56 protein-coding genes and 1 pseudogene (1 of these 57 only partly in view) are annotated in these 54,882 nt (G+C 69.2%); 20 read left to right on the top strand and 37 right to left on the bottom strand.

Features of this window, described 5'->3' with window-relative positions; translation table 11 throughout:
• Positions 1-170, bottom strand: the 5' portion of a protein-coding gene (locus tag F3J18_RS08340; protein WP_166912465.1) for a c-type cytochrome. 205 nt of this gene lie to the left of the window's left edge; 170 of the gene's 375 nt are visible here — the first part of the coding sequence; the start codon lies at positions 168-170; its stop codon lies off the left edge, out of view.
• Between the two features lie 280 nt (positions 171-450).
• On the opposite strand from F3J18_RS08340, the gene F3J18_RS08335 reads away from it, so the two are divergent.
• Complete coding sequence (locus tag F3J18_RS08335) at positions 451-1,005, top strand: hypothetical protein (protein WP_166912464.1); 555 nt, start codon at positions 451-453, stop codon at positions 1,003-1,005.
• A 111-nt stretch (positions 1,006-1,116) separates the two neighbouring features.
• Positions 1,117-1,779 carry a GntR family transcriptional regulator gene (locus F3J18_RS08330; protein ID WP_029950650.1) on the top strand — a complete coding sequence of 221 codons (663 nt, stop codon included), beginning with the start codon at positions 1,117-1,119 and terminating at the stop codon, positions 1,777-1,779.
• Positions 1,780-1,815: 36 nt separating this feature from the next.
• On the opposite strand, the gene F3J18_RS08325 is transcribed toward F3J18_RS08330, so the two are convergent.
• Together F3J18_RS08325 and F3J18_RS08320 are read right to left on the bottom strand one after the other, a co-directional pair.
• Positions 1,816-3,123 carry an MFS transporter gene (locus tag F3J18_RS08325; RefSeq protein ID WP_025099388.1) on the bottom strand — a complete coding sequence of 436 codons (1,308 nt, stop codon included), beginning with the start codon at positions 3,121-3,123 and terminating at the stop codon, positions 1,816-1,818.
• Positions 3,124-3,247: 124 nt separating this feature from the next.
• Positions 3,248-4,090 carry a class II aldolase/adducin family protein gene (locus tag F3J18_RS08320; protein WP_166912463.1) on the bottom strand — a complete coding sequence of 281 codons (843 nt, stop codon included), beginning with the start codon at positions 4,088-4,090 and terminating at the stop codon, positions 3,248-3,250.
• Positions 4,091-4,231: 141 nt separating this feature from the next.
• On the opposite strand from F3J18_RS08320, the gene F3J18_RS08315 reads away from it, so the two are divergent.
• Complete coding sequence (locus tag F3J18_RS08315; protein ID WP_166912462.1) at positions 4,232-5,128, top strand: LysR substrate-binding domain-containing protein; 897 nt, start codon at positions 4,232-4,234, stop codon at positions 5,126-5,128.
• Between the two features lie 28 nt (positions 5,129-5,156).
• Here the strand turns inward: F3J18_RS08315 and F3J18_RS08310 are convergent, their stop codons facing one another.
• The 3 genes from F3J18_RS08310 to F3J18_RS08300 form a co-directional block, all read right to left on the bottom strand.
• Positions 5,157-5,837 (bottom strand): GntR family transcriptional regulator, encoded by a 681-nt coding sequence (locus F3J18_RS08310; protein WP_025099391.1) that lies wholly within the window; start codon positions 5,835-5,837, stop codon positions 5,157-5,159.
• A gap of 57 nt (positions 5,838-5,894) precedes the next feature.
• The gene (locus F3J18_RS08305; protein WP_166912461.1) at positions 5,895-6,917 is read right to left on the bottom strand and encodes a PDR/VanB family oxidoreductase; all 1,023 of its coding nucleotides are present in this window, start codon (positions 6,915-6,917) and stop codon (positions 5,895-5,897) included.
• Between the two features lie 61 nt (positions 6,918-6,978).
• Positions 6,979-8,523, bottom strand: coding sequence for a Rieske 2Fe-2S domain-containing protein (locus tag F3J18_RS08300; protein WP_166912460.1), 1,545 nt, complete (start codon positions 8,521-8,523; stop codon positions 6,979-6,981).
• Between the two features lie 240 nt (positions 8,524-8,763).
• On the opposite strand from F3J18_RS08300, the gene F3J18_RS08295 reads away from it, so the two are divergent.
• Together F3J18_RS08295 and F3J18_RS08290 are read left to right on the top strand one after the other, a co-directional pair.
• Entirely contained in the window at positions 8,764-9,597 is an 834-nt protein-coding gene (locus F3J18_RS08295; RefSeq protein WP_025099394.1) for an AraC family transcriptional regulator, read from the top strand.
• Between the two features lie 81 nt (positions 9,598-9,678).
• Positions 9,679-10,776: a threonine aldolase family protein gene (locus F3J18_RS08290; RefSeq protein WP_166912459.1), complete on the top strand. Its 1,098-nt coding sequence runs from the start codon at positions 9,679-9,681 to the stop codon at positions 10,774-10,776.
• A 30-nt stretch (positions 10,777-10,806) separates the two neighbouring features.
• Here the strand turns inward: F3J18_RS08290 and F3J18_RS08285 are convergent, their stop codons facing one another.
• The 5 genes from F3J18_RS08285 to F3J18_RS08265 form a co-directional block, all read right to left on the bottom strand.
• Positions 10,807-11,178 (bottom strand): DUF779 domain-containing protein, encoded by a 372-nt coding sequence (locus tag F3J18_RS08285; protein WP_025099396.1) that lies wholly within the window; start codon positions 11,176-11,178, stop codon positions 10,807-10,809.
• A 52-nt stretch (positions 11,179-11,230) separates the two neighbouring features.
• Positions 11,231-11,671 (bottom strand): tautomerase family protein, encoded by a 441-nt coding sequence (locus F3J18_RS08280; protein WP_166912458.1) that lies wholly within the window; start codon positions 11,669-11,671, stop codon positions 11,231-11,233.
• A 151-nt stretch (positions 11,672-11,822) separates the two neighbouring features.
• Entirely contained in the window at positions 11,823-12,257 is a 435-nt protein-coding gene (locus F3J18_RS08275; protein WP_013699612.1) for a MarR family winged helix-turn-helix transcriptional regulator, read from the bottom strand.
• A gap of 158 nt (positions 12,258-12,415) precedes the next feature.
• Positions 12,416-13,603 (bottom strand): thiolase family protein, encoded by a 1,188-nt coding sequence (locus F3J18_RS08270; RefSeq protein WP_025099398.1) that lies wholly within the window; start codon positions 13,601-13,603, stop codon positions 12,416-12,418.
• A 351-nt stretch (positions 13,604-13,954) separates the two neighbouring features.
• Positions 13,955-14,455 (bottom strand): helix-turn-helix domain-containing protein, encoded by a 501-nt coding sequence (locus F3J18_RS08265; protein WP_025099399.1) that lies wholly within the window; start codon positions 14,453-14,455, stop codon positions 13,955-13,957.
• Positions 14,456-14,580: 125 nt separating this feature from the next.
• Here F3J18_RS08265 and F3J18_RS08260 point away from each other — a divergent pair, with 125 nt between their 5' ends.
• Complete coding sequence (locus F3J18_RS08260) at positions 14,581-14,967, top strand: lysozyme inhibitor LprI family protein (RefSeq protein WP_013699615.1); 387 nt, start codon at positions 14,581-14,583, stop codon at positions 14,965-14,967.
• A 109-nt stretch (positions 14,968-15,076) separates the two neighbouring features.
• On the opposite strand, the gene F3J18_RS08255 is transcribed toward F3J18_RS08260, so the two are convergent.
• Together F3J18_RS08255 and argG are read right to left on the bottom strand one after the other, a co-directional pair.
• Entirely contained in the window at positions 15,077-15,619 is a 543-nt protein-coding gene (locus F3J18_RS08255) for a hypothetical protein (protein ID WP_025099401.1), read from the bottom strand.
• A 171-nt stretch (positions 15,620-15,790) separates the two neighbouring features.
• On the bottom strand, positions 15,791-17,134 hold the full coding sequence (gene argG / locus F3J18_RS08250; RefSeq protein ID WP_025099402.1) for an argininosuccinate synthase: 1,344 nt from the start codon (positions 17,132-17,134) through the stop codon (positions 15,791-15,793).
• 342 nt (positions 17,135-17,476) lie between these two features.
• Between argG and F3J18_RS08245 the strand changes: the two genes are divergently transcribed.
• The 6 genes from F3J18_RS08245 to F3J18_RS08220 all read left to right on the top strand — a co-directional run bounded on the left by F3J18_RS08245 (position 17,477) and on the right by F3J18_RS08220 (position 25,892).
• The gene (locus F3J18_RS08245; protein WP_025099403.1) at positions 17,477-17,851 is read left to right on the top strand and encodes a hypothetical protein; all 375 of its coding nucleotides are present in this window, start codon (positions 17,477-17,479) and stop codon (positions 17,849-17,851) included.
• A gap of 117 nt (positions 17,852-17,968) precedes the next feature.
• Positions 17,969-18,892, top strand: a complete 924-nt coding sequence (locus F3J18_RS08240; RefSeq protein ID WP_025099404.1) for a LysR family transcriptional regulator — start codon at positions 17,969-17,971, stop codon at positions 18,890-18,892.
• A 9-nt stretch (positions 18,893-18,901) separates the two neighbouring features.
• Positions 18,902-19,576: a response regulator transcription factor gene (locus tag F3J18_RS08235; protein WP_013699620.1), complete on the top strand. Its 675-nt coding sequence runs from the start codon at positions 18,902-18,904 to the stop codon at positions 19,574-19,576.
• Positions 19,577-19,884: 308 nt separating this feature from the next.
• Positions 19,885-23,139 carry an efflux RND transporter permease subunit gene (locus tag F3J18_RS08230; protein ID WP_166912457.1) on the top strand — a complete coding sequence of 1,085 codons (3,255 nt, stop codon included), beginning with the start codon at positions 19,885-19,887 and terminating at the stop codon, positions 23,137-23,139.
• The gene (locus F3J18_RS08225) at positions 23,129-24,334 is read left to right on the top strand and encodes an efflux RND transporter periplasmic adaptor subunit (protein WP_025099406.1); all 1,206 of its coding nucleotides are present in this window, start codon (positions 23,129-23,131) and stop codon (positions 24,332-24,334) included. The genes F3J18_RS08230 and F3J18_RS08225 overlap by 11 nt, the downstream gene beginning before the upstream one ends.
• Complete coding sequence (locus F3J18_RS08220; protein ID WP_166912456.1) at positions 24,327-25,892, top strand: efflux transporter outer membrane subunit; 1,566 nt, start codon at positions 24,327-24,329, stop codon at positions 25,890-25,892. Before F3J18_RS08225 ends, F3J18_RS08220 begins: the two co-directional genes overlap by 8 nt.
• 113 nt (positions 25,893-26,005) lie before the next feature.
• On the opposite strand, the gene F3J18_RS08215 is transcribed toward F3J18_RS08220, so the two are convergent.
• Positions 26,006-26,923, bottom strand: coding sequence for an AraC family transcriptional regulator (locus tag F3J18_RS08215; protein ID WP_166912454.1), 918 nt, complete (start codon positions 26,921-26,923; stop codon positions 26,006-26,008).
• 179 nt (positions 26,924-27,102) lie between these two features.
• Between F3J18_RS08215 and F3J18_RS08210 the strand changes: the two genes are divergently transcribed.
• Positions 27,103-27,867 (top strand): SDR family oxidoreductase, encoded by a 765-nt coding sequence (locus F3J18_RS08210; RefSeq protein WP_166912452.1) that lies wholly within the window; start codon positions 27,103-27,105, stop codon positions 27,865-27,867.
• Between the two features lie 237 nt (positions 27,868-28,104).
• Here F3J18_RS08210 and F3J18_RS08205 read toward each other — a convergent pair whose 3' ends face one another.
• Positions 28,105-29,280: a porin gene (locus F3J18_RS08205; protein WP_025099410.1), complete on the bottom strand. Its 1,176-nt coding sequence runs from the start codon at positions 29,278-29,280 to the stop codon at positions 28,105-28,107.
• Between the two features lie 330 nt (positions 29,281-29,610).
• Between F3J18_RS08205 and F3J18_RS08200 the strand changes: the two genes are divergently transcribed.
• Together F3J18_RS08200 and F3J18_RS08195 are read left to right on the top strand one after the other, a co-directional pair.
• A complete protein-coding gene (locus F3J18_RS08200) occupies positions 29,611-29,904 on the top strand; it encodes a DUF4148 domain-containing protein (protein WP_025099411.1) in 294 nt (97 codons plus the stop codon).
• A 93-nt stretch (positions 29,905-29,997) separates the two neighbouring features.
• Complete coding sequence (locus F3J18_RS08195; RefSeq protein WP_013699628.1) at positions 29,998-30,153, top strand: hypothetical protein; 156 nt, start codon at positions 29,998-30,000, stop codon at positions 30,151-30,153.
• Positions 30,154-30,252: 99 nt separating this feature from the next.
• Here F3J18_RS08195 and F3J18_RS08190 read toward each other — a convergent pair whose 3' ends face one another.
• The 4 genes from F3J18_RS08190 to F3J18_RS08175 form a co-directional block, all read right to left on the bottom strand.
• The gene (locus tag F3J18_RS08190; protein ID WP_025099412.1) at positions 30,253-30,942 is read right to left on the bottom strand and encodes a response regulator transcription factor; all 690 of its coding nucleotides are present in this window, start codon (positions 30,940-30,942) and stop codon (positions 30,253-30,255) included.
• 40 nt (positions 30,943-30,982) lie between these two features.
• The gene (locus F3J18_RS08185; RefSeq protein WP_166912496.1) at positions 30,983-32,296 is read right to left on the bottom strand and encodes a HAMP domain-containing sensor histidine kinase; all 1,314 of its coding nucleotides are present in this window, start codon (positions 32,294-32,296) and stop codon (positions 30,983-30,985) included.
• A 100-nt stretch (positions 32,297-32,396) separates the two neighbouring features.
• The gene (locus F3J18_RS08180; RefSeq protein ID WP_025099414.1) at positions 32,397-33,074 is read right to left on the bottom strand and encodes a response regulator transcription factor; all 678 of its coding nucleotides are present in this window, start codon (positions 33,072-33,074) and stop codon (positions 32,397-32,399) included.
• A 262-nt stretch (positions 33,075-33,336) separates the two neighbouring features.
• Positions 33,337-33,582, bottom strand: a complete 246-nt coding sequence (locus tag F3J18_RS08175) for a hypothetical protein (RefSeq protein WP_126242784.1) — start codon at positions 33,580-33,582, stop codon at positions 33,337-33,339.
• A 286-nt stretch (positions 33,583-33,868) separates the two neighbouring features.
• Between F3J18_RS08175 and F3J18_RS08170 the strand changes: the two genes are divergently transcribed.
• On the top strand, positions 33,869-34,177 hold the full coding sequence (locus F3J18_RS08170) for a DUF4148 domain-containing protein (RefSeq protein WP_166912450.1): 309 nt from the start codon (positions 33,869-33,871) through the stop codon (positions 34,175-34,177).
• The gene (locus F3J18_RS08165; RefSeq protein WP_166912448.1) at positions 34,174-34,530 is read left to right on the top strand and encodes a DUF4148 domain-containing protein; all 357 of its coding nucleotides are present in this window, start codon (positions 34,174-34,176) and stop codon (positions 34,528-34,530) included. The genes F3J18_RS08170 and F3J18_RS08165 overlap by 4 nt, the downstream gene beginning before the upstream one ends.
• Before the next feature lie 119 nt (positions 34,531-34,649).
• Here F3J18_RS08165 and gor read toward each other — a convergent pair whose 3' ends face one another.
• The 5 genes from gor to F3J18_RS08140 form a co-directional block, all read right to left on the bottom strand.
• The gene (gene gor, locus F3J18_RS08160) at positions 34,650-36,011 is read right to left on the bottom strand and encodes a glutathione-disulfide reductase (protein ID WP_166912447.1); all 1,362 of its coding nucleotides are present in this window, start codon (positions 36,009-36,011) and stop codon (positions 34,650-34,652) included.
• Positions 36,012-36,245: 234 nt separating this feature from the next.
• On the bottom strand, positions 36,246-37,376 hold the full coding sequence (locus F3J18_RS08155; protein WP_025099419.1) for a porin: 1,131 nt from the start codon (positions 37,374-37,376) through the stop codon (positions 36,246-36,248).
• A 295-nt stretch (positions 37,377-37,671) separates the two neighbouring features.
• Complete coding sequence (locus tag F3J18_RS08150; protein ID WP_025099420.1) at positions 37,672-38,037, bottom strand: glyoxalase superfamily protein; 366 nt, start codon at positions 38,035-38,037, stop codon at positions 37,672-37,674.
• A gap of 246 nt (positions 38,038-38,283) precedes the next feature.
• Positions 38,284-38,811: a chromate transporter gene (locus F3J18_RS08145; RefSeq protein WP_013699637.1), complete on the bottom strand. Its 528-nt coding sequence runs from the start codon at positions 38,809-38,811 to the stop codon at positions 38,284-38,286.
• Positions 38,808-39,398: a chromate transporter gene (locus tag F3J18_RS08140; protein ID WP_166912445.1), complete on the bottom strand. Its 591-nt coding sequence runs from the start codon at positions 39,396-39,398 to the stop codon at positions 38,808-38,810. The genes F3J18_RS08145 and F3J18_RS08140 overlap by 4 nt, the downstream gene beginning before the upstream one ends.
• Before the next feature lie 106 nt (positions 39,399-39,504).
• On the opposite strand from F3J18_RS08140, the gene F3J18_RS08135 reads away from it, so the two are divergent.
• On the top strand, positions 39,505-40,389 hold the full coding sequence (locus F3J18_RS08135; protein ID WP_166912443.1) for a transcriptional regulator GcvA: 885 nt from the start codon (positions 39,505-39,507) through the stop codon (positions 40,387-40,389).
• A gap of 28 nt (positions 40,390-40,417) precedes the next feature.
• On the opposite strand, the gene F3J18_RS08130 is transcribed toward F3J18_RS08135, so the two are convergent.
• From F3J18_RS08130 to flgB, 13 genes are all read right to left on the bottom strand, one after another.
• Positions 40,418-41,722 carry a solute carrier family 23 protein gene (locus F3J18_RS08130; protein ID WP_025099423.1) on the bottom strand — a complete coding sequence of 435 codons (1,305 nt, stop codon included), beginning with the start codon at positions 41,720-41,722 and terminating at the stop codon, positions 40,418-40,420.
• Positions 41,723-42,001: 279 nt separating this feature from the next.
• The gene (gene flgL, locus F3J18_RS08125; RefSeq protein WP_166912441.1) at positions 42,002-43,231 is read right to left on the bottom strand and encodes a flagellar hook-associated protein FlgL; all 1,230 of its coding nucleotides are present in this window, start codon (positions 43,229-43,231) and stop codon (positions 42,002-42,004) included.
• A 14-nt stretch (positions 43,232-43,245) separates the two neighbouring features.
• Complete coding sequence (gene flgK / locus F3J18_RS08120) at positions 43,246-45,231, bottom strand: flagellar hook-associated protein FlgK (RefSeq protein ID WP_166912439.1); 1,986 nt, start codon at positions 45,229-45,231, stop codon at positions 43,246-43,248.
• A gap of 122 nt (positions 45,232-45,353) precedes the next feature.
• Positions 45,354-46,109 carry a flagellar brake protein gene (locus F3J18_RS08115; protein WP_025099426.1) on the bottom strand — a complete coding sequence of 252 codons (756 nt, stop codon included), beginning with the start codon at positions 46,107-46,109 and terminating at the stop codon, positions 45,354-45,356.
• Positions 46,110-46,363: 254 nt separating this feature from the next.
• Positions 46,364-47,332: a flagellar assembly peptidoglycan hydrolase FlgJ gene (gene flgJ, locus F3J18_RS08110; RefSeq protein ID WP_166912437.1), complete on the bottom strand. Its 969-nt coding sequence runs from the start codon at positions 47,330-47,332 to the stop codon at positions 46,364-46,366.
• Positions 47,332-48,522, bottom strand: coding sequence for a flagellar basal body P-ring protein FlgI (locus F3J18_RS08105; protein ID WP_166912435.1), 1,191 nt, complete (start codon positions 48,520-48,522; stop codon positions 47,332-47,334). Before F3J18_RS08105 ends, flgJ begins: the two co-directional genes overlap by 1 nt.
• 5 nt (positions 48,523-48,527) lie before the next feature.
• Positions 48,528-49,226: a flagellar basal body L-ring protein FlgH gene (flgH, locus tag F3J18_RS08100; RefSeq protein ID WP_025099429.1), complete on the bottom strand. Its 699-nt coding sequence runs from the start codon at positions 49,224-49,226 to the stop codon at positions 48,528-48,530.
• 17 nt (positions 49,227-49,243) lie between these two features.
• Positions 49,244-50,032, bottom strand: a complete 789-nt coding sequence (gene flgG, locus F3J18_RS08095; RefSeq protein ID WP_025099430.1) for a flagellar basal-body rod protein FlgG — start codon at positions 50,030-50,032, stop codon at positions 49,244-49,246.
• A gap of 25 nt (positions 50,033-50,057) precedes the next feature.
• The gene (flgF, locus tag F3J18_RS08090) at positions 50,058-50,810 is read right to left on the bottom strand and encodes a flagellar basal-body rod protein FlgF (protein WP_166912433.1); all 753 of its coding nucleotides are present in this window, start codon (positions 50,808-50,810) and stop codon (positions 50,058-50,060) included.
• A gap of 30 nt (positions 50,811-50,840) precedes the next feature.
• Positions 50,841-52,085 carry a flagellar hook protein FlgE gene (gene flgE / locus F3J18_RS08085; protein WP_166912431.1) on the bottom strand — a complete coding sequence of 415 codons (1,245 nt, stop codon included), beginning with the start codon at positions 52,083-52,085 and terminating at the stop codon, positions 50,841-50,843.
• A 34-nt stretch (positions 52,086-52,119) separates the two neighbouring features.
• Complete coding sequence (locus F3J18_RS08080; RefSeq protein WP_166912429.1) at positions 52,120-52,905, bottom strand: flagellar hook assembly protein FlgD; 786 nt, start codon at positions 52,903-52,905, stop codon at positions 52,120-52,122.
• 88 nt (positions 52,906-52,993) lie between these two features.
• Complete coding sequence (gene flgC, locus F3J18_RS08075) at positions 52,994-53,419, bottom strand: flagellar basal body rod protein FlgC (protein WP_013699651.1); 426 nt, start codon at positions 53,417-53,419, stop codon at positions 52,994-52,996.
• Between the two features lie 97 nt (positions 53,420-53,516).
• Entirely contained in the window at positions 53,517-54,005 is a 489-nt protein-coding gene (gene flgB, locus F3J18_RS08070; protein WP_025099434.1) for a flagellar basal body rod protein FlgB, read from the bottom strand.
• A gap of 306 nt (positions 54,006-54,311) precedes the next feature.
• Between flgB and F3J18_RS08065 the strand changes: the two are divergent.
• Both F3J18_RS08065 and F3J18_RS08060 read left to right on the top strand, forming a co-directional pair.
• Positions 54,312-54,473: pseudogene (locus F3J18_RS08065) on the top strand (iron chelate uptake ABC transporter family permease subunit); the annotation flags it as partial.
• A partial coding sequence (locus F3J18_RS08060; protein WP_205195355.1) for an ABC transporter ATP-binding protein occupies positions 54,470-54,882 on the top strand: 413 nt, incomplete at its 3' end. The pseudogene F3J18_RS08065 and the gene F3J18_RS08060, both read left to right, overlap by 4 nt.

Genomic DNA, 54,882 nt, shown 5'->3' with positions numbered 1-54,882 from the left:
CCGTGGCAGGCCACGCAGGCGCCGAATCGGGCCTGTCCCTGGGCGGGATTGCCTACCGCCTGCGCGCCGCCGGCCGTGCCCAGGCAGGCGAGCGCCAGCAGGGCCGGCGCGAGCCGTCGAGACGATGCACACGAAATACCTGAAGCCGCGCTGCGACGAATTCGAATCATGCTTTGTCCTGTTCTCGTGGGGATGGGCCATGCATGAACGCCAGCGTAGCGAGCGCGGCCGCGGGGCTGGTAATACATGGCTAAATCCTGCCTAGGGGTTTCCCGCATGAACGTGTCGCACGCGCCGGACCTTGCTGCGCAGCAGCGAGGCTGCGTGTTTGCCCCGATGTCCGGCAGGGTAGTCTCCTTCTAAGATTCTGGATACAGAGTTCGGCATTCCGTAGACGAATAATCGAACCACCTCCCCAACCGTCGAGACAGTCCCCAGGAAGGCAGCGCGATGAAGATGCCGGAGTTTCTGTTTGGCCGATCCCCCCGCCACCAACACGAGGCCTCGTTCCTGCTCGGCGAAACCGGTTTTTCCTTCCCGCGGGCCGCGCGTCCCGCCGCCCCGCTCGATGGCTGGATGCAAGGGGCGCTGCCCGAAGCGGCCCACGAGTTGCTCGCGCGGCACGGCATGCCTGTCGATGGCGAGACGCTGGACTGGCGGTGCCTCGATCGCGACGAATTGGGCGAGATCGAATCCGCGTGGCTGCTGCTACGCGCGGCCCCGGGCCTGTTGTCGATCGTGGTGCGCGACGCGCGCGCCTGCGAGCCGGCGCGCCTGCGCGAGGACATGGCGCGCGCGGTGGCCCGGGCGCAGCGCTATCGAGCCTCGGCCGCCATCGTGTTCGTGCAGGAAACACCGGCCGACGAGGCGCCGCGCCGTCCCGATGCGCTGCGCCTCGCCTTCGGCAGCGACGCGATGCCTTCCGATCGCCTGCATGCGGGCACGCCCGAAGCCGGCCTACCCACCTGGTTCGGCCGCCTCTCTCCCCGCCGCGCCAGGCAATAAGCCCCTTTCCGCCGATCCCCTTTCCTCCCTGCGGCGTCGCGCGGCATGCGCGACGCATGGCCCGGCCATGCTGGTAAGCTACGGTATTCTGTATCCACCGAAGCCGTGACCATGCCAGCCAAACTCGTGAAAATCCAGGCGCGTACCGACTACGTCGACGAGGTCTATCGCGTCCTGCTCGATGCGATCAGCGAAGGCTCGATCGCGCCGGGTACGCGCATCGTCCAGGAGGAGATCGCCGAGCAGTTGGCGGTGTCGCGCTCGCCGGTGCTGCAGGCGTTCCGGCTGCTCAAGAAGGACGGGCTGGTGGAGGATGCGCCGGGCCGCGGCCTGCAGGTCGCGCCGCTCGACGCCGAGCGCATCGGCCATCTCTACGAGCTGCGCGGCGCGCTCGACAGCCTGGCCGCGCGCCTGGCCGCGCGCAAGCAGGTCAAGCTCGACAAGTCGCTGATCGCCAACGGCCGCAAGCTCTCGAAGGGCAACGACATCAAGGCCATGATCGAGGCCGACATGGCCTTCCACAGCGCCATCTACGCGGCCTCGGGCAATCCGCTGATCGTCGACAACGCGCGCCTGCACTGGATGCTGCTGCGCCGCGTGATGGGCGCCGTGCACCAGGTGGTGGGCCAGCGCAAGACGGTATGGGACGAGCACGCCGCGATCGCCGAGGCGATCGCGGCCGGCGACGAGGAACTGGCCGCGCGGCTCAGCGTGCAGCACACCGAATTCGCGCGCGAGAACCTGGTGCGCCACATGAGCGAAGCGGTGGCCTGATCCCGCCCGCGCGGGTGCTGCAACGCAGCCCGCGCTTCAGCGCCTCGGCGAATTCACCAGGCTCGGCGGCACAAGCAGCACCAGCGCGCCGCCGACGATCAAACTGACCGACAACACCAGCACCCCCGCCCCCGCCGAGCCCGTCGCGTTCTTGATCACGCCGATCAGCGACGGGCTGACCACGCCCGAGATACTCCCCACCGAATTGGCCAGCGCCAGGCCCGCCGCGGCCGCGGCACCGCCCAGGAAGGCCGGCGGCAGCACCCAGAACTGCGAGATGGTGGTCATCACGCCCATCGTGCCGATCGTCAGGCCGATCATGGCCAGCACGGTGGAATGCGCGAACAGCACGCTGATCGCCAGCCCGATCGCGCCCGCCAGCCCCGGCACGATCAGGTGCCAGCGCCGCTCGCCATGACGGTCCGAGCTCTGGCTCACCACGATCATCGCCACCGCGCCGGCCGCGTAGGGCACCGCCGTGAGCAGCCCGACGTCGAGCGGATCCGACACGCCGCTGGCCTTGATCAGGGTCGGCAGCCAGAAGCTCACGCCGTACAGGCCCATGGTGTAGAAGAAGTAGATGCCGCTGACCAGCAGGATCTTGCGGTTCAGCAGGCCGTCCATCACCGAATGCAGCGCGCTCCTGGGCGCCTCCTCGCGCAGCTTGCGCTCGATCGCGGCCTTCTGGCCGTCGTCGAGCCAGCGCGCGTCCTGGATCCGGTCGTCGAGGAAGAAGAAGGCGATCACGCCGAGCACGATGGTGGGCAGCCCCTCCAGCAGGAACAGCCACTGCCAGCCGGCCAGGCCGTGCGCGCCGCCGAGCTGGGTCATCAGCCAGCCCGACAGCGGCCCGCCGATCACGCCCGACATGGGGATGCCCGTCATGAACAGCGCGGTGACCTTGGAGCGGCGCGAGGACGGGAACCAGTAGGTCAGGTAGAGCACGATGGCCGGGAAGAAGCCGGCCTCGGCCACGCCGAGCAGGAAGCGCATCACGTAGAACTGCAGCGGCGTGTGCACGAACATCATGCCCGCCGACAGGAAGCCCCAGGTCACCATGATCCGCGCGATCCAGCGGCGCGGGCCGACCCGCAGCAGCAACAGGTTGCTCGGCACCTCGAACAGCAGGTAGCCGATGAAGAACACGCTCGCGCCGAAGCCGTAGATGGCCTCGTTGAAACCGAGATCGCCGAGCATCTGCAGCTTGGCGAAGGCGACGTTGATGCGGTCGAGATAGGCGGCGAGGTAGCAGAGAAACAGGAACGGCACGAGCCGCAGCGTGGCTTTCGCGAACGCCGAGGACTCGCCGCCTTCGAGGAAGGCGGCCTGGCTGGGGGAATTCATGCTTGTCTCCTGAGGGGCCTTGTGGTTGCCGCGGCGGCGCGCCCTTTGCGGGTCTGTCTGCGCCGCCCGGTGCTCGGCCGAAGCGGCGCGCGGCCGCCTCGGCAATCGGGACGACTCGCGCGCGTCAGTCGAACATGTCGTGCTGGGTGGCGAGCAGGTCGTTCCAGATGGTCTGGAAATGCAGCCAGCCGATGTAGTCGCTGCCGACGTGCTCGCGGCTGTAGCGCGCGCGCTCCGGCGTGACCTCGCGCGGCACGATGCCGGTGGCCTCGATCATCAGTTGCTGCTGGCAGCAGCGCTCCAGCGCGATGAACCAGAACGCGGCCGAGTCGATGCTGTGGCGGCTCGCGGTGAGCAGGCCGTGGTTCTGGTGGATCGCCGCCTTCACGCCGGCGAAGGCACTGGCGACCTTGTTGCCGCCCTTCACCTCCACCGCCACCTTGCCTGCCTCGTCGCCGATCACCACGTGGTCCTCGTAGAACGCGGCGGCGTCCTGCGAGATCGGCGCGAGCGGCTTGCCGAGCGAAGCGAAGGCGGTGCCATGAACGGTATGCGCGTGGCACATCGCGACGATGTCGGGATGCTGCTCGTGCACCGCGGCGTGCAGCACGAAGCCGGCGCGATTGATCGCGTACTCGCCCTCCACCACGGTGCCGCGATGATCGGCGCAGATCAGGTTCGAGAGCTTCACCTGCGAGAAATGCACGGCCATCGGGTTGGTCCAGTAGAGGCCCGGATGCTCGGGATCGCGCACCGTCAGGTGGCCGGCGAAACCGTAGTCGAAACCCTGCAGCGCGAAGGCGCGGCAAGCGGCCACCAGGCGCTCCTTCAGATGACGGCGATGCGCGTCGAGCGAATCGAACTCGGGCAGCTCGGGAAAGATCAAGCCTTCCTGCTCGGGCTGGTAGATCGACACCTTGCCGGGCTTCAGGATCGATTCGGCGGGACGTTCTGCAACCGTGGACATGGGACTGCCTCCTTCAAGGACGTTGATTGAAAAAAACGGCACGGACCGGGTCCGATCCCTTCATGCTCCGCGCCGCTCGATGCGTTGACAAACGATGGCTGTTCATACAAACATGAATCCCGTTCATACCTGGAGGCGCGCATGAGACGGATCCCGAACTTCGTACTGCTTAGAGCCTTCGAGGCGACCGCGCGGCTCAAGAGCTTCACGCGCGCCGCCGAGGAGCTGCACCTCACGCAGTCGGCGATCAGCCACCAGGTGCGCGAGCTCGAGGAGCACGTCGGCCGCCGGCTGCTGACGCGCCGCCATCGCGCGGTCGAGACCACGCCCGAGGGCGCGCGCCTGCAGCACAATCTCGCGCGCGTGTTCGACGTGATCGAGGCCGCCTGCGACGAGGTCAGTCTCGCGCCCGCCGCGCAGGTGCTGGCGCTGCACAGCGCGCCGAGCTTCGCGGCCAAGTGGCTGGGCCCGCGCCTGCCGCAGTTCATGCGCGACCATCCCGACATCACGATCCGCCTGTCTTCGGGCGCCGAGCCGATCGACCTGCGCCGCGATCGCGAGATCGACGTGGCCATCTCCTACGGCCACGCCATCGAAGCGCCCGAACTCGTCACGCTGGCCATGGGCGAGGAACGCATCGCGCCGATGTGCTCGCCCTCCCTGCTCGCGCCGGGCGCCGAGCCGCGCGAGCTGATCCGGCGCCTGACGCTGATCGATTCGCAACTGAGCCGCATCGGCTGGGCCGACTGGTTCGCCGGCAACGGGCTGGCGCTGCCGAGCCGCGCCCGCCCCTCCTTCGATCGCGCCGCGCTGGCCTTGTCGGCGGCCGTCGACGGGCTGGGCGTCGCGCTCGAAACCACCCGCCTGGCCGAACGCGAACTGTCGCGCGGCGATCTCGTGGTGCTCGGCGAGGACAGCTTCGCGCCGCTCCATCGCGCCACGCACTTCCTCTCCTACCGCGAGGACGAGCGCGATACCGACAAGGTCCGTCGCTTCGTCGACTGGCTGCTCGACGCGGCGCGCCCGGCCACGTCCTGAGCCGGCGTCGCGCGAGCGCCTCATCCGTTCACATTGCCGTCCCCTCCACTTCCAGCACCGCCCGCAACTCCGCCACCAGATGCGCATGCGCGCGATGCGTATGCAGCTCCGACAACTGCGCCGCGCGTTCGGCCTCGCCGGCCTCGATCGCCTCGGCGATCGCCGCGTGCTCGTCCCAGATCGAGGCGCGCTGGCCCGATACCTGCAGCATCGCCCCCATCACGCGGCGCAGATGCACCCAATGCACGCGCGCCGTCTCGCCGATCAGCGGATTGCCCGAAGCCGCGTAGACGCCGAAATGAAAGGCCATGTCCGCGTCGATCATGGCGCCCACCTCGCCTTGCGAGGAAGCCAGCCGGCCGCGCGCGAGCAGCCCCGCGTCGAGCCGCGCCCCGCGCCGCGCGGCCAGCCTCGCCGCGAGCGAATCGAGCGTGCCGCGGATCTCGTAGAGATGGCTGAGCCAGCCCGCGTCGAGCGGCGCGATCAGCACGCCGCGCCCCGGCGCGTCCTGCACCAGCCCGTCCTTCTTCAGGAGGCGCAGCGCCTGCAGCACCGGCGAGCGCGACACCGCCAAGCGCTCGGCGATCTCCTCCTGCGTGATGCGCGTACCCGGCGCCAGCGTGCCGTCGCAGATCGCGTCGGCCAGCGCCTGGTAGACGGCGTCCACGTAGTCGGTTCGCATCGGAATCCTCAGCAGCTTCGATGCCATGTGTGCCTCCTTGCCGAGCGACCGGCGACGAGGAGCCGGTGAGGGAACGGCGGGCGTTCAGAGGTCGAGCAGCAGATGCGTGCCGATCGGGCGCGAGACGCAGGCCGTCAGGTATTCGCGGCGCTCGTCCTCGCTCAGGATGAAGTCGTTGTGCTCGACCTCGCCCTCCAGGTAGCGCAGCTTGCAGGTCGCGCAAAGGCCCGCGCAGCACGAGGTGGGCACGGCCACGCCGGCCTCGCCGAGCGCTTCGGCGAGGCTTTGGCCGGCCTTGAGCAGGATCACCTGCCCCGTGCTGGCGATGCGCACCTCGCATTCGCCGGCGCCGGCAGCCTCGCGCTTCGGCAGCTCGGGCGCCTTGAAGTGCTCGAAGTGCACGCTGCCCTTCGGCCAGTGCGCGGCGGCCTCGGCGCAGGCGGCCATGAAACCGGCCGGCCCGCAGTAATAGAGCTGGGTGCCCGGCTCCGGCTCGGCGAGCAGGCGCGGCAGGTCGATCCGCTGGCCGTCGGGGCCGTCGTCGAAGTGATAGTGCAACCGGCCGGCGCGCCGCATCGCGTCGAGCTCGGCGCCGAAGGCGGCGGCCTCGCGGCTGCGCGCGCAGTAATGCAGCGCGAAGTCGATGCCGCGGCTTTCCAGTTCATGCGCCATCGCCTTGAGCGGCGTCACGCCGATGCCGCCGGCCAGCAGCAGCACCTTGCGCGCCCCGCTCGCCAGCGCGAAATGATTGCGCGGGCGGCTGACCGTGACGAGGTCGCCGGCGCGCAGTTGCTCGTGCACCGCACGCGAGCCGCCGCGCCCGTTCTCGTCCTTGAGCACCGCGATCAGGTAGCGGTGCCGCTCGCCCGGCGCGTTGCACAGCGAATACTGGCGAATCAGGCCCGGCTTCAGGTGGATGTCGATATGCGCGCCGGCCTCGAAGGGCGGCAGCGCCTCGCCGGCGGGGTGCCTCAGTTCGTACGAATTGATGCCGCGGCCTTCGTAGCGGATCTGCCCGACGCGCAGCGCCAGCGTGCCGCCGGCCGCCGCATCGCTCGCGGCTTCGCCGGCATCCGTCACGACGCGTTCGGTTTCTGCGATTTCCATATGATGTCCTCGAGGAGCGAACGGCCGGCCCGTGCCTTGCCGTTCGCGATGCATCCCGGCTTCAGCGCTTGAGCGAGCCTTCGAGCTCGTCGAAGCGGCCCCGGACGAATTCGGCGCGAGCCTGGCCCGTCATGGTCTCGCTCTGCGTCAGGATCTCGACCACCGACTTCAGCACCTGGCGCCGGCGCTTCACCTCATCCTCGACGGTCTCGCCCTCGGCGATCTCGAACACGTTGCCCGAGCAATAGCTGTTCGGCGCGCCGGCCATCTCGCGCAGCCACTCGGCGAAACCCTGCGCCGAGGCGGCGGGATTGGTGCCGCGCACGGCCTCGCGCAGCAGCTTGCGGAACTGGTAGAGCCCGGCGTCGAAGCGGGTCGGATGTTCGAGCGCATGCACGGCGATCGGGCGCTGGCTGATGATGGCCTCGTAGTCGCCGGGCGCGTATTGCGCCTGCTTGTAGTTGGGGCGCTCGCGGTGATTGGATGGGATCGGCGGCAGGTCCTCGAGCTTGTAGTTGCCGAAACGCTCGGGCCGGCGCAGCGCCACCTGGCCTTCCAGGAAGTCGATCGACTCGTAGCCCACCAATTCCTTGTTGCCGACGCCGCGCGTGTCGATGCCGGGGCCCATCACGCGCCAGCCGATCATCTTGCTGTTCTCGTCGTCGACCGGCACGGTCCAGCGGATGATGTGGAAGCGGCTGAACAGCTTCTTGCGCGAGCCGTCCTCGGACGTATAGGCGTGCAGGCTCAGGTTCGGCAGCACCTGGTGCTGGACCCGCACGAACAGCTTGTCACGGTCGACGCGGCGCGCGCCGGCGCAGGCCAGGCTGCGGCCGCCCTGCACCGGCACGAAGTTCATGTCGGGCGCGACCTCCATCGAGGCGGCCCCCACCTCGTCGAAGGTGGTGCCCTGGTAATGGCCGCCTACCACGTTCTTGCCCGCGTGCAGCGCGGTGGGGTGGTAGTTGTCGGCGGCGTTGTCCTGCACCTGCAGCCAGTTGCAGTGCTGGAAGTTGCTGTAGGGCACCAGTTCGTCGCCCTCCAGCACCGTGAAATCGCCCTCCCATTCCGGGAACGGCGGCTCCTCCTCGGGCGGCCCCATGTAGGCGAACACCAGCCCGTGGCGCTCGATCGCCTTGTAGGCACCCTGCCGGATCGAGCAGGCGAACTTCTCGGCCTCCCTCTCCTCGCCCTTCGGGAAGGGCACGTGCAGGCAACTGCCGTCGACGTCGAACACCATGCCGTGATAGCAGCACATGATGCCGTGCTCCTGGATCGCGCCGTATTCGAGCGAGGCGCCGCGGTGCACGCAATGCGCATGCAGCACGCCGACCCGGCCGCTGCCGTCGCGGAAGGCCACCAGTTCCTCGTTGAGGATCTTCAGGAAGCGCGGCGTGTCGGTCAGCTCGATCGACATGCAGACGGGGTGCCAGAAGCGCCGCATGAATTCGCCCATCGGCGTGCCGGGGCCGGTTTCGGTCAACTCCGGATCGTGCTCGGGCACCTTGTTGGTGTAGTAGCCGCCGTAGGGAATCAGTTTCTTCGCGACCGGCGCCGCGCCGCCCGCGCTGCGCTGCTCGTCCAGTTTGTCCGACTTGACGCTCATGACTTGCTTCCTCCAGTGATTGACAGGGACTTGCCGCTGTTTGAATTCTGAACTCTGTATACAGAGCGTAGTATTCCGAATCCGCGATGTCTCTATGGGTAAACACGGAGCAGGTCGAATCGCAGCTTGTGAAAGGCGGATGAAAAGCGACGGATCCCGGTGGCCCGGGCCGGTCTTGACGGCGGATTGGATGTACCTACAATCCTTGAGTCGCGATCGCAGCAGGCCCCGGAATCCGCCATGCCCTCCCCGAACGGCAACCGCCCCAACCAGGCCAGGCTCTGGCGCGAGCCCGGTTTCGCCGACGCGGAACTGCTCAGCGCCAGCTATCGCACCCACCGCTTCCCGCGCCACGCGCACGACGCGTTCGCGATCGGCGTGATCGAGCGCGGCGCGCAGGCCTTCCTCGATGGACGCGGCCGGCGCGCGATCATGCCGGCCGGCAGGCTGTGCGTGATCAATCCGGGGCAGCTTCACGAAGGGCGGCCGGCCGGCGAGGATGGCTGGGACTACCGCATGGCCTATATCCCGAGCCAGGCCCTGCTCGAGCTGCTGCGGCGGGCCGACGAAGGCTTTCGCGGCGAACTGCATTTCCCCGAGCTGGTGATCGACGACGCGCCGACGCTGCGCCTGTTCCTCGAAGCGCATCGCTGCTCCGAATCGTCCGACGCGAGCCGGCTGGAAAAGACCTCACGCCTGAACGCCGCCGTGTTCCAGCTGATCGGCCGGCACGCCAGCCTGGCGCCGACGCCGCCCGCGGCGGCCCTGCCCGGCGCCGTGAAGCGCGCCCGCGACTACCTCGATGCCCACCTGGCCGAGAACCCCACGCTCGACACGCTGGCTGGGGCCGCCGGCATGAGCCCGTATCACCTGCTGCGCGAATTCCGCAAGGCGATCGGCGTGGCGCCGCATGCCTGGCTGGTGCAGCGTCGCGTCGAGCGCGCGCGTCACCTGCTGCTGCGCGGCCTGCCGTTGCGGCAGGTGGCGATCGAGGTCGGCTATTGCGACCAGGGCCACCTGAGCCGCGAATTCCGCCGCTTCTTCGGCGTGCCGCCCGGCCTCGCTCGCCGCTGAAATCCGCAAGATTGTCCAAAGCGGCCGGCATCGCGCCGGCCATGCTGCGCTTTTCGAAACATCGGCCCGAGGAGGTCCACCATGATCGATCTGCGCAGCGATACCTGCAGCCGTCCCACGTCCGCCATGCGCGAGGCGATCGCCTCGGCCGAGGTGGGCGACGACGTCTATGGCGACGATCCGAGCGTCAAGGCGCTGGAGCGCGAAGTCGCCGAATTGCTCGGCAAGGAGGATGCCGTCTACATGGTGACCGGCACCATGACCAACCAGGTCGGCATCCGCGCGCATACCGAGCCCGGCGACGCGGTGCTGTTCGACCAGCAGGCGCACGTCTACATCCTCGAAGGCGGCGCGCCGGCCGCGATCTCCGGCGTGCTGCCGCGCCTGCTGCCCGGTGCGCGCGGCATCTTCACGCCGGAGGACGTGGCGAACGCGCTGGGCGTGTCGCATCGCTTCTTCCCGGCCACCATTCCGGCACCGCCGAAGCTGCTGTGCCTGGAGAACACGCACAATCTCGGCGGCGGCAAGGTCTGGCCGCTCGACTCGCTGAAGGCCGTCTGCGAGCTGGCGCGCTCGCGCGGCCTCGCGCTACACCTGGACGGCGCCCGGCTCTGGCACGCGACGGCCGCCACCGGCATCGCGGAAAGCGAATACGCGAGGCACTTCGATTCGGTCAGCGTGTGTTTCTCGAAGGGATTGGGCGCGCCGGTCGGCTCGGCGCTGGCCGGCTCGCGCGAGTTCATCGCGCGGGCGCGCCGCTTCAAGCAGCAGATCGGCGGAGGCTTCCGGCAGGCCGGCATGATCGCGGCCGGCGCGCTGCATGCGCTGCGCCATCATCGCGAGCGGCTGGGCGAGGATCACGAACATGCGCGGCTGCTGGCCGAAGGCATCGCCGGCCTGCCCGGCATCGCGCTCGATCCCGCCACGGTGGAAACCAATATCGTGCGTTTCGGCGTCAGCTCGCTGCCGGCCGGGCGCTTCGTCGACGAGCTGCATGCGCGCGGCCTGCATGTGCTGCCTTCCGGCACCGACGGCGTGCGCGCGATTCCCTATCTGGACATCACCCGCCGGCAGATCCAGGAAGCGATCGGCATCATCGCCTCGGTGGCCGAGGCGCACGCGGGCAGCGCCGGCACGATGGCCGGCCGAGCCGTGCAGGCGGGTGGCGCAGGGTACTGAGAAGGGGAATCGATCGAGCCGCCGTCCGCTTCAGCGGCTCATCCCGAGCTGCTGCAATTCCTCGTCGCTGAACAGCCGCGAACGCGTCAGGAAGCGCATGCCGGTCGGCTGCTCCAGCGAGAACATGCCGCCGTTGCCGGGAATCACGTCGACGATCAGCTGCGTGTGCTTCCAGGATTCGTACTGGCTGTCGCTCATGTAGAAGGACATGCCCTCGATCGACCCGAGGCAGACGTCGGAGCCGCCTATGATCAGTTCGCCATCCTGAAGGCACATCGGCGCGCTGCCGTCGCAGCAGCCGCCCGACTGGTGGAACATCAGCTTGCCGTGCTTCTCGCTGAGCGTCTGGATCAGCTTGCGGGCCGCGTCGGTGGCAACGACGCGTTGCGGCAGTTCGGACATGGCGATCTCCTCCGGTGGACACGGAGCCGCGAGAGGCGGCTCCGATGCGGGTTCACTGGCCGATGCCGACGAGATAGGCGCGATCCTCGTCGGGCATGGCCTGCAGCCAGTTCGCCTCCTCGCCGGGCGAGGGCAGCACCCTGCCGTACTCGACCATCTGCGAAGGCGGCAAATCGGCAATGTACACCCAGACGGCACGCGGCTGGGCTTGCGCGGCACGCGTCACGAGCTCGACGATCGCGTCCAGCAGGCGCCGCTTCTGCTCGGCGTTGCGGCCGGCGCGGATCTGCCCGTTCACGTGGATCTGGTCCGACTTCAGCGGGCGGCCGCCGAGGAAGTGATCGCCCTCGGCGATCGGCACGAAGATCACCTGCGCGAAAAAGCCCTGCGCGCCGGTGGCCTGGCTGTGCGCCTCGGTGATGCCGGCCGCGATCCGCGCCTTCTGCTGCGCGTCGAGGCGGCCTGCCGCCGCCGATACGACATAGGTTGGCATGACGTGCCCCCGATTTTCCGATAGATGGATGTAGCTGCATCTTTCTGGCCCGATTGCCGGAACGATGCCGATTGGTTGTAGCTACATCTCATGTTACGGTCCGCCGCGCCGGACAGACAGGCGGGGTTAACCCGCCATCCTCGCCGCGCGCCTACTTCGCGTCGCTGGCGGCCTGCTGCAGGGATTCGAGCGCCTGCAGCAGGCGCTTGTTGGCGGGGCCCTTCATGAACTTGCGCACCTCGTCCTCGACCTTGTCCTGTGCCTCGCGCCAGTAAGGCTCGGCGCCGCGCAGCTTGGCGATGCCGCGCTTGCTGAGCCGGGCGACCTTGAAGCGCGCGTCCTCGTCGGCCGAGGTATCGACCCAGCCGGCCTCGATCAGGATCTTCAGGTTGCGGGAGATGGTGGTCTTGTCGAGCGCGGCCTCGGCGGCGATCTCGGTGTAGGTGGCCGCGCCGAGCCGCTCCAGCGCGCGCAGCAGCGAGAACTGCGTGATCTTGAGGCCGGCGGGACGCAGCGCGTCGTCGTAGACGCTGGTCAGCGCATTGGCCGAGCGCCGGAATTGCGTGCAGTAGCAGTCGGTGAACATGGTCGGCGGGCGCGGCAATCGAGTGATGTGATTGCGGCCGACACTACACGCGAAGAAAACGCGTGTCAAAAACGGGCAGCGCAGCCGGCGCGGCGGCCCACGAAAAGGCGGGGCCCGGTACCGGGCCCCGCCGCTTCACCACGCGCCGGCCCGGCGCCTTACAGCGTCTCGAGCGCCAGCGCGATGCCCTGCCCGCCGCCGATGCACAGCGTGACCACGCCGCGCCGCTGGCCGCGCCGGCGCATCGCGTGGATCAGCCGCGTGGCGAGGATCGCGCCGGTCGCGCCGATCGGGTGTCCATGAGCCACCGCGCCGCCCTCGCTGTTGACGATGTCCTCGGCCAGGCCCAGCGCGCGCAGCGCCACGATCGGCACGGCCGCGAAGGCCTCGTTGATCTCGATCGCCTCGATGTCGCCGATGCTCCAGCCCGCGCGCGACAGCGCCTGGCGCACCGCCGGCACCGGCCCGTAGCCGAACTGGCCCGGCTCGACGCCGGCCACGCCCCAGGCCACCAACCGGGCCAGCGGCTCGATGCCCTGCTTCTCGGCGAAGGCGCGATCGGCCACCAGCATCGCCGCGGCGCCGGTGTTCAGGCCCGGCGCGTTGCCGGCCGTGATGGTGCCGTCCTTGCGGAAGGCCGGGCGAAGCTGGGCGAGCTTCTCCTGGGTGGTATCCGGGCGGTTGTGCTCGTCCTGCACGAACTCGATCTGCTGCTTGCCGGCCTTGACGTCGAGCGGCACGATCTCGGCCGCGAAATGGCCGGCGCGCTGCGCCTCGGCGAAACGCTGCTGCGAGCGCGCCGCCCAGCGGTCCTGGTCCTCGCGCGTCACGTGGTGCTCGGCAACCAGGTCCTCGGTATGCCAGCCCGAATGCTCGCCCGAGAAGGCGTCGAGCAGGCCGTCGAGCAGCACGCTGTCCTGCATGGTCGCGTCGCCCATCCGGTAGCCGCGGCGCGCGCCGGCCAGCAGATAGGGCGCGCGGTCCATGTTCTCCATGCCGCCGGCGATCGCGGCCTCGGCCGTGCCCAGCAGCACCTCCTGCGCGGCCGAGACGATCGCCTGGGCGCCCGAGCCGCAGACGCGGTTGACCGTCAGCGCCGGCACCGCCACCGGCACGCCGCCGTTGACCGAGGCCTGGCGCGCCGGGTTCATGCGATTGCCGGCCTGCACCACGTTGCCGAGCACCACGCTGCCCAGTTTCGAAGGATCGACGCCGGTCTGCGCCAGCACCGCCTTGATCACGTGGGCGCCGAGATCGGTGGCGGGAATGTCCTTGAGGGTGCCGTTGAAGGTGCCGATGGCGGTGCGCAGCGGCGCGGCCAGGATGATTTCACGGTTGAGGGTCACGATTGCATGCCTCCTGCTTGGGCCGGCGGCGCCGGCTGACTCGGTTTCAGGGAACACCACATTCAGTATCGTCATTGTAGTGATTTCCCTGTGTCGCTGCCGTGGCGAGCCGCGAGAAGGTCATGGCGAACGGGGACGGACCCGGCTGGCGCAGCCGGGCGCGGGCAATCGGGTAGGGGGAGGACGGCGGCACGAAAGGGATGCCGCGCCGGGAGGAACAGGAAAGCCAAGCGCCGGGCCGAGCGGCCCGGCACGACGGGAGGCGGGGGGTCAATGCCAGGAAGCTGGCTAATGGCGGAGATGGCTGCGCCATGCGGAGGCGGCTACGCCATGCGGAGGCGGCTGCGCCGCTCAGTTCGCCTCGTCGAGTTCGGCGAGCGTCTTCAGGCGCTTGAGCGTGGTCTCGGACGCGTGGCGTCCCGGCACGAAGGCATGCGTCTCGCGGCTCAGCACCTTGCCGGTATGACGGTCGATCAGCACCGGATCGACGGCCTTGCCGGTTTCGCGATCGACGAAATCGACGCCCCAGGGATGGCCCTTGACGTGGCGGCGCCCCCAGGCGAACAAGGTGATCAGCACCGGCGCGAGCCCGCGCCCCTTGGCCGTCACGCGATACTCGTCGCGGCTCGATTCGGGCGTGCTGCGCACGCGCTCGAGCAGCCCGCCCTCCACCAGCTCGGACAGGCGCCTGGACAGCATGGTGGGCGAGATCTCGAGGCTCTCGCGAAACTGCTCGAAGCGCGTCGAGCCCTGCATCGCGTCGCGCAGAATCAGCAGGCTCCACCATTCGCCGACCTGCTCCAGCGCCAGCGCCACCGCGCAATCCATTCCGGCCAAGCTCTTCCGTTTCATCGCTGTTCCTGCTTCCCGCCCTGGTTCGTGCGGAAAGTATAGAAGATCCGCCCGGCCGCGCCACGGACAAGCTGCCTCGGCGGCGCGGGTATCATCGATGGCTCCCCGAACCGACCGGAGCCGACATGCCCTCTCCCGCTTCCCTTGCCCGCCTTCGCCCCGGCACGCTGCGCGCGGCCGGCCTCGCGCTGCTGCCGCTGTTGATCGCCCTGCCCCTGGCCGCCCAGGCCGCCAGCTTCGATTGCAAGCAAGCCAGGCAGGCCGACGAGCGCGCGATCTGCGCCTCGCGCGCGCTCAGCGAGCAGGATGTGGAGATGTCGGTGCGCTACGAGATGCTGATGGGGCTGGTGGCGATGGGCACCCGCGGCGACATGGGCGAGGCGCAGCAGCAGTGGCTCAAGCGCCGCGCGCGTTGCGGCGCTTCGCAGTCCTGCCTGGCCACCGCCTATCGCGAGCGGATCGACGCGCTCAAGCAGCAGTATCGGCAATTGCAGAGCCGCGGGCCGTTCTGAGCAGGCGCGGCCGGCGTCGGACCGCCGGCCGCTCGTGTAAACGCAGGCGGCCTCGCCGCAAGGGCGAAGCCGCAGGAAAAAACGATCGGGGCGGCGCGCCGCCCGGCGCTCACCGCGCCTCGGGCTCGCCCGCCTGCCGGCGCAGCCGCCAGGCCTGGCGCGGCAGCACGATATAGATCGCGCCGATCATGTTCAGCACCAGGAATACCAACTGCCCCACGGCCATCACCGCCGACGCCTTGCCGACCACGGCCTGCAGCAGGTAGGACAGCACGTTGACCGCCATCGACACCACGATGGTCCAGCCCCAGGTGGTGAGACCGAGCATCGATGCCTGGCCGAAGCTGTAGTCGGGCGGCACGCTGAGCTGGTGCTTGGCGAAGGCGCGTCGCGTCATGTAGCCGATGATCGGGATGCACAACAGGCTCACCACCAGCAGGACGCCCCCGCCGACGAGCACCAGCGCGCCCATCGAGTTGACCAGCGACGACAGCCAGTTCGACTCGCCATGCTCGGCGCGCACGATGGAATAGAGCACGAAGCCGCCGGCGACCAGCCAGATCGGCAGCGTGGCCAGCGTCTGGCGCCAGATGCAGGACCACCACAGCGACAGGCGGCGGCCGAAGGACATCTCGGGAATCATGGTGAACATGGTGGCCTCTCTCTTTCGTTCTGGTTGGATTCGGCATGACCCTCTTGCGCGAAGCCCCGCGACACACGCCTCTGGTGCGCGCGCCGCGGGGCCCGGGTACCGCGAGGCGCGGCGGCCGATGCACCGGCCGCCGCGCCCATCGCCAGCTAATTTGCCAGCTAATTCGCCAGCTTACTTGCCGGCCTTCTCGTCCTGCTTGATCTGCGGCAGGGCCGAGGCTTCGCCCGGCGCCAGCAGCCCGACCTGCGAGTACACGCGCAGCTTGTCGCGCGTATCGGTGATGTCGAGGTTGCGCATCGTCAGTTGGCCGATCCGGTCGCGCGGCGAGAAGGTCGAGGCGACCTTCTCCATCGACAGGCGCTCCGGCGCGTAGGTCAGGTTCGGCGAGATCGTGCTGAGGATCGAATAATCGTTGCCGCGACGCAGCTCGATCTTCACCTCGCCGGTGATCGCGCGCGCCACCCAGCGCTGGGCCGTCTCGCGCAGCATGATGGCCTGCGGATCGAACCAGCGGCCCTGGTACAGCAGGCGGCCGAGGCGGCGGCCGCTCTCGCGGTACTGCTCGATGGTGTCCTCGTTGTGGATGCCGGTGACCAGGCGCTCGTAGGCGATGTAGAGCAGCGCCAGGCCCGGGGCCTCGTAGATGCCGCGGCTCTTGGCCTCGATGATGCGGTTCTCGATCTGGTCGCTCATGCCCAGGCCGTGGCGGCCGCCGATGCGGTTGGCTTCCAGCAGCAGCTCGACCTGGTCGGCGTATTCCACGCCGTTCAGCGCGACCGGGCGGCCTTCCTCGAAGCGCACCGTCACTTCCTCGGCGGCGATCTTCACGTCGTCGCGCCAGAACGCCACGCCCATGATCGGGTTGACGATCTTGATGCCCGATTCCAGGCTTTCCAGGTCCTTGGCCTCGTGGGTGGCGCCCAGCAGGTTCGAATCGGTCGAATAGGCCTTCTCGGCCGACATCTTGTAGCCGAAACCGGCCTTGTTCATGAACTCCGACATCTCGGCGCGGCCGCCCAGCTCGTCGATGAACTGCTGGTCCAGCCAGGGCTTGTAGATCTTCAGGTCCGGGTTGACCAGCAGGCCGTAGCGGTAGAAGCGCTCGATGTCGTTGCCCTTGTAGGTGCTGCCGTCGCCCCAGATGTTGACGCCGTCTTCCTTCATGGCGGCCACCAGCATGGTGCCGGTCACGGCGCGGCCAATCGGGGTCGTATTGAAATAGGTGACGCCGGCCGTCGAGATATGGAAGGCGCCCGATTGCAGGGCGGCGATGCCCTCGGCCACCAGTTGCGCGCGGCAATCGATCAGGCGGGCGTTCTCGGCGCCGTATTCGCGGGCGCGCTGGGGGATCGCGTCGTAGTCGGCCTCGTCGGGCTGGCCGAGGTTCGCGGTGTAGGCGTAAGGCACGGCGCCCTTGATCCGCATCCAGTGCAGCGCGGCGCTGGTATCGAGACCGCCGGAGAAGGCGATGCCGACCTTCTGGCCGGTCGGGAGACTTTCAAGAATCGTGGTCATGACGAGGAAACCGATTAAATCGTGATCGAAAGGAGGAGCGCGTAACCCGTAAGTATCGGCGGTGCCTGATTATGAGGCAAGTCTTGTCGCCGGCCCGAATGCCGCCCGGGATACCGGGAGAATCGCCGCCGGGCGCCCGCCCGGCGCGGATCCGGGCCGAAAAGGCGGCTCGCCATCCCAATTTGGGACGAGGAAGCCCGCCGCCGGCGGATCGACGCCGGCCGGCCGCTCGGCGCCCGCCGGTCTTTAAACAAAATTTCATCCGACGATACGGTTGTTTCAGAAATGGCCCCGGCAGGCGGTCCGATAATCGACGCATCGTGACCTGGACAGGAGCCGGAGATGACACGCCCGATGAGTATCGAAATGATCAACGAATACGGAAAGCAAGCCGTGCTGGTCTCGATCGATCGAGCCTCGGTGATCCTCGATCCGGCCGACGTCGACGCGGTGATCCAGTACCTGAGCCTGCTGCGCGCCTCGATGCAGCCGGCCGTGCCCGAGGCGCCCTCGCGCTCCGAGCAGTACGTGGTCGAGATGGATCCCTGCTGGTACACCGAGCAGCACGCGCTGTACGGCGGCGCGGTGCTGTTCCTGCGACATACCGGGCTGGGCTGGAGCGGCTTCGCGCTGCCGCCGCGCAGCCTGGAGCGGCTGCACGAATCGCTGGGCCGCCACCTGGAGGAGCAGCGCGAGGCCACCGGCCTGCCGAACTGAGGCGCGCCGCGCCCCGTGCGCGGCGCGCGATTCTGAAAAAAACTTCATGTTCCGGGCGGCGAGTTGTTAACGCCGCGCGCCGATCATGGATGCATCGCAATCGTTGTTCACACAACCATGAACCAGCTCCAGGCGATGCGTGTCTTCACGCGTGTAGTCGATCTAGAAAGCTTCAACCTCGCGGCGCGCCAGCTCGGCATGTCGGCCGCGGCCGTCACGCGCAGCGTCGGCATGCTGGAGGCGCACCTGAACATGCGCCTGCTGAACCGCACCACGCGCAGCCTGTCGCTGACCGAGGCGGGCCGCGAATACCTCGACGGCTGCCGCACCATCATCGAGAAACTCGACGAGATCGAATCGAACCTGGTGCGCGCCACGCGGGACCCGCGCGGCACGCTGCGGGTGGCCGCCTCGATGAGCTTCGCCGCCGGCGGCCTGGGCGAGCTGCTGGCCGCCTATCGGCTGCAGCATCCGCGCGTAGGTTTCGACGTGACCACCTTCGACACCCATATCGACATGGTGGAAGGCGGCTACGACGTCTGCTTCTCCGACGACCGCCGGCTGATCAGCGCCACCCTGGTGTCGCGCGCGCTGACCACGGTGCGCGAGGTGCTGGTGGCCTCGCCCGCCTATCTCGCGCGCCACGGCACGCCGAGCGACCCGGGCGCGCTCGGCGAGCACAGCCTGCTGACGGTCTCCGACGGCTCCGCGCGCACCTGGGAGTTCGCCGACCGCGACGGCGTGTGCCGCGTCTACACCGGCCAGGCGCTGGCCTCCAGCGGCAGCGCGATGGTGCGGGTGGCCGCGCTCAGCCACATGGGCATCGCCCTGCTGCCCGAGCCGCTGGTGGCGGGCGACCTGGCGCGCGGCGACCTGGTCGCCCTGCTCGACGGCCACGCGGCCAACGGCGGCCCGCGCAGCATCTCGATCCTCTACCCGGGTCGCAACTATCTGTCGATGAAGGTCCGCAGCTTCATCGATTTCGCGGTGGGCCGCTATCGCGGCGCGGAGCGCGCCGCCACCTTGCGCGCCGTCGCCTGATACCGCTCCATGTCGAAGATCCTGACGATCGAGGACGATGTCCTGATCGCCGACAGCATCGCGCGCCAGCTCCACGCGCAGGGCCATAGCGTCGACGTCGCGCGCACCGGCCGCGAGGGCATCGCCAAGGTGATGGCGGGCGACTACGACGCCGTCACGCTCGACCGCATGCTGCCCGACCTGGATGGCCTGGCGATCCTCTCCACCATGCGCGGCGTCGGCCTCGACACGCCGGTGCTGGTGATGAGCGCGATGTCCGAGGTCGACCAGCGCATCGCCGGGCTGCGCGCCGGCGGCGACGACTACCTGGTCAAGCCCTTCTCGCTCGACGAGATGGTGGCGCGCCTGGAGGTGCTGATGCGCCGCCGCCCGCGCAACGCGCACGCCGAGACGGTGCTGCGCGCCAACGGCATCGAGCTGGACCTGGTGCGGCGCACGGCGATGCTCGGCGCGCGCGAGCTGGACCTGCTGCCCACCGAGTTCCGCGTGCTCGAATTCATGATGCGCCACGCCGGTCGCGTGCTCACGCGCACCATGATCTTCGAGGGCGTGTGGGGCTGCCGCTTCGATCCCGGCACCAACCTGATCGACGTGCACGTCGGCCGGCTGCGCCGCAAGATCAATCGCTCGGGCGAGAGCCCCCTGATCCGCACCATCCGCGGCGCCGGCTACATGCTCGGCTGAGCGCCGCGGCGCGATCCTCGCCTCCGGCATCACGATGCCCCGCCCACGCGGGGCATCGTCGTTCCGGTTGCGCGCGCAAGCATTCATCGTCGCTTCATCGGCATGTCACGCATCACGGCGCAGGCCCGGCACGCAAGCGCGCCGCCCTCGCCGCGATCGCGCCGGGCCATGAAACTTCTTTCATGTTTTTAGCGGCAGGCTGTTAGGGCGTGCTCCCCAGAATGCTGTCGTCGGCGCGTGTCCGCGTTTTCCCCAGGCGGCCGCGCCAGCCCCTCACCCGAACGACGCTTTCTACGGAGCAGCATCACATGCTGAAAATCGTCCGGCTCGCCCTGGTCCGGCCCTACACGTTCATCGTGCTGGCGCTGCTGATCCTGCTGGCAGGCCCGCTCGCGGCGCTACGCACGCCCACCGACATCTTCCCGGACATCCGAATCCCGGTGATCAGCGTGATCTGGAATTACTCCGGCCTGCAGCCGGACGACATGTCGGGGCGCATCGTCACGTACTACGAACGTACGCTCGGCACCACCGTCAACGACGTGCAGCACATCGAGTCGCAGTCGTTCCGCAGCTTCGGCATCGTCAAGATCTTCTTCCAGCCGACGGTGGACATCCGCACCGCCACCGCGCAGGTCACCTCGATCTCGCAGACCGTGCTCAAGCAGATGCCGCCGGGCACCACGCCGCCGCAGATCCTCAACTACAACGCCTCGACCGTGCCGGTGCTGCAGATCGCGCTGACCAGCAGCACGCTGGACGAGCAGAAGCTGGAGGACTACGCGGAGAACTTCATCCGCCCGCAACTGCTGTCGGTGCCCGGCGTGGCGATCCCGACGCCCTACGGCGGCAAGACCCGCGAGGTGCAGATCGACCTCGACCCGCAGGCGCTGCAATCGAAGGGGCTGTCGGCGCAGGACGTGGCGCACGCGCTGGCGCAGCAGAACCAGATCATCCCGGCCGGCACGCAGAAGATCGGCCGCTTCGAATACAACATCAAGCTCAACAACAGCCCGCTCGCGCTCGATGCGTTGAACGACCTGCCGATCAAGTCGGTAGGCGGCACCACCATCTACATCCGCGACGTGGCCCACGTGCGCGACGGCTTCCCGCCGCAGACCAACATCGTGCGCGTGGACGGCCATCGCGCGGTGCTGATGAGCATCCTGAAGAACGGCTCGGCCTCCACCCTCGACATCATCTCGGGCGTGAAGGCCAAGCTGCCGCTGATCGAGCAGACCCTGCCGCCGGGCCTGAAGCTGGTCACCATGGGCGACCAGTCGACCTTCGTGAAGGGCGCCGTGAGCGGCGTGGCGCGCGAGGGCGTGATCGCCGCCGCGCTGACCTCGCTGATGATCCTGCTGTTCCTCGGCTCCTGGCGCTCGACCCTGATCATCGCCGCCTCGATCCCGCTGGCCGTGCTCTCGGCGATCGCGCTGCTGGCCGCCACCGGCGAGACCCTCAACGTGATGACGCTCGGCGGCCTGGCGCTGGCGGTCGGGATCCTGGTGGACGACGCCACGGTGACCATCGAGAACGTCAACTGGCACCTCGAGCAGGGCAAGGACACGCGCAGCGCGATCATCGACGGCGCGCGGCAGATCGTGATGCCGGCGCTGGTCTCGCTGATGTGCATCTGCATCGTGTTCGTGCCGATGCTGATGCTCGACGGCATCTCGCGCTTCCTGTTCGTGCCGATGGCCAAGGCGGTGATCTTCGCGATGATCTCCTCCTTCGTGCTGTCGCGCACCTTCGTGCCGATGCTCGCGCAATACCTGCTCAAGCCGCATGCCTCGGCCGGCCACGCCTCGGGCGAGATGGCCGCGATCATGGACCCCCACGCGGGCCACGCCGGCGCGCACGACGTGCCGCCCTCGCGCAATCCGCTGGTGCGCTTCCAGCGCGCCTTCGAGCGTCGCTTCGAGGCGGTGCGCGCCTCGTACCGGATCCTGCTGGGGCTGGCGCTGACGCGCCGCAAGCCCTTCGTGACCGGCTTCCTGTGCGTGGTGGCCGTCTCCTTCCTGCTGGCGCCCTGGCTCGGCCGCAACTTCTTCCCGACCATCGATTCGGGCGAGATCTCGCTGCACGTGCGCGCGCCGGTCGGCACCCGCGTGGAGGAGACCGCCGCCGAGTTCGACCGCATCGAGAACACCATCCGCGGCGTGATCCCGCCTGCGCAGCTGCGCGAGGTGATCGACAACATCGGCCTGCCCAAGAGCGGCATCAACCTGACCTACAACAACAGCGGCACGATCGGGCCGCAGGACGGCGACATCCTGATCTCGCTGTCCGAGGATCACACGCCCACCGCCGACTACGTGCGCAAGCTGCGCGAGCTGCTGCCGCGCGCCTACCCCGGCACCAGCTTCTCGTTCCTGCCGGCCGACATCGTCAGCCAGATCCTCAACTTCGGCGCGCCGGCCCCGGTCGACCTGCAGGTGGCCGGCCCGAACCAGGCCGCCAACCTGAAGTACGCGCGCGAGCTGTACCGCCGGATGCGCCTGATCCCCGGCATCGCCGACACGCGCATCCAGCAGGCCACCACCTATCCGCAGTTCACGGTGGCGGTCGATCGCACGCGCGCCGACCAGCTCGGCATCACCGAGCAGGACGTCACCAACTCGGTGGTCGCCACCCTGGCCGGTACCAGCCAGGTGGACCCGACCTACTGGCTCAACCCGAGGAACGGCGTGTCCTACCCGATCGTGGCGCAGACCCCGCAATACCGCATGACCACCCTCTCGGCGCTGCAGAACCTGCCGGTGACGGGCGCCAGCGGCGATTCGCAGCTGCTCGGCGGGCTGGCCACCATCACGCGCGGCATCGGCGACGCGGTGGTCTCGCACTACAACATCGAGCCGCTGTTCGACATCTACGCCACCACCCAGGGCCGCGACCTCGGCGCGATCGCCACCGACATCGACGGCATCGTCAAGGCCACCGCCCACGACCTGCCCAAGGGCTCCACCGTCACGCTGCGCGGCCAGGTGCAGACCATGAACGGCGCCTTCGCCGGCCTGCTGCTGGGCTTGGTGGGGGCGATCGCGCTGATCTACCTGCTGATCGTGGTGAACTTCCACTCCTGGGCCGATGCCTTCGTGATCGTCTCGGCGCTGCCCGCGGCGCTGGCCGGCATCGTCTGGATGCTGTTCACCACCCACACGCCCTTGTCGGTGCCGGCGCTGACCGGCGCGATCCTCTGCATGGGCGTGGCCACCGCCAACTCGATCCTGGTGGTCAGCTTCGCGCGCGAACGCCTGGCCGAAACCGGCAACGCGCTGGCCGCCGCGCTCGAGGCCGGCTTCACGCGCTTTCGCCCGGTGCTGATGACGGCCCTGGCGATGATCATCGGCATGGCGCCGATGGCGCTCGGCCTGGGCGACGGCGGCGAGCAGAACGCCCCGCTCGGCCGCGCCGTGATCGGCGGCCTGGCCTGCGCCACGCTGGCCACGCTGTTCTTCGTCCCCGTCGTGTTCAGCCTCGTGCATCGGCGCGACGCGCACCAGCACGACGGCACCCGCGCTTCCTCCTCTTCCGCGTCCGGAGCTTCCCATGTCCACTGAGATCGAAATCAAGTCGCCGAAACGGCTGCCCAACCTCAAGCTGGTCGCCGCGCTCGCCGCGCTGGTCGCGCTCGGCATCGTGGCCACCGGCATCGCCGGGCGCGTCCACGCGAAACAGGAACTGACCGGCTGGTCCGCCGCGCAGGCGGTGCCGACCGTGGTGGCCTACACGCCCTCGAGCGGCGCCGACGGCGCGTCCCTGGTGCTGCCGGGCCACCTGTCGGCGTTCGAGAACGCGCCGATCCACGCGCAGGTGTCGGGCTACCTGCATGCCTGGTACGCCGATATCGGCGCGCACGTGAAGTCGGGCCAGTTGCTCGGCCTGATCGACACGCCCGAGCTCGACCAGCAGTTGCAGCAGGCGCGCGCCGACCTGCAGAGCTCGCTGGCCAACGAGAAGCTGGCCGCCTCCACCGCCGCGCGCTGGACCCGGATGCTGGCGCAGGATTCGGTCTCGCAGCAGGAAACCGACGAGAAGACCAGCGACCTGGCCGCCAAGCAGGCGATCGTCGCGGCCAACCAGGCCAACGTGCGGCGCCTGGAGGCGCTGGAAGCCTTCAAGCGCATCGTCGCGCCCTTCGACGGCGTGGTCACCGCGCGCAAGACCGACATCGGCCAGCTGATCTCGGCCGGCCAGGGCACCGGGCCCGAGCTGTTCGCGGTATCCGACGTGCACCAGTTGCGCGTCTACGTGAGCGTGCCGCAGAACGAGGCCGCCGCGATCCATCCCGGCATGAGCGCCACGCTCACCGTGCCCGAGCACCCGGGCGAGACCTTCCACGCGAAACTGGTCGACACCGACGATTCGATCGCCGGCGCCACCGGCACCCTGCTGGTGCAGCTGATGGTGGACAACCAGGACGGCAAGCTGATCCCCGGCGAATACACCGAGGTGCATTTCGCGCTGCCCGCCGGCAGCAGCCACGCGCTGACGATTCCCGCCAGCTCGCTGATCTTCCGCCAGGCGGGCCTGCAGGTGGCGGTGGTCGGCAAGGACAATCGCGCGGTGCTCAAGCCGGTGACGATCGGCACCGACTTCGGCACCCACGTGCAGATCGCCACCGGCCTCGCGCCCGACGATCGCGTGATCGACAACCCGCCCGACTCGCTGTCCAACGGCGACCCGGTGCGGCTCGCGCCGCCGGCCGGCACGGTCGCCTCGACGGCGGGCAACACGGAGCAGGCGAATGGGTAAACGTCGGCTCTGCGCGATGCTGGCCGGCGTCGCCTTTCTTTCCGCCTGCTCGTTCGCGCCCGTCTATCACGCGCCGCGAACGGCGCTGCCGACCACCTTCAAGGAAGCGGGCGGCTGGCAGGCCGCGCAGCCGGCCGACCGCATCGAGCGCGACGGCTGGTGGAAGGCGTTCCGCGATCCGGCGCTCGACAAACTGGAGATCCAGGTGGCGGCGGCCAACCCCGACGTGGCCGCCGCCGTGGCGCGCCACGACGAGGCCGGCGCGCTGTTCGACCAGGCCCGCTCGGGGCTGTTTCCGACCCTCGGCCTGGGTGCGCAGATCTCCAGCAACCGCGCCTCGGCCACGCGCCCCTTGCGCGGCGCGACCCAGCCCGACATCTACGGGGCCAACACGCTGGATGCCGGCTTCGACTACGACCTCGACCTGTGGGGCAAGGTGCGCAACGAGGTGGCCGCGGGCCGCGCCGACGCGCAGGCCGCCGCCGACGACCTGGCCTCGGTACGCCTGAGCCTGCAGGCGAGCCTGGCCACGGCCTACTTCAAGCTGCGCGGGCTGGACCAGCAGCAGAAGCTGCTGGCCGACACGATCGACACCTACCAGCGCGCGCTGAAGCTGACGCTGAGCCGGCACGCGGGCGGCATCGCCTCCGACCTCGACGTCTCGCGCGCACGGACCCAGCTCGATTCGGCGCGCGCCTCGGCCGAGGACGTGCGCGCGCGCCGCGCGCTCTACGAGCATGCGATCGCCACCCTGGTCGGCGTGCCGGCTTCCGCGTTCTCGCTGGCACCGGACCTGACGGTGGCCTACCTGCCCGCGATCCCGGCCGGCATCCCCGCCACGCTGCTGCAGCGCCGCCCCGACGTGGCGGCCGCCGAGCGGCGCATGGCGGCCGCCAACGCGCGGATCGGCGTGGCGCGCGCGGCCTTCTTCCCCGACATCACGCTCGGGCTGATCGGCGGCTACCAGAGCTCGGGGCTCGGCCACTGGCTCAGCGCGCCCAACGAGATCTGGTCGATCGGGCCGAGCCTGGCGCTGACGCTGTTCGACGGCGGCCGCCGCCAGGCGATCACCGACCAGGCTCACGCCAAGCTGGCCGAGAACGGCGCGCAGTATCGCGCGGTGGTGCTGGCCGCCTGCCAGCAGGTGGAGGACAACCTCGCGCTCACCCATCACCTCGGCGACGAGGCCGACCGCGAGCAGGAAGCGCTCGACGCGGCCGAGCGCACCTTGCAGTTGTCGATGTCGCGCTACCGCGATGGCGTGGTCAGCTACCTCGACGTGGTGACGGCGCAGACCACCGAGCTGAACACGAAGATCACCATGCTGGAGCTGGATACGCGCCGGCAACTGGCGGCGGTGGGCTTGATCGCGGCGCTGGGCGGCGGGTGGTCGGTGGATCGGGCGGCGACGATGGCCGCGACGAGCGACAAGGCGAACGAGAAGACGAACGACAAGGCGAACGCGGCGCCCGCAACCAGGCCGGCCGCGCCGGTGCCGGCGGCGATGCCGGTTTCGACCACGCGGCCGAACCTGGCGACGGCGCGCTCGACCAGCTAGCTAGATCTCCTGCGACATGTGTGGTGCGTGTCGCGTTTTCAGGCACCCGTCGCGAGGCGGGTGCCGTTTTTTTGTCCGACGCGGCCCGCATCGCGCCGGCGCGTCCGCCGCCTTCAGATGCCGCCGTCGAACATCGATTCGGACCAGGCAAAGGCCGCCCTCATCTGCTCGACTTCCTGCGTCGGCGAACGACCGAACATGCGCTTGAATTCGCGGCTGAACTGCGAGGGACTTTCATAACCGACCGAGGCCGAGGCCGCGGCTGCCGTGAGCCCCCTTCGGATCATCAGCAGCCGCGCCTGGTGCAGCCGGGTCGACTTGAGGTACTGGATCGGCGTGGTGTGGGTGACCGCCTTGAAGTGCCGATGAAAGCTCGGCACGCTCATGCCGCTCTCGTGACAGAGGGACGCCACGTCGATCGGCTGGCCGTAATCGGCATGGATGCGGCGCAGCGCCCGCGCGATCCGCGAGAAATGGCCGGTGGACGCGAGCGAGGCGCGCATCGCGTCGCCCTGCTCGCCGGTCAGCACCAGGAAACAGATCTCCCGCAGCGCAAGCGGCGCGACGACCCGCGCCTCGAGCGGCGAGCCCAGCGCCTCGAGCAGCCGGAGCAGGGTCGCCGAGAGCCGCTGGTTCGTCGGCGTGGAATAGATGCCGCGCGGCATCGCGGGCGGCTTGCGGCCCGGCGCGTCGACCGCCAGCATCAGCTCCGCGGTGAGCCCCGGATCGAGACGCAGCGTGAGCGCAAGCAGCGGCGCCTCGGGGCTGGCCTCGGTTTCGGTGGAGAACGGCAGGGGCACCGAGAGCACCAGGTAGTGATTCGCATCGTAGAGAAACACCTCGTCGCCCAGGAAGCCGCGCTTGCAACCCTGGCAGACCAGCACGATGCTCGGCTCGTACAGCACCGGCGTGCGCCCCAGCGAACGGTTCGAACGCATGAAGCTGACGCCCGGCAGCAGCGAGGCCGTATAACCCTCGTTCGGCGCCAGCCGCCCGATCAGCTCGATGATGCGCGCTTGCCTGCCCGGCATGGTTCCTCCGATGGATGCGACGACTATAGCCGATGCCCGCGAGCGGCACGCCCGTTTGATAGTTATGGGCAAGACTGCGAGAGCGGCTGCCATGGCCGGCCCGGGATGCCGCCGATACATTGGACTGCACGGCGTCGAACCGATTTCCGGTTCGCTCGCCCCTCCACACTTTCGAGGAGATGGACATGCAGGACATCAATGAATTCGCCGGCAAGGTCGCGATCGTCACCGGCGCGGCCAGCGGCATCGGGCGCGCCATCACCGAACTGCTGGCGGCACGCGGCGCACGCGTGATCGCCGAGGATATCGACCCCGCCGTCGAGGCCCTGGCCGGCCCCGGCGTCGTGCCGCTGGTGGCCGACATCAGCGTGGACGGCAGCGCGGAACGGGCGGTGGCCCTGGCCCTGGAGCGGTTTTCCCGCCTCGACCTGCTGGTGAACAACGCGGGCATCATCATCAACAAGCGGGTGGTCGACATGTCGCGCGCGGATTGGGAGCGGATCATGGCCGTCAACGCCACCGCCGCCTTCCTGCATTCGCGCGAGGCCATGAAGGCGATGATCCCGCAGGCGCGCGGGGCGATCGTCAACGTGGCGTCCTATGCCTCCTACTTCGCGTTCCCCACCATCGCCGCCTACACGGCGTCCAAGGGCGCGCTGGCGCAGTTGACGCGCACCCTCGCCCTGGAGGCGATCGAGCACGGCGTCCGCGTCAACGCGGTGGGTTCCGGCGACGTGCTCACCAACATCCTCAACACCGTGGCGGCCGACGGCGACGGCGTCGCCGCCCTGGCCGCGCATGGCGCGAGCGCGCCGATCGGGCGGGCCGCGGCGCCGGAGGAAATCGCCGAGGTGGTGCTGTTCCTGGCTTCCGAGCGCGCCAGCTTCATGGTCGGTTCGGTGGTGATGGCCGACGGCGGCATGAGCGTGAAGGTGGGCGCCTGAGCCTCGCGACGCGCCGGCCATAAAAAAACCCCGCGACGCATCCGCGTCACGGGGCCGAAGATCACCGCCCGGACCGTCCCGGCATCGCTGCAGCCGATGTCGTGACGGCGGCGGGAACCGCACTACCGGCGCACCCGGTCGCTCACCGGATGCGCCGCCACCCAAGCGCGCGAATCGATCGATCCTCGCGCCGGGCCGGGCCGCGCGGCCCGGCCGGCTTGAACCGGCGAGGACCGGTCAGAACTTGTGACGAATGCCGGCCGCCACCACGGCCTGGCGATCGTTGCCCGAAGCGGCGAGGTTGAAGATCCCCGCATTGCCCAGCACGGCCACGCCGTCGGCGCCCGTCACGCGCTGGTACACGCCTTCCAGGTAGAGGTCGGTACGGCGCGACAGCGCATAGTCGGCCTGCAGCATGAACTGGTTCCACTTCGGCGCGATGCTGCGGCCGGCGTTGTCGAAGCGGCCCTGCGTGAAAGTGTAGGAGCCGCCCAGCGAGAGCGCCGGCGTCAGGAAGTAGCGCGCGTTCAGCTCGTAGTTGCTGAAGGTCAGCAGCTGGCCGTTCACGTTGCCGTACGAGCCGCCTTGCGAGAGCTCGCGCGGGTCGTTCAGGATCGTGCGCGTGTAGACGAAGCCCACCGTGGCCTTGTCGAACGCGTAACGCGCGCCGGCGCCGAAGGTGCGCCAGCGGCCGCCCACCAGCATCGAATCGCCGTCCGAGCTGCTCAGCGCGCCGCCGGTGTTCTGCGGCGTGTTCACGCCGCCCGGCTGGTTCGACTGCAGGTAGGCCACGGCCAGGTTGACCGGGCCGTTCGCGTATTGCGCGCCGAGGCTGTAGGCGTTGTTGTTGCTGAACTGGCCGCCCGCGTTGCTGAAGGCGTAGGCGCCGCCGAACGTGAAGCCGCCGTAGTTGGCGCTGCGGAACTTCACGGAGTTGTTCATCCGCGTGTCGTTGGCGAGGTTGTCGTTGTCGTAGGGATGGTCGGCGATGTTGCCGCCGAAGCCCGAGCCGGTGGCCGACAACGGCGCCACGAAATCGACCAGGAAGTCGTACTGGCGGCCCAGCGTGACGGTGCCCCATTGCTGGCTCGCGAGACCGACCCAGGCCTGGCGGCCGAACTCGTCGCCGCCGTTGCCGAACTTGCCGTTGGCCACGTTGAAGCCGTTCTCGAGGGTGAACACGGCAGCCAGCCCGCCGCCCAGGTCCTCGTTGCCGCGCAGGCCCCAGCGCGAGGTGCTGACGTTGCCGCTCTGCACGCCGTAGGTCGGGCCCGCGCCGCCCGAGGATTTCTGGTTGCTGATGTAGTCCAGGCCCGCGTCGATCGTGCCGTACAGCGTGACGCTGCTCTGCGCATGCGCGGCGGTCGAAAGCAGGCACGCGAGCGCCGCCGGGATTGCCAGGTATTTCTTCATGATGGTTTCGCTAGAGTGGGTCGGTCTTCTCGCACCGCCGGCTGCGTGTGGAAAAGCCGATCCGTCCGCGATGCGATGGCGCCCAATTTAGGCAGCGGGCGTGACAGCGCCGTTATGAAAACGGCCTGAAAAATGAAACCTTTTTCATCCACGCGATATGCCGGCTTCATGTCGATGCCGACAGCCCCCGGGGCGCTGCATGAATTTCTTTTCACCCTGCGTATGCCGATCCGCTATCGCCCCCCCTCTATGCTTGTCCTCAACCCGATGCGTCACGTCGAGATGCCGCAACGGGGATGAAACCAGTCATTGATCATGAGGACAACGAAGATGAACACCACCAAGCTAGTTGCGACGACCCTGCTCGCCGCCTTCGCCGCGCTTTCGATTCCCGCCTTCGCGCAGACCAGCGCCCAACCGATGCGGATGACGCCGGCCGCCACCAAGGACGGCGTGCCGGGCGCCGCGGCCAACAGCCAGTGGGCCGCCGCCAATGGCCAGTGGGTCGCGCCCTACGGCCAGCCGGTGCACGAGAAGACGCGCGCCGAGGTCTACCAGGAGCTCGTGCAGGCCGAGCAGGACGGCCAGCTCCAGTACCTGAACTCCACGCTCTACGCGCACTGATGCGCGCCGCCTTGCGGCCGGCCCCGGCGTCCCGCTCACGCCGCCCGCGCCGTCCGCAGCGCCGCCGCTCCCTACCTGACTCGCTCGCCAATCATGAAGCTTCGTCCCCTCCTGCTGCGCTCCACCCGTCTCGCGCTGCTCGCCGTCGCCGCCGGCGCCCTGTTGTCCGGCTGCGCCGCCGCGCGGCCCAATGGCCCCGGCGACTGCGTCGGCCCGCCCGATTTCTGCGTGCCTTTCTTCGGTTCGTGATTCGATCCGTCAATGCGCGAGGGGCGCGCTGCCGTCGGCAGCGCGCCCCTCGTGTCCATGCATGATGTCGCCGCTTGGTGAAGCGGCCGCGCCGCGCGCTCAGGCGTCCGGCAAGCTCACCTGGTAGCCGTAGCGGCTCACCGTATCGATCCTGACGTCGGGCAGGTGCCGCGCGAGCTTGCGACGCAACCGCGACACCACCAGGTTGACGCTCGACGGATCGACATCCTCCTTGTCCTGCCACACATAACGGATCAACTGGTCGCGCGGCACCGGCGCGTTCGGATGGCGCATCAGGCATTCGAGCAGCAGGAACTCGCGGCGCGTCACCGCCAGCCGCAGCTTGCCGTCCTTGAGCTCGCGCGACAGCGTCTCGAAGCTCGAGGAAGCGGCGGGCGCATGCGGGCCTTCCGCCTCGCGCGGCCCGGCCAGGCGCTGCAGGGCCTGCAGGCGCTCATGCAGCTCGATGAAGGAATAAGGCGCGCCGAAGCAGGCGTCGGCACCGGCGCGCAGCGCACGGATCCGTTCGCTCGCCGAGGCATGGCCGAGCAGCACCACCAGCGCCGCGCCGCCGCCGTCGGCCACGAAGCGCGGCAGCATGCCGATCAGCGCGGCGTCGGCGCCGGGCTCGAAGGCGGTCACCACGATCGCGTCGAAGGCTTCCTGCGAGGCCAGGAACAGGCCGTCGCGCAACTCGTCGGCGCGCTGCAGGCTGTGGCCGCTCTCCTGCAGGGCCTTGTGCAGCCAGGACGCTTCCGGATGCGGTGAAGTGACGAGCAGGACACGCATGCTCAGCAGGCCCCCCGGCGGCAGGCAAGGCGAGCGATCCTCATACCAGCGACCTCGACCAGCATTCGATCGTGACGCGCGTGCCGGGCTCGGCGCTACCGATGCGCAGCGTGAAGTCATGCACGTTGAGCACCGTCGAGACGATGCTCAGGCCCAGCCCCGAGCCGGCCAGGTGCCCGGTGCGGCGGCTGCGGTAGCGGTGCTGCAGCACGGCCTCGCGCTCGTCGGGGGCGATGCCGGGGCCGTCGTCGCTGACGTCGATCTGCGGGCCCTGCAGGCGCTGGCGCAGCTCGAGCCGCACCGTGCCGCCCGAGGCCGAATACTTGAGCGCGTTGTCGAGCAGGTTGGTGAGCGCCTCGAACAGCAGCGCGCGATCGCCGTGCACCGCGTCGACGCGTTCGGTGAGGACCTCGAAACGGATATCGCGGCTCTCGGCCAGCGGCTCGAACAGTTCGCCGATATCGATCACCAGCGCCTGCAGGTCGACCTCGGCGAAACCGCCGCGCCGCTGCAGCGTGCCGATCTCGGCGATCCGCAGCATGGCGCGGAAACGCCCGAGCAGCGCATCGGTCTCGTTGCGCGCGCGCGAGACCAGGCTGGCCATCGCCGCGTCGTCCTGCGTGCCGGCACGCTCGGCCGCGTGGGCGAGCAGCGTATGCACGTGCGCCAGCGGCGTGCGCAGGTCGTGCGCGATGCCGTCGCACACGCCCTTGACCTCGTGCATCAGCCGCTCGACCTCGGCCAGCATGTGGTTGACCAGGTGCGAAAGCATGTCGATCTCGTCGCGCCCGCCCACCGGCAAGCGCTGGGCCAGGTCGCCGCGCGCGATGCGCTGGGTGACCTGGCGGATCGCCTTGATGCGCCGCATCTGCCGCACGCTGAGGATCAGCCCGCCGAGCAGGCCCGCGCCGAAGCAGAGCACGCCGCCCACCACCAGCGCATTGATGATGGCCTCGCGGATCCGCAGGATGTGGGTGAGGTCGCGCGCCAGCACCAGCCGATAGCCGTTGGGCCGCATCTCGGCCATCGCGCGCACCACCGGCGCCACCTCGTCGCCGGCGATCTTCAGCGTATGCGAGAGCGTCTGGCCGGTGCGATCGGTCTCCAGCCCGGCCGGGAACTCGAGCACGTCGCCCGCCACATGGCGGCCGTCCGGCGCGAACAGGCCGTAGTAATTGGTGTGCATGCGTTCGTGCTCGAGGCGGCGATGGATCGCGCCGGGCAGGTTGGTGTCCGCCATCGAATCGAAGTAGATCATCTGCCAGTCGATCACCACGTCGGTTTCGCTCTTCATGTCGTGCGTGATCTGCGTGGCGATCACGCCCAGCAGCAGCATCACCGACAGCGAGAACATCACCGCGTAGACGGTCACCAGCCGGAACGTGCTGGAATACCAGCGCGGCGTGCCGGCCCCGCCGGCGCTCCGGCTTGCTTGTTCGGTCACGATAGGCGGCTCAGGACAGGATGTAGCCGGCGCCGCGCACGGTGCGGATCATCGGCGCGAGCTCGGGCGGGTCGATCTTCTTGCGCAGGCGTCCCATGTGGACGTCGATCAGGTTGGTGCCGGGATCGAAGTGGTAGCCCCAGACCGCCTCGAACAGCATGGTGCGCGTGATGGTCTGCCCGGCGTTGCGCATCATGTATTCGAGCACGCGGTACTCGGTGGGCAGCAGCGCGATCTCCACGCCGTCGCGGCTGGCCTTGCGGCCGATCAGGTCGAGCGCGAGCGGGCCCACCGCGAGCGAGGTTTCCGATTGCGCGGGCGCGCTGCGGCTGCGGCGCAGCAGCACCTCCAGGCGCGCGGCCATCTCTTCCGGGTCGAAGGGCTTGGTGAGGTAGTCGTCGCCGCCGGCGCGCAGGCCGCGCACGCGCTCGTCGACGTCGCCCAGCGCGCTGAGCATCAGCACCGGCGTGCGCACGCCGATGCTGCGCATGGTGGTGACGATGGTCAGGCCGTCCACGCCGGGCAGCATGCGGTCCAGCGTGATCACGTCGTATTCGTCGCTCAGCGCGCGCGCCATGCCGTCTCGGCCGTTGGCCACCCATTCCACCGCGAAGCCGCGGCCTTTCAGTTCGCCGACGATTTCATTCGCGGTGATTTCATCGTCTTCGATGGTCAGGACTCGAAACATTGTCGTCCCGCCGGCCGCGAACAAGGGCGGTACCGGCGATTCGTGATGAGAGGAGAGGAATGTTGCCATATCCGGCCCGGGCGTTGAGCGGCCGTCGCGCATCGACAGCCATCAGCGCAGGCTACACGCGCGCGCGTGTCGCCCGGGTATCGGGTTCATTAAACATTCTTCATCCGGCGCGCGGAAATCGCCGCCGCGCCCATCGCGGCGCGGCGCGCGGGCGCTTGCCGCCAGGCGCGATCGAGGCCGGGCGCGAGCCGCCTCAGGTGGGCCGGTCGAGCGCCGGCACGGTCGCGCCGCCCGGCACTTGTGCGACGTTGCGCCGCATCTCGACCCCGGCGCGACGGCGCGCGTCCTCGATCGCGCGATATTGGCGCTCGACCCTCGCGTGATCGAGCACCACGTCGGCGATCGGCCCGCCGCTGCCCTGCACCTTCGCCTCGGCCAGGCTCGCCACGCAGAGCGCGACGGCGGCCAATCCTATCGATCCGATGGTTCGTCCGTTCACGCCAATCTCCTCCTGTCCTGTGGTCCGGAGCCGGCGCCCGTCGAACGATGCGCGCCGCCATGCCCCGCACCATACGCCGCCGCACCTGAACGAACGCTGGCAAGCAGGTGAAAGAAATTTCAGCGAGGCCGCGCCGCCGTGGATGAAGGAAGTTTCATGTGCGCTCCACCGTTTCGACAAGCGCCCTCCACTAGCCTGCGTTCCGTGATCACGACGCATTCCGCGTCGGATCGGATGACCCGGCCGGCAGCTTGCCGGCGCCCAACCCGCCTCGAGGAACGACATCATGAAGAACCGCGCATCGACCCTGAAACACGCCCTGCTCTGCGCCGGCCTGATGGCCGTGGGTATCGCCGCCCAAGCCGCCCACGCCGCGCCGCTCACGCCGCAGCAATGCGGCGACTATCCGTTCGTGAAGATGAAGGGGCCGGTCACGCATGCGCAGATCGTCAACGAGCTCTCGGAGCTGGAATCGGTCGGCTACCAGCCCTCGGCCGGCGACGACAGCGACTACCCCGACGACATCGACAGCGCCCAGCAGCGGCTGATGCAGAAGTACCAGCGCGACTGCGTCAAGCACGGCGCGGCATCGTGAGACGCGCGGCGCGCATCGGGCGCGGGCTGGTCGGCACGCTGCTCGCGGCCGGCCTGATGCTCGGCGCCACGATGGCCGCCGCGCGGGCAATGCCGCTCAGCGCGCGGCAGTGCCGCGACTATCCGTTCGTGGAGGATGGCCGGGCGCTCACGCACCGGCAGGTGATCGGCGAACTCGCCGAGCTGGAGGCAGCGGGATACTCGCCCGAGGCGGTCAACGGCAAGGACTTTCCCGATGCGGCGCGCGCCGCGCATCGGCGCTTGATGCGCGAATACCGGCGCGACTGCACGGGACGGCTGCCCGGCATGCCCTTGGCCGCGGCGCAAGGCGACGAGCCCGGCGCGTCACCTTGAACCCTGCCGGCTTCGCTCGCGCCAGGTAGTTCGTCGTGCAAAACATTGGACGCAGGGTCCAGGTTGCGAATTCGCCACAAGGCGCATGCCGCGGCACGCGCCTCGTGGCCTGCCCGCGCTCAGGCCGGATCGGGCGAGCGGGTGCGCAGCGTGACGAACTCCTCGGCCGCGCTCGGGTGGATGCCGATGGTCGCGTCGAACTGCGCCTTGGTGGCACCCATGCGCACCGCGATCGCGATGCCCTGGATGGTCTCGGCCGCGTCGCGCCCGATCATGTGCGCGCCGACCACGCGCTGCGTGTCGCGCACCACCACCAGCTTCATGAAGATCTTCTCGTCGCGGCCCGTCAGCGTGTGCTTGAGCGCGCGGAACGAGGTCTTGTAGATGTCGAGCGCGCCGTACTCGGCACGCGCCTCGGCCTCGCTCAGGCCGACCGTGGCCAGTTCCGGCTGGCTGAACACGGCCGAGGGAATCGCGCGGTGATCGGCCTCGACGCGCTGCTCGCCGAACAGGTTGGCCGCCAGCAGCGCGCCGTCGCGCGTGGCCACCGGCGTGAGCTGCGGACGCGAGGTGACGTCGCCGATCGCGTGGATCGAGGGCACGTTGGTGGCCGAGTAGGCATCGACGCGCACCGCGCCGCCCTTCTCCAGCTCGACGCCGGCGCTCTCCAGGCCCAGCCCGGCCGTGTTCGGATGGCGGCCGGTGGCATACAGCACCGCGTCGTAGGGGCCTTGCGGCGTGCCGTCGACGTCGAGCGTGAGCGAGCCGTCGGCATTGCGCGTGATGGCGCGCACCTGCGCCTGCGTATGGATCGCCACGCCGTGCTTGCTGATCTCCTCGTGCAGCACGCGGCGCAGATCGTCGTCGAAGTGGCGCAGGATCTCCTCGCCGCGATAGTAGAGGTCGACCTTCGAGCGCAGCCCGTTGAAGATGCCGGCGAACTCCACCGCGATGTAGCCGCCGCCGACCACCGCCACGCGCCTGGGCAGCTCGGGCAGGTCGAGCGCCTCGCGCGAGGTGATCGCGTGCTCGATGCCGGGAATCTCCGGCAGGGTCGGCCAGGAGCCGGTCGCCACGCCGATGTGGCGCGTGCTGTAGCGCTTGCCGCCGACCTCGACGGTATGCGCGTCGACGATGGTGGCGCGCCCCTCGTGCATGCTCACGCCGGCATCGTTCAGCAGCTTGATGTAGATGGTGGAGAGCCGGTTGATCTCGCGATCCTTGGCGGCGATCAGGGTCGGCCAGGAGAATTCGCCCTCGCCGAACTGCCAGCCGTAGCCGGCGGCATCCTCGACGTCGTCGGGGAAATGCGAGGCGTAGACCAGCAGCTTCTTCGGGATGCAGCCGCGCAGCACGCAGGTGCCGCCGATCTGCTCCACCTCGGCGATGCCCACCCGGGCGCCGAGCGAGGCCGAGATGCGGGCGAGCCGCACGCCGCCGGAGCCCGCGCCGATCACGAAGAGGTCATAGTCGTAGTCCATCGAAATGCTCCGGCAGATTTGGAATCGGCACGATAGCAAGTTTTCGGGAAACGCGTGAGACAGGACGCGGCGCCGGCGGGGGCCCGGCTGGCGAGGCCGCCGGTTTTCTGCTAGCGGGCTTCGGCGCCGATTTCGGTGGCCGATTTCGGCGCCCGTAAACGACACCGCCCCGGTCGCGACGCGAATCGCGACCGGGGCGGTGGAAGCGGCGCCGGCAATCAGCCGGCGCGCCGCTCAGAAGATGTTGCGCAGGCCGATCGAGACGCCGGTCTGGTTGTTGCGGCCCGGCAGTTCGACCACCGAGGCGCCGGTCGCCTTGTTGAAGTCGACCGTGCCGTAGATCTCGGTGCGCTTGGACAGCGCGTATTCGGCCAGGCCGACGATCGCGTAGCGATTGCCGCTGCCGAGCACGCCGCTCGAGATCGTCGCGTTGCGCGAGTGATCGTAGTAGAACGCGCCGGTCAGCGTGATGGTCGGGCTCGCCTGCCAGGCCACGCCGGCATACGGGCCGTCGTCGATCCGGCCGGTGCCCTTGAGCGAGCTGATGCCCGGCACGATCGCCTGCTGGGCCAGCGTCGAATCGACGAAGCCGGTGTCGTCCTTCGAGCGCAGGTAGCCGGCGTAGAGCTTGACCGTGCTGAACGCGTAGACCGCGCCCACGTGGTAGATGGTCTGCTTGCGGTTCGAGTTGTCGCTGTTCTGCTGCATGCCGGCGGCCACGTTCAGCGGGCCGAAGGCGTAGCCGAGCGTGAAGCCGTACATGTTGCCGGCGCCGACGTGGCCCGGCAGCTGGCCCGAGAAGCCGTTCGCGCCGGTCGAGGTCGAATCGGTGCCGAACGAGTACATCGCGCCGACCGACAGGCCGCCGAACTTGCCGTTGTACTTGACGGCGTTGTCGGCATAGAGGCCCGCGCCGAGCGCCACCGGCAGCCAGGCGTTCTCGAAGTAGTTGCCCACCGTCAGCGGGTCATAGGTATCGGCCAGCAGGTCGAACAGCAGGGTCTTCTGGCGGCCCAGCGTGACGGTGCCGTACTGGCTCTGCAGGCCCACGTAGGCCGCGCGGTTGAACAGGCGCGAGCCGCCGGCCATCGAGCCGTCCTGCAGGTTGATGCCGCTTTCGAGGTTGAAGATCGCCTTCAGGCCGCCGCCGAGATCCTCGACGCCCTTCAGCGCGAAACGGCTGTTGGTGATCGCGCCGTTCGTCATGTAGAAGCGATTGTCGTTGTTCGCGTTCGAGTTGGTCAGGTAGCGCAGGCTGACGTCCGCGACGCCCCACAGCGTGACCGAACTCTGCGCGTACGCCTGCGTGCCGGCGAACGCGAGCATCATGCCCCCAACCAATCCCGCGATTCTGGTCTGCTTCATGAGCGATCCTTTTCTTTATCGTTGACGGTGTCGTTATGGTCCGGGCGCGACGGCGCGCGGCCGGATGCGCGTCGCACGCTTCTGGCGCGGACGGCGTGGGCCGCATCATAAGACGGAGGCTGTAAGGAACAAAAAAGAATTGCGCCGCGCCGCGCGCGGCTGTCGCCCGCGCGCAACGCACTGGGGCAGGGCCCGATTGCGGCGGGCCGCGAGGCGCGTCAGGGTTGCGGCAATGCAGCATGCGGCGCGCGGCAGCCGGGAGCGCCGCCGCGCATCGCCGCCGATCGAGTGCCGTTCAGTCGCGCTTCAGTTCGGCAAAGCGCAGCCGGTTGCCGAAGGGATCGGCCACCGTCAGTTCGCGCCCCCAGTCCTGCTGCTCGATGCCTGGGCGCGCATAGCCGTATTGCTTGCCGATCAGCTCGGCGTGCAGCGCATCGATTCCCTCCATCGGCACGAATACCGTCGAACCCGGCGTGGCATCGCCGTGATGCTCGCTCAGGTGCAGCTCGAGCTCGCCGCGCTTGACCGCCGCGTAGAGCGGCAGGCCGGGCTCGAAACGATGCTCCCAGAGCAGTTGGAAGCCGAGGAAGTCGAGGTAGAACTCGCGGGCCTTGGCCTCCGAGAAGATGCGCAGGATCGGGATCGCCGGACTCAGTTTCATGCTGGCCTCGTGGAGAGGGAGGCGCGCGGCGGACGATGCATCGGAGACCGAAGCAAGGCCCGCTCGACGCCGGGCCTGCATCTTAGCGCGGATCGCGCGGCGCACCGGCGGCGGATCGATAGCGAACCGGCACCGGATCGGGCAAGCGATCGGCATCGCCGCCGGCGCTTGGTGCGTGGTGCGTGGTGCGTGGTGCGTGAGGCAGGCTGCTCCGCGGCTGGCTCGATACCAGGCTCGAAACCCCGCTCAGAACCACGCGCTGGCCAGCCCGATCAGCGCGCCGCCGCCGAGCAGCCAGAGCGGATGCAGGCGCGTGCGCCAGGCCAGCACCGCGCAGGCCGCGGTGATCCCCCATTGCAGCGCCGCATGGTTCGAGGCCTGCGAGATCAGCATCGCGCTGGCCGCCACCAGGCCCGCGGTGACCGGCATCATGCCCTGCTGCACGTAGCGGCGCCACGGCCGGTCGCGAAAGCGCTCCCAGGCGTGCAGCGCCAGCATGGTGACCGCCGAGGACGGCCCGAACTTGGCCAGCGAGGCCACCAGCAGCCCCGGCCAGCCCGCCACATGCCAGCCCACCAGCGACACGATCATCATGTTCGGCCCCGGCGCGGCCTGCGCCAGCGCGAACAGCGCGGTGAACTCGGTGGCCGGCATCCACTGGTGGATCTCGACCACCTGCCGCTGCATCTCGGGGAGGATGGTATTGCCGCCGCCGAAGGCCAGCAGCGAGAGCTGCGAGAAGATCAGGGCCAGCGCGCCCAGCGTGTGGCTCATCGTGCGTCTCCCGCGGCCTGCATGCGCCCGCGCGCGGCCAGCCAGATGCTGATCGGCGTGAGCACCAGCATGGTGGTCAGCAGGGGCAGCCGCAGCAGCGCGATCGCCACGAAGGCCAGGGCCGTCACGCCGGCGGCGGCCGGCACCTGCCGCAAGGGCCGCGCGACCTTCAACGCCATCGCGATCAGCAGCCCCGCCGCCGCGGCCGCCAGCCCGCCGAACAGGTGCTGCACGCGCGGGTCGCCCTGGGTCCTGGCGTAGATCACGCCGAGCGCGACCACCACCAGGGTGGGCCCGGCGATCAGGCCGAGCAGGCCCGCCAGCGCGCCGGGCACGCCGCGAAAACGCATCCCGACCGCCACCGACAGGTTGATCACGTTGCCGCCGGGCAGGAACTGGCAGAGCCCGAGCAGGTCGGTGAATTCCTCGGGCGTGAGCCAGCCGCGCTGCTCGACCACGGCGCGCCGCACGAAGGGCAGCGCGCCGCCGAACGAGACCAGCCCGAGCCCGAGAAAGCCGAGGAACAGCTCGGCGATGCCGACCTCGCGCGGCGGCGCCTGGCGATCCTGTGTGAGGGGGGAAGACATGCGGAACATCCTGGGGAGAGTGCCATCGATGCGGCGAGAGTACGCCCGATCGCGGCCCCGGCAAAACGATTTCTCGGCTCGCTCCTTGTGATCTACACTCACAAACATGACGCGTCTACTCCCCCCTTTTCCTGCCCTGCGGGCCTTCGAGGCCGCTGCCCGCCACGAAAGCTTCAGCGCCGCCGGCGACGAACTGCATGTGACTCACGGTGCGATCAGCCGCCAGGTGGCCGCGCTCGAGGCCTGGCTCGGCCGGCCGGTGTTCCATCGCCACGGCCGGCGCGTGCGGCTCACCGAGGAGGGCCGCCGCTACCTGGCGACCCTCTCCGAGGCCTTCGATCGCATCGCGCAGGCCAGCGAGCAGTTGCGCGAGGCCGGGCCCGCCCATGTGCTGCGCATCAACGCCCAGGCGACCATCGCGATGAAGTGGCTGCTGCCGCGGCTGTCGCGCTTCCAGCGCGAGATGCCCAACGTGGAGCTGAAGCTGTCGACCTCGGACGCGCCGCTCGACACGCTCGACGGCCAGTTCGACGTGGCAATCCGCAGCGGCCCGGGGCGCTGGCCGAACCGCGCGAGCGGCCACTTCCTCGACGAGACGGTGCTGCCCGTCTGCAGTCCGAAGCTCCTGCGGCAGATGCCGATCGCCTCGGCCGAGGATCTCGCGCGCCATGTGCTGCTGCATTCGGATACGCGGCCCTCGGCCTGGCGCGACTGGTTCGCGGCGGCCGGCACGCCGCTGCGCGCGCGCAAGCGGCAGTCCTTCGATCACTTCTACCTGGCCCTGCAGGCCGCGGTGGACGGCTTGGGCGTGGCGCTCGGCCCGCTGCCCCTGCTCGACGAGGAGCTGGCCAGCGGCCGGCTGGTCGCGCCGCTGGCGGGCCCGCGCATCGCCACGCGGCGCTACTGGTGGATCGCGGCGCGCGAGGCCTCGCCGCCGGTGTTGAAGTTCTGCGCCTGGCTCGACGCGCAGGCCGGCCGCGCCGAGGCCTGAAGCGTGGCCGGCAGGCCCGCGCCGCCGTTCACACCACCGGGCCCGGCTCCTTCTCGCGGCGCAGCAGCGCGTGCAGCAGGATCGCGCCGAAGGTGGCGGTGCCGATCCCGCCCAGCGCGAAGCCGCCCAGCTTCAGCGAGAAATCGCCGGCGCCGAGCACCAGGGTGACGGCCGCCACGATCAGGTTGCGGTTGTCGGAGAAGTCGACCCGGTTCACCACCCAGATCCGCGCGCCGGTCACGGCGATCAGGCCGAACACCACGATCGACACGCCGCCCAGCACCGGACCCGGGATGGTGCTGATCAGCGCGCCGAACTTCGGCGAGAAGCCCAGCACGATCGCGATCAGCGCCGCCACCGCGAACACCAGGGTCGAGTAGATGCGGGTGACCGCCATCACGCCGATGTTCTCGGCATAGGTGGTCACGCCGGTGCCGCCGGCGCTGCCCGACACGATGGTGGCCAGCGCGTCGCCGATGAAGGCGCGGCCGACGTAGCGGTCGAGGTTGTGGCCCGTCATCGCGCTGACCGCCTTGATATGGCCGAGGTTCTCGGCCACCAGGATCACCGCCACCGGCGCGAGCAGCAGCATCGCGTGCGGATCGAACACCGGCGCCGTGAAATGCGGCACGCCGAACCAGGCCGCGTGGCCGACGATCGAGAAGTCGATCGGCTTGCCCAGGCCGAGCCCGTTGGTGACCACCGCGTAGATCGCGTAGGCGATCAGCAGGCCGATCAGGATCAGCAGGCGCTGCATCATGCCGCGCGCGAATACCGCCACGCCGCCCACGCACAGCACGGTGAGCAGCGCCATCACGCTGTCGAAGGTGCTGGCGCTCACGCCCTTGACGGCGATCGGCGCGAGATTGAGGCCGATCACGGCGACGATCGCGCCGGTCACCACCGGCGGCATCAGGGTCTCGATCCAGCGCGTGCCGATCGCCGAGACGATCAGGCCGATCACGCCATAGGCCAGCCCGCAGGCGATGATGCCGCCCAGCGCGAGCGGGATGTTGGCGTTCATGCCGCTGCCGCCGTAGCCGGTCACGGCGATCACCAGGCCGATGAAGGCGAAGCTCGAGCCGAGGTAGCTCGGCACGCGCCCGCCCACCAGCACGAAGAACAGCAGGGTGCCGATGCCCGACATGAAGATGCAGAGGTTCGGATCGAAGCCCATCAGCAGCGGCGCGAGCACGGTCGAGCCGAACATCGCCACCACGTGCTGCACGCCCATCGCCACCATCTGCGGCCAGGGCAGCCGCTCGTCGGGCGCGACCACGCGATCGGCGCCGCGCTCGGCCACGCGCCAGCGCGGGAAATAGGAATCGGCCATCGCGGGCTCTCCTGTCGGAAGGGGGGTGCTTGTCGGGAACGGCCGGCGCGCGCGGCGCCGCCGGGGCGAATCAGGCGCGAGTGTACGAAGCGCGAACGCCGCTGACAAGAAGGGATGACACAGGGATGGCACGGGAATGACGCGCGGCCGGGTTCGAAGCCTGGCTGGAGGCAGGGCGCGAGGGGAAAGCGAGGGGAACGCTGGGGAAAGCGAGAGGAACGGCGGGGACACCGCGCGGCGCTGGCCGAGCCGGATCGGGCCCGGCCGGCGCCGCGTGACTCAGTTCAGATACTGGAACAGCGAGAGGTTCTGCACCTGCGAGAAGGCCTTCTGCGCGGCCGTCAGCGCGTTCTGCGCCTGCAGCAGCTGCGAGATCGCGGTCGGCATGTCGGCCTGCTGGAGGTCGGTCAGCGAGTTGGTGGCCACCAGCGAATTGGTCGCGGTGATGGTCTGCATCGCCTTGACCTGGTTTTCGCGGCCGCCCACCGAGGCCTGCACGGTGGTGATGTTGGCCAGCGAGTTGTTGACCTTGGTCAGCGCGGTCGACATCGAATTCACGAAGCTCGCGGTGGCGGCGCCGTCGCTGCCCACCGGCGCCTTGAGCGCGGCGATCGCCGCGTCGAGCGCGCCGAAGATGTCGGCCCCGGCGGCCGGCGCGGGCGTCAGCGAGAAGCTGTCGCCGGCGTTCGGCGAACCCGAGATCACCAGGCTCTGGCTGCCGACCTGGATCGCGCTGCCGGCCTGGTAGGCCTGCGCGGCGCCGGTGGTCGGCGGCGTGGTGGAGTTGTCGGTCACCGTGTAGGTGGGCGCCGTCGAGGTGCCGCCGAAGGTGATCGTGTAGGCGTGGTTGTTGGTCGGGTCGCCCGGCTTGCCGGCCGTCACCGCGCCGATGGTGCCGGTGCCGGTGTTGCCCGCGGCGCCGGTCGGCACCGGCAGGCTGCCGGTCGAGGGCACCGAGAGAAACACGTTCACGCCGCTGTCGCCCTGCGCCACGCTCTGCGTGTCGGAGATCTGCACGTTGCGCTGGCCGGTGTCGCCCGAGAAGGTCACGCCGCCGGCCGGCGAATTGGTGAACGGCTGCGACGAGCCCTGGAAGCCCGCGAAGATGTAGTTGCCGGCGCCGTCGGTGGTGTTGGCCAGGCTCAGCAGCGTGTCGCGCTGGCCCTGCAGCTGCGAGGCGAGCGCGGCGCGGTCGCTGTCCGACATGGTGCCGTTGATCGCGCTGCTCAGGCGCGAGACGATCGTGTTCAGCGTGCCGGTCACGCTCGAGAGCGTCGAATCCTCCAGGCCCAGCGCGGTGAGCGCGGTGTTCTGGTTCGCCGAGTATTGCGAGAGCGTGGCCGAGGTGGCCGACAGCTGCACCGCCTGCGCGGCGCCCAGCGGATTGTCGGCCGGCGTCTGCAGCAGGTTGCCGCTCGCCACCTGCTGGTACAGGGTGGAGATCTGCGACTCCTGGTTGTTCATCAGCTCGATGTTCTGCGTATAGAACTGCGAGGTAGCGATGCGCATGATGATCGATTCCGTCAGTTGAAGATGCCGAGCAGCGTGCTGAACAGCGTGGAGGCGGTCTGGATCACCTTCGCGTTGGCCTGGTACATCTGCTGGTACTGCATCAGGTTCACGGCTTCCTCGTTCTGGTTCACGCCCGACACCGATTGCTGCTGGGTGGTGATCTGGCTGACCACGCCGGCCTGCACCGAGCTTCTGGCCGACAGGCTCGCCGCGGCGTTGCCGACGTTGTTGACGTAGGAGCTGTAGGCCCCGCTCAGCGTGGTGCTGCCGCCGTCGAAGGCCTTCGAGGTGGCCAGCGCCGACAGCAGCTGGGCGTTGCGGCCGTCGTTGGTGCCGCTGCTGCCGCCCTGGATGGTGAAGGTGTCGCCGTCCGCGGGCGCGCCCGAGACCGACACCGTCACGTTGTTCATCAGGTTGGTATCGGTCGGCGGCTGCACCGTGCTGGTGATGGTCAGCGTGGCGCCCTTGCTGGCGTCGTAGGGCACCTGGGTGTTCGCGTCGGTGATCGCCACGGTGGTGGGCGGGGTGGTGCCGATGGTCACCGTGGTGCCGACCTGGAAACCCGTCAGCGACTTCGAGGCCGCGTTGTAGGTCAGCGTGGTGGTCGACGAGGGAATCTGGTAGCCGGTCGTGACGCTGCCCGCGGTGATCGCGCCGGTACCCGTGTTGGTGGCGGTCTTCTGCGCGAACACCGGCGCGCCGGAGGCGATGGTCGCGCCGCTCACCACGCCGAAGCTGTTCAGCGCGCCGCGGGTGGGCTCGATGGTGAACGAATCGCCCGGCTGCATGGTGCCGGTGGCCGACAGCTTCAGGCCGCCGAGCGTGGCCGGCAGCGAGTTGGCGGTGCCCACCACGGTGCCGGTGGTCTTGTTGGTCAGCGTGTAGGTGCCGTTGTTGAAGGACAGCGTCAGGTCGCTGGTCGGTGGCTGCTGGGCGTTGTCGAAGGCCGCCGTGAGCGTGGCGTTGCCGGTGTTGTTGGCATTGGTGATGGTGGTCGGCGTCGGCAGGTTGAACAGGTTGCCGCCCACCTTGCCGTTCAGGTCCACGCCCAGCGCGTTCTGCGCATTGGTCTGGGCCGCGAAGCTGACCGCGATCGCGCCGAGCTGCGCCTCGGCCGGATCGAGCGTCTGGGTGCGGAACTGCAGCGCGCCGCCGATCGAGCCGCCGGTCACGCTGCTGTCGGGCACCACCGTGGTGGTGGCCGCGCCGTTCACGGTGCCCTGCACCGTCAGCGACAGCTCGCTCGGGTCCGCCGCCGAGGGCGCGGTCGACAACTGGTAGCTGTTGTTGCCCACCACCAGCGGCTGGCCGTTGCCGATCGAGACGTTGTAGTTGCCGTTGACCTGGGTGACCTGCACGCCCACGTACTGCGACAGGCTGGCGACCGCCTGGTCGCGCTGGTCGAGCAGTTGGTTGGGCGGCTGGCCCTGCGAGCCGGCCGCCGAGATCTGCTGGTTGAGCTGGGCGATCTGCGCGGTCAGCGCGTTGACGCTGGTGACCGAGCTCTGCAGCTGCTGGTTGACTTGGGTGCGCAGCGCGTCGAACTGCGCGCCGGCCGCGTTGATCTGGGTGGCCAGCGTCTGGCCCGCAGCCAGCGCGGTCTGCTGGGTGCTCTGGTTGCCGGCGTTGTTGGCGACCGTCTGCAGGCCCGAGAAGTAGCTGGAGATCGCCGCGCCGATCCCGGCCGACGGATTGCCGACGTAGTTGTTCAGCGTCGCGACCAGGGCCGAGTACGAGCTCAGCGCGCTGGCGGTGGTGTTGGCCGAGTTGAGCTGGTCCGACAGATACTGGCTGAACTGGCGCTGCACCGTGACGGTGGTCACGCCGCTCGGGCTGAAGCCGTTCGGCGTGTACTGGCCGTCCGATTCGGCGAAGATCGGGCGCTCGACCGAGTAGCCCGGGGTCGCCTGGTTGGAGATGTTCTGGCCGGTCGTGTTGATACCCCAGAGCGCGGCGTTGATGCCGCTGAGTCCGAGGTTCAGGAGATTGCTGGACATGGGTGCCGGCCGCGAACGGCCTCCGGGAAAGGGACACCCGGTATAACGGCCGCGCGCGGCGAAAATTGAGGCCGCGCGCGAGAAAAACCGTGGCGCCGGGAGCCGCCGACGATGACCGGAAATTACGCGCGCGCGAGCTGGCGGCGCTTCACTTCGAGCTGGGTGATCAGGCGCTGCAAGGTGTTCTCGGCGGCGCCCGGCAGCGATACGAAACGGAAGCCGAGCTGGTAGCGGCGCGCGCCGTTGGGCGAATCGGTGATGCGCTGCGAGACCAGTTGCAGGTCGAGCGCGAGCTTGCCGTGGCCGGCCAGGTTCAACTCGACCTCGGGCAGGGTCACGCCGGGCTCGAGCGCGGCGGCGCGTTCGTCCACGGTGCGCAGGCCGATGCCGCCCAGCGAGAGGTTGTCGATCTCGAACACGAAACCCTCGCCCTCGGGCAGGGTGCCGCGCGCCACGTAAGGCTCCAGCACCGGCGCGTCGACGCGGAAATACTCGCGGCGCTGCACGAAATAGAGCACTTCGGGAAACTTGGCCTGGAAGGCCGGGCGGCCCTCGTAGCTGATCTCGCTCGGGGTGCCGATGGTGAATTCGACGCGCACGCCGTCGGGCAGGGCCTCGAAGGCGCCGTGCGAGGCGCCCAGCAGTTGCGCGTTCTGCGCTTCCACCGCGCCCCAGTCGAATGTAAACGTTCCCGAGCCGACCTGGACGTCGAGCACCCGCGTGACGAGCTGCCCGCCCGGGTAACGGACCGTGAGGAAATCCCCGCGGTTCAGGAGATTGCGCAACTGCACGCCGATTTCGAGCGGGTTGCGACGGCCGTAATCGGGGACGGAATCGTCATCCGCCGACGTTTCGGTCAGTGCTGCTTCGGTCTTCATTGTTGGCTTGCCGGATGTCGTCTGCTTGGCGCCCGGCTTGCCCGGACGCGGTGGCCTGCCCGCGGCTTGCGCGGCCGCTGGTCTCTTGGCGCGCGAGCCCTGCCGGGCCGCAGCGTCAGCGCATGAGTGTAGATCGAAAACATCCTAAGATCTTTGGCGAATCGTAAATTCGAAACGCCGGCTACCCGGAAATGGGTAGCGGGGAACCCCGCCGGGTCGCGCGGCCCGCGGCGCAACCCAGGCCCGGCGCGGGTTCAGACGATCTGGCGGAGGATCGAGATGAGCTTCTTCGCGTAATGCGGATCGGTCGCGTAGCCGGCGCGCTGCATGCCGGTGGCGAACTTTTCCGGAGTGGTCGAGGCGTTCACCACGCCGGCGTAGCGCGGATTGTTCTTGAGCATGCTGGCGTAGTCGGTCATCGCGTGCTCGTAGGAATCGTAGGCGCGGAACTGCGCCACCACGCGACGCGGCTGGCCGCCCACGTACTCGGTGGTGACCGCCGACACGGTGCGCCCGGTCCAGTTCCTGGTGGCCTTGATGCCGAACACGTTGTAGCTGCTGCTGCCGTCGCGGCCGCGGATCTCGCGCTTGCCCCAGCCCGATTCGAGCGCGGCCTGGCCGACGATGAAGCGCGCCGGGATGCCGGTGGCCGAGCTGGCCGCCTGCGCGGCGTCGGCCACCTTGCCGACGAAGGCGTCCTGGTCGGCCGAGGTGCCGTTGCCCTTGACGGGCGGCGTCAGCGAACTCGCGCCGGTATAGGCGCCCGCGCCGCCGAGCCGGCCGTTGCCGCGCGCGTTGGCCAGCGCCTGCGCCAGCGCGTTGGTGGCGGCCATGCCGCCCTCGTCGCCGCCCATCGCGCCGCCCAGGCCGCCCGCGGCATTGCCGCCGGCGCCGCCGGTGTCCGTGATGTGCGCGGCGCGCATCATCTGCTTCATCAGCGCGTCGGCCACGCCGATCCCGCGCGAGGCCATCTGCTGCGAGAGCTGCTGGTCCAGCATCGAGGTGTAGAGCTTGGAGGTGTTCGAGTCGAACACGCCGTCCTGGGGCGTGGCATCGCGCATGCTCTTCAGCATCATCTGCGAGAACATCGCGTCGAACTGGGTGGCGACCTGCTTCATGCCGGCCGCGGGCGAGGCGTTGGCCTGCTGGCGCAGCGAATCGAAACCCTGCACGTCGAGCGCGAAGCGCTGGGTCAGGTCGTTGGCGTTCGGGAAATTGGCCATCAGATGATCTCCAGGTCGGCCCGCAGCGCGCCCGCGGCCTTCATCGCCTGCAGGATCGACATCAGGTCGGCCGGTGTGGCGCCGAGGGAATTGAGTGCCTTCACCACGTCGGCGAGGTTCGCGCCGGCGGTCACCAGGCGCATCGCGCCGTTGTCCTGCTTGAGCTGGATCTGCGACTGCTGCGCCACCACGGTCTGGCCGTTGGAGAAGGCGCCCGGCTGCGAGACCACCGGCTGGGTGTTGACCACCACCGACAGGTTGCCGTGCGCGACCGCGCAGCTCTGCAGCGTCACCATCTGGTTCATCACGATCGAGCCGGTGCGCGCGTTGAGGATCACCTTGGCCGCGGCGCGGTCCGGGCTCACCTCCAGGTTCTGCAGGCGCGCCATGAAGGCGACCTGCTGGGCCGGGTCGGCCGGCGCGGTGAGCTGGATGGTGCGCCCGTCGAGCGCGGTGGCGATGCCGGGCCCGAAGCTCGAGTTCACCGCGGTGACGATGCGCTCGGCGGTGCCGTAGTCCATGTCGTTCAACTGCAACTGCAGCGTGCCGTTCATCTGCGCCAGCGCGTTGGGCACCGAGCGCTCGACGATCGCGCCGCCGGTGATGCGCCCGGCCGCCAGCTGGTTGACCTGCACGCGGCTGCCGTTGGCGCTCGCGCCGGCGCCGCCCACCGCCATGTTGCCCTGGGCCAGCGCATAGACCTGGCCGTCGGCGCCCTTGAGCGGCGTGAGCAGCAGGGTGCCGCCGCGCAGGCTCTTGGCGTTGCCCAGCGAGGACACCGTCACGTCGATCGCCTCGCCCGGCCGCGCGAAGGGCGGCAGGGTCGAGGTCACCATCACCGCCGCGACGTTCTTGAGCTGCAGGTTCGACAGCGACGCGGTGCCGCCCGTCGAGGTGCCGTTGTTGATCGAGATGCCCAGGTTCGCGAGCATGTTCGCGAGCGTCTGGGTGGTGAAGGGCGTCTGGGTGGTCTGGTCGCCCGTGCCGTCCAGGCCGACCACCAGGCCATAGCCGATCAGCGGGTTGTCGCGCACGCCCTGCAGCTGGGCCAGGTCCTTCAGGCGCTCGGCGTGCGCCGGCGCGGCCGGCAGCGCGGCGGCCAGCAGCAGCGCCAGCGCGAGCCGGAACAGGCGGCCCAGCGGGCGGGCGAACGAGCTGCGCGGGCGGCGCGATGTCGAGGCGTGGTTCATGCGGCTCACCACGGCGCGACGTTGAGGAAGAAGCGCTGCAGCCAGCCCATGGTCTCGGCCTCGTTGATGTAGCCCTTGGCCGAGTACTCGATGCGCGCGTCGGCCACCTGGGTCGAGTAGACCGAGTTGGCGCCGGAGATCGAGTTGGGATTGACCACGCCCGAGAAACGCACGAACTCGTTGCCCTGGTTGATCAGCATCTGTTTCTCGCCGCTCACCAGCAGGTTGCCGTTGGGCAGCACGTTGGTGACGGTCACCGTGATGGTGCCGGTGAAGGTGTTGGCGGCGGTCGCCCCGCCGGTGGCGGTGAACTTGTTGTCGCCGGTGGCCGACAGGTTCGCCCGGTTGAACAGGCCGCCGAGGAAGCCGGCGGTCGGCACGTTGAAATCGGTCGCGCCGTTGCGGTTCGCGTTCGCCCCCGACGACTTGGTGGCGTTGACGTTCTCCGCGATCATGATCGTCAGGATGTCGCCGATGTTGCGCGGACGCTGGTCCTCGAACAGCGGCCGGCCCGCGTAGCCGGGGTTGTAGATCGAGCCCGGCGCCTGCATCTGCGGCGGCACCGGCGGCACCGCCGACATCGGCTGCTGGGTGATCGGCTGGTGCGGGATCTGCGCGCAGCCGGCGAATGCCGCCGTCAGCGCCAGAGCCGCGGCCCGGGATGCAAGCCCGGGCACCACCCGGAAAGGACGAACCTGCTTCATGACGACCTGCCCTGCCCTTAGCTCTTCATCTGCGTGACGGTCTGCAGCATCTGGTCGGAGGTGGTCACGGCCTTGCTGTTGATCTCGTACGCGCGCTGGGTCTGGATCATGTTGACCAGCTCCTGCACCACGTTCACGTTCGAGGACTCGACATAACCCTGGTTCAGCGAACCGGCGCCGTTCAGGCCCGGCGTGGTCACGTTCGGCACGCCCGACGAGGTGGTCTCGGCGAACAGGTTCTGGCCGAGCGCCTGCAGGCCTTCCGGGTTGATGAAGGTGGCGATCTGCATCGCGCCGATCTGCACCGAGTTGGTCGAGCCCGGCTGGGTGACGGTGACCACGCCGTCGCTGCCGATCGTCAGCGATTGCGCGTTCTGCGGCACGGTGATGGCCGGCAGCACCTGGTAGCCGCTGGAGGTCACCAGTTGCCCCTGGTTGTTCGGGTGGAACGAGCCGTCGCGCGTGTAGGCGGTGGTGCCGTCCGGCATCAGCACCTGGAAGAAGCCCGAGCCGTCGATCGCGATGTCGCGCGAGTTGCCGGTCTGGGTCAGCGCGCCCTGCGTGTAGAGCCGCTCGGTGGCGACCTGCTGCACGCCGGTGCCCAGCTGCAGGCCCGAGGGCAGCTCGGTCTGCTGGGTCGAGTTCGCGCCGGGCTGGCGCACGGTCTGGTACAGCAGATCCTCGAACACCGCGCGCGAGCCCTTGAAGCCGTTGGTGCTCACGTTGGCGAGGTTGTTCGAGATCACGTCCATCTGCGCCTGCTGCGCATTCATGCCGGTGGCGGCGATGTAGAGGGATCGATTCACGGTAGTTCTCCTGGCGGCGCGCCGCTCAGCTGAAGCTGAGGATCTGGTTGGCCGTCTGTTCGTTCTGGTCGGCGGTCGAGATCAGCTTGGTGTGGAGCTGGAACGCGCGCGCGTTGTCCAGCATCGACACCATCGCGGCGACCGGATTCACATTGCTGCCCTCGAGCGACTCGGCCGCCACCGCGACGTTCGGGTCGGCATCGGCCGGGTTGCCGTCGGTGGTGCGGAACAGGCCGTCGTCGCCGCGCGTGATGGAGGACGGATCGGGATTGACCAGCTTGAGCTGGTCGATCATGGCGATCGCCGAGGGCGGGTCGCCCGCGGCCAGCACCGAGACCGTGCCGTCCGGGCCGATCGTCACCTTGGCATTGGGCGGGATCGCGATCGGGCCGCCGCCGCCCACCACCGGCAGGTTCGAGGCGTTCACCAGCTGGCCGTTCTCGTCCACGTGCAGGTTGCCGGCGCGCGTGTAGGCCTCGCTGCCGTCCGGCGCGAGCACCGACAGCCAGCCCGGGCCCTGCACCGCCACGTCGAGCGGATTGCCGGTGCGGGTGATCGGCCCCGGCGTGTAGTCGGCGCCCGGCGTCGAGTCGAGCACGAAGGTGCGGGTGGTGGTCGGGTTGCTGGCCTCGCCGAAGTTCATCGGCACGGCCCGGTAGGTCGCGAGTTGCGCGCGAAAACCGGTGGTCGAGGCGTTCGCGAGGTTGTTCGCGATCACGCTCTGCTGCTCGAGGGCCTGGCCCGCGCCCGTCATCGCCGTATAGATCAGTCGGTCCATGGTGATCCGTCAGTTCTCGCGCGCCGCGCCTTAGAGGTTGATCAGCGTCTGGTCGACGGCCTGCTGCGTCTTGATGGTCTGCGCATTGGCCTGGTAGTCGCGCTGCGCCGTGATCAGGTTCACCAGCTCGCCGGTCAGGTCGGTGGTCGAGGCTTCCGTGGTGCTGCCCTTCAGGGTGCCGTGGTTGGTGCTGCCCGGCACGCCGACCTGGGGCACGCCCGAGGCGCTGGTCTGGATGTACTGGTTGCCGCCGATGCTGGTCAGCCCTTGCGGGTTGTTGAAGTTGACCACCACCACCTGGCCCAGCGTCAGGGTCTGGTTGTTCGAGTAGATGCCCTGGATGGTGCCGTCCGCGCCGACCGAATACGAGGTCAGCGTGCCGGTCGGGTAGCCGTCCGCGTTCAGGTTCGCCACACCGCTCTTGGACGCGCCGAACTGGGTCGAGCCGCTCAGGTTGATGTTGATGGTCTGGGCGGTGGCGCCGTTGGTGTTGTTGACCGCCAGCGCGAAGGTGTTGGTCACCGCGGTCGGGTTGCCGTCGGTGCCCACCGTGCCGATTAGCTTGCCCGAGCTGTCGAACTTGGCGGTGCCCATGTCCTTCGGCGCCGCGCCGTTGGCGCCAGCCCACACTTCCCAGCTGCCGGTGGTGGTCGACTTCACGAAGTAGAGGTCGACGTTCTCGCTGTTGCCCAGCGAATCGAAGGCCGGCACCGACTGGTGCAGCGTGTAGGTGGTCGGATCGTTCGGATTGAAGGCCGCGGTGCTCGACTGCGCCGTGTCCGAGGTGCTCAGGTTGAACTGGCCGGTGATCGAGCTGGTCGCCTTCGGCGCGATGTTGCCCTGCGGCGCGGTGAGCGGCACCAGCGCGCCGGTGTTGATCACGCCGTTGGCGTTCACGGCATAGCCCATCAGCTGCGCGCCGGCCGCGTTGACGATGTTGCCGTTCTTGTCGGCGTTGAAGGTACCGTCACGCGTGTAGGTGGTCACGCCGTTGTTGGTCACCTGGAAGAAGCCGTTGCCGTTGATCGCCATGTTCAGCGGGTTCTGGGTGGTGGTGAAACCGCCCTGCTGGAACACCTGCGCGACCGCCGCGAGCTGGGTGCCGATGCCGATCCCGTTGGCGACCGCGGACGACACCGAGTTCGCGTACATGTCCGTGAACTGCGCGGTGGCGGCCTTGAAGCCGGTGGTGTTCGCGTTCGCGATGTTGTTGCCGATCACGTCGAGGTCGTTCGACGCGCCCTGCAAACCGCTCAAGCCCTGTTGGTAACCCATGTTGGTCTCCGTCGGCGCGTGGCCGGGTCAATAGTCAGGAAGAGGAATTCGAGTTGTTGTTCGACGAATCCGAGCCCGAGCCCGAGCCGGAACCCGAACCGGAGCCCGAGCCGTTCGATGCCGAGGCCGACGGGAAGATCGCGCCGATCGCCGACAGGCCGACCGTGGTGCCGTTGGACAGCGCCAGGCCCGGCGTGCCGTCGGCCTGGCGGATCACGCCCTGCACCTGCGCGACCGTCATGGTGGTGGCGCTGGCGGTGTTGCCGCTGGAATCGGTGTAGGTCGCCTTGATGGTGTAGTTGCCATCCGGCAGCTTGGCGCCGGTGCTGTCGGTCGGCGTCCAGGTGAACGGCACCGTGCCGGCCTGCTGCGCGCCCTCGTTGATGGTGTTGACCACTTGGCCGGCCGAGTTGGTGACGGTGATGGTCAGGTTCGAGGCGGCCGTGCTGAGCTGCACGCCGAACGCGGTGGTCGCGCCGCCCGAAAGGCTCAGCGTGTTGCCCGGGGCCAGCACGTTCGAGCCGACCAGCATCGCCGCCTGGGTCTGCTGGCCCGCCGTGATCTGCGAGGACAGCGAGGTCAGCGACGAGTTGAGCTGGGCGATGCCGCTCACGGTGTTGATCTGCGCGAGCTGCGAGGTCATCTGCGAGCTGTCGACCGGGCTGGTCGGATCCTGGTTCTGCAACTGCGTGACGAGCAGGGTCAGGAAGGTCTGCTGCAGGTCCGCCGCCGACGTGTTGCTGCTGTTGGCGTTCATGGTGTCGGTCGGCGTGTTGTTCACCGTGGTGCCGTTGCCGCCGATCGTGCTGGAGGAGCTCATCTCCGGGTTGCCTTTCGCGAGGTCGCTCGCGGATACGCTGGTTCGGGTTGGGAAGTCTTGCGGTCGGTGTCGAGGGCGGCGCCCGGCTTCAGGAGCCGATCGTCAGCGTCTTGAGCATCAGCTGCTTGGCGGTGTTCAGGGTCTCGACGTTGGCCTGGTACGAGCGCGAGGCCGAGATCATGTTGACCATCTCCTGCACCGGATCGACGTTCGGCATGGTCACGTAGCCGTTCGCGTCGGCCGCCGGGTTCGACGGATCGTAGTTGGTCTTCATCGGCGAGGGATCGTCGATCACCTGCTTGACCTGCACCCCGCCCACGCCCTGCCCCGAGCGGGTGCGCGCGTTGCCGACCGGCTGGGTCTCGAACACCACCTGCTTGGCGCGGTAGGGCTTGCCGTCCGGGCCCGTCACGCTGTCCGCGTTGGCCAGGTTCGACGCCGTGACGTTCAGGCGCTGGGATTCGGCGGACATCGCCGATCCGGCGACGTCGAAGATGTTCATCAGCGAAGGCATGTGGGCTCCTCGGGTACGGCTGGGGTTGCGTCGTGCTCAGCGCGGCGGCGCGGCGGATGACGGGACGATGACATCGGGCTCGGCTCGGGCCGCCGGCTCAGCTGCCCGACTGGATCGCGGCCAGCATCGCCTTGATCTGGCCGCTCACCAGCGTCATGCCGGTCTCGAAGTGGACCGTGTTGTCGGCGAACTGCACGCGCTCGGCATCGAGGTCGACCGTGTTGCCGTCCAGCGAAGGCTGGTTCGGGATCCGGTAGGCGGCGCGGCCATAGTCCTCGACCGGGCCGCCGCTGGCCGCCAGCCGCGTGTCGCCGCTCATGTGGCCGGGCGCGGTCGACACCAGGGTCATGCCGCTGGTCACACCGGCCGGCTGCGCCAGCGGCAGGCGGGTGGCGTTGTCGGTGGTGGCCTGGCCGGCCTGCTGCTTGAGGGCACGGCCGAGCGTCGCGCCGAAGTCGACGTCGCGGGCCTGGTAGCCCGGCGTGTCGGCATTGGCGATGTTCGACGACAGCAGTTCCTGCCGGTACGCGCGAACGTCGAGCGCCTGGCGGCCGAATGCGAATTCGGCGTCGAGTTTGTCCAGCATCGTGCGGTCCTCCAGCTCAAAGCGGTGCCGCGCCCCGGACCCGCGCGAGGAAGGCGGCGGGCGCAGGGACGCTTTTCGATGACAGCCATCGTAGGCGCGCAAGGCAAGCGGCAATCGGACGAATAACCGGCAAAGCCCCCCTCTATTCATCGTTTGTCCGGGGTGGCGCCTCCCTAGAATGCGATGCCGTACCAACGGTTTTTCGAGGAGGCGGCGATGGCGACGGACGCAGGCCCGGTGAGCGGATCCGGCAAGGCGGCGCGTGCGCTCGGCCGCCGCGCGCTGCTGGCGCTGGCCCTGGCCGCGCTGCTGCCGGCCGCGGCACTCGCGGGCGGCACGGCGGTGATGGCGGCCGACCTGGTGGCGCGCACCGTGATCGCGCCCGCGCAATTGCCGGTCGGCGCGATGACGGCGCTGATCGGCGTGCCGGTGTTCCTCTGGATGCTGCTGCGCGGGCCGGGACGATGAGCGCGATCTCTTCCTCGCTGTCTTCCCAGCCGGCCGGCGGCGACTGGCGCGTGCGCGAACTGCGGCTCGCGGCCGGCTCGCGGGTTTTGGTCGAGGCGCTGTCGCTGCGCTTCGCGCCCGGCGAACTGTGGTGCATCGCCGGCCCCAACGGCGCCGGCAAGACCACGCTGATCTCGGTGCTGGCGGGTCTCGACGCCCCGGCGGCCGGGCAGGTGGAGGCCGACGGCCGGGCGCTTGCAAGCTGGCCGGCCGCGGCACTCGCGCGGCGTCGCGCGCTGATGCCGCAAGCCCAGCACGACGCCTTCGCGGCGAGCGTGTTCGATACCGTCCTTGCGCACCGCTTTCCGCACCTGGGCGGCTGGGGCTGGGAAGGCGAGGCCGACCGGCTCGCCGCGCGCGCCGCGCTGGC

It is taken from the genome of Burkholderia sp. Ax-1720 (assembly GCF_011753035.1).
GTDB lineage: Bacteria > Pseudomonadota > Gammaproteobacteria > Burkholderiales > Burkholderiaceae > Burkholderia > Burkholderia gladioli.
Note: the sequence above shows the minus strand (reverse complement) of the source record. Positions and strands in the feature narration are given on the sequence as shown.

Coding starts and splice junctions, on each gene's coding strand:
- F3J18_RS08180 (WP_025099414.1), bottom strand. CDS start 33,074: ATGTTTCGAGTCCTGACCATCGAAGACGATGAAATCACCGCGAATGAA.
- F3J18_RS08260 (WP_013699615.1), top strand. CDS start 14,581: ATGCCCTCTCCCGCTTCCCTTGCCCGCCTTCGCCCCGGCACGCTGCGC.
- F3J18_RS08215 (WP_166912454.1), bottom strand. CDS start 26,923: ATGCCGGGCAGGCAAGCGCGCATCATCGAGCTGATCGGGCGGCTGGCG.
- F3J18_RS08105 (WP_166912435.1), bottom strand. CDS start 48,522: ATGAACCACGCCTCGACATCGCGCCGCCCGCGCAGCTCGTTCGCCCGC.
- F3J18_RS08300 (WP_166912460.1), bottom strand. CDS start 8,523: ATGAGCGTCAAGTCGGACAAACTGGACGAGCAGCGCAGCGCGGGCGGC.
- F3J18_RS08295 (WP_025099394.1), top strand. CDS start 8,764: ATGCCCTCCCCGAACGGCAACCGCCCCAACCAGGCCAGGCTCTGGCGC.
- flgF (WP_166912433.1), bottom strand. CDS start 50,810: ATGGACCGACTGATCTATACGGCGATGACGGGCGCGGGCCAGGCCCTC.
- F3J18_RS08155 (WP_025099419.1), bottom strand. CDS start 37,376: ATGAAGCAGACCAGAATCGCGGGATTGGTTGGGGGCATGATGCTCGCG.
- F3J18_RS08080 (WP_166912429.1), bottom strand. CDS start 52,905: ATGAGCTCCTCCAGCACGATCGGCGGCAACGGCACCACGGTGAACAAC.
- F3J18_RS08135 (WP_166912443.1), top strand. CDS start 39,505: ATGACGCGTCTACTCCCCCCTTTTCCTGCCCTGCGGGCCTTCGAGGCC.
- flgH (WP_025099429.1), bottom strand. CDS start 49,226: ATGAAGCAGGTTCGTCCTTTCCGGGTGGTGCCCGGGCTTGCATCCCGG.
- F3J18_RS08195 (WP_013699628.1), top strand. CDS start 29,998: ATGAAGCTTCGTCCCCTCCTGCTGCGCTCCACCCGTCTCGCGCTGCTC.
- F3J18_RS08205 (WP_025099410.1), bottom strand. CDS start 29,280: ATGAAGAAATACCTGGCAATCCCGGCGGCGCTCGCGTGCCTGCTTTCG.
- F3J18_RS08290 (WP_166912459.1), top strand. CDS start 9,679: ATGATCGATCTGCGCAGCGATACCTGCAGCCGTCCCACGTCCGCCATG.
- gor (WP_166912447.1), bottom strand. CDS start 36,011: ATGGACTACGACTATGACCTCTTCGTGATCGGCGCGGGCTCCGGCGGC.
- F3J18_RS08280 (WP_166912458.1), bottom strand. CDS start 11,671: ATGCCAACCTATGTCGTATCGGCGGCGGCAGGCCGCCTCGACGCGCAG.
- F3J18_RS08115 (WP_025099426.1), bottom strand. CDS start 46,109: ATGAAGACCGAAGCAGCACTGACCGAAACGTCGGCGGATGACGATTCC.
- F3J18_RS08285 (WP_025099396.1), bottom strand. CDS start 11,178: ATGTCCGAACTGCCGCAACGCGTCGTTGCCACCGACGCGGCCCGCAAG.
- flgJ (WP_166912437.1), bottom strand. CDS start 47,332: ATGGCCAATTTCCCGAACGCCAACGACCTGACCCAGCGCTTCGCGCTC.
- flgB (WP_025099434.1), bottom strand. CDS start 54,005: ATGCTGGACAAACTCGACGCCGAATTCGCATTCGGCCGCCAGGCGCTC.
- F3J18_RS08200 (WP_025099411.1), top strand. CDS start 29,611: ATGAACACCACCAAGCTAGTTGCGACGACCCTGCTCGCCGCCTTCGCC.
- F3J18_RS08210 (WP_166912452.1), top strand. CDS start 27,103: ATGGACATGCAGGACATCAATGAATTCGCCGGCAAGGTCGCGATCGTC.
- F3J18_RS08185 (WP_166912496.1), bottom strand. CDS start 32,296: ATGTTCTCGCTGTCGGTGATGCTGCTGCTGGGCGTGATCGCCACGCAG.
- F3J18_RS08145 (WP_013699637.1), bottom strand. CDS start 38,811: ATGAGCCACACGCTGGGCGCGCTGGCCCTGATCTTCTCGCAGCTCTCG.
- F3J18_RS08305 (WP_166912461.1), bottom strand. CDS start 6,917: ATGGAAATCGCAGAAACCGAACGCGTCGTGACGGATGCCGGCGAAGCC.
- F3J18_RS08330 (WP_029950650.1), top strand. CDS start 1,117: ATGCCAGCCAAACTCGTGAAAATCCAGGCGCGTACCGACTACGTCGAC.
- F3J18_RS08275 (WP_013699612.1), bottom strand. CDS start 12,257: ATGTTCACCGACTGCTACTGCACGCAATTCCGGCGCTCGGCCAATGCG.
- F3J18_RS08230 (WP_166912457.1), top strand. CDS start 19,885: ATGCTGAAAATCGTCCGGCTCGCCCTGGTCCGGCCCTACACGTTCATC.
- F3J18_RS08190 (WP_025099412.1), bottom strand. CDS start 30,942: ATGCGTGTCCTGCTCGTCACTTCACCGCATCCGGAAGCGTCCTGGCTG.
- F3J18_RS08325 (WP_025099388.1), bottom strand. CDS start 3,123: ATGAATTCCCCCAGCCAGGCCGCCTTCCTCGAAGGCGGCGAGTCCTCG.
- F3J18_RS08255 (WP_025099401.1), bottom strand. CDS start 15,619: ATGTTCACCATGATTCCCGAGATGTCCTTCGGCCGCCGCCTGTCGCTG.
- F3J18_RS08225 (WP_025099406.1), top strand. CDS start 23,129: ATGTCCACTGAGATCGAAATCAAGTCGCCGAAACGGCTGCCCAACCTC.
- argG (WP_025099402.1), bottom strand. CDS start 17,134: ATGACCACGATTCTTGAAAGTCTCCCGACCGGCCAGAAGGTCGGCATC.
- F3J18_RS08315 (WP_166912462.1), top strand. CDS start 4,232: ATGAGACGGATCCCGAACTTCGTACTGCTTAGAGCCTTCGAGGCGACC.
- F3J18_RS08310 (WP_025099391.1), bottom strand. CDS start 5,837: ATGGCATCGAAGCTGCTGAGGATTCCGATGCGAACCGACTACGTGGAC.
- F3J18_RS08245 (WP_025099403.1), top strand. CDS start 17,477: ATGACACGCCCGATGAGTATCGAAATGATCAACGAATACGGAAAGCAA.
- F3J18_RS08235 (WP_013699620.1), top strand. CDS start 18,902: ATGTCGAAGATCCTGACGATCGAGGACGATGTCCTGATCGCCGACAGC.
- F3J18_RS08140 (WP_166912445.1), bottom strand. CDS start 39,398: ATGTCTTCCCCCCTCACACAGGATCGCCAGGCGCCGCCGCGCGAGGTC.
- flgC (WP_013699651.1), bottom strand. CDS start 53,419: ATGCCTTCGCTGATGAACATCTTCGACGTCGCCGGATCGGCGATGTCC.
- flgE (WP_166912431.1), bottom strand. CDS start 52,085: ATGGGTTACCAACAGGGCTTGAGCGGTTTGCAGGGCGCGTCGAACGAC.
- F3J18_RS08240 (WP_025099404.1), top strand. CDS start 17,969: ATGAACCAGCTCCAGGCGATGCGTGTCTTCACGCGTGTAGTCGATCTA.
- F3J18_RS08220 (WP_166912456.1), top strand. CDS start 24,327: ATGGGTAAACGTCGGCTCTGCGCGATGCTGGCCGGCGTCGCCTTTCTT.
- F3J18_RS08130 (WP_025099423.1), bottom strand. CDS start 41,722: ATGGCCGATTCCTATTTCCCGCGCTGGCGCGTGGCCGAGCGCGGCGCC.
- flgK (WP_166912439.1), bottom strand. CDS start 45,231: ATGTCCAGCAATCTCCTGAACCTCGGACTCAGCGGCATCAACGCCGCG.
- F3J18_RS08320 (WP_166912463.1), bottom strand. CDS start 4,090: ATGTCCACGGTTGCAGAACGTCCCGCCGAATCGATCCTGAAGCCCGGC.
- F3J18_RS08170 (WP_166912450.1), top strand. CDS start 33,869: ATGAAGAACCGCGCATCGACCCTGAAACACGCCCTGCTCTGCGCCGGC.
- F3J18_RS08150 (WP_025099420.1), bottom strand. CDS start 38,037: ATGAAACTGAGTCCGGCGATCCCGATCCTGCGCATCTTCTCGGAGGCC.
- F3J18_RS08265 (WP_025099399.1), bottom strand. CDS start 14,455: ATGAAACGGAAGAGCTTGGCCGGAATGGATTGCGCGGTGGCGCTGGCG.
- F3J18_RS08335 (WP_166912464.1), top strand. CDS start 451: ATGAAGATGCCGGAGTTTCTGTTTGGCCGATCCCCCCGCCACCAACAC.
- flgL (WP_166912441.1), bottom strand. CDS start 43,231: ATGCGCATCGCTACCTCGCAGTTCTATACGCAGAACATCGAGCTGATG.